At 36.8% G+C, this 56,514-nt stretch carries 60 protein-coding genes, 1 other RNA gene and 1 other annotated feature (1 of these 62 only partly in view); of the genes, 45 read left to right on the top strand and 16 right to left on the bottom strand.

Going from position 1 to position 56,514, the window contains the following annotated elements:
* The 15 genes from rsmH to ileS all read left to right on the top strand — a co-directional run.
* Positions 1-698 carry the 3' portion of a 16S rRNA (cytosine(1402)-N(4))-methyltransferase RsmH gene (gene rsmH, locus JOD14_RS01595; protein ID WP_204652941.1) on the top strand. Its footprint begins 253 nt before the window's first position, so only the last 698 of its 951 coding nucleotides appear in the window; its start codon lies off the left edge, out of view; it ends in the stop codon at positions 696-698.
* 25 nt (positions 699-723) lie between these two features.
* Positions 724-1,131, top strand: coding sequence for a cell division protein FtsL (gene ftsL, locus JOD14_RS01590; RefSeq protein ID WP_204652940.1), 408 nt, complete (start codon positions 724-726; stop codon positions 1,129-1,131).
* Positions 1,132-1,135: 4 nt separating this feature from the next.
* Positions 1,136-3,337, top strand: coding sequence for a penicillin-binding transpeptidase domain-containing protein (locus JOD14_RS01585; RefSeq protein ID WP_204652939.1), 2,202 nt, complete (start codon positions 1,136-1,138; stop codon positions 3,335-3,337).
* 16 nt (positions 3,338-3,353) lie between these two features.
* Positions 3,354-4,322: a phospho-N-acetylmuramoyl-pentapeptide-transferase gene (gene mraY, locus JOD14_RS01580; protein WP_204652938.1), complete on the top strand. Its 969-nt coding sequence runs from the start codon at positions 3,354-3,356 to the stop codon at positions 4,320-4,322.
* Between the two features lie 62 nt (positions 4,323-4,384).
* Positions 4,385-5,746, top strand: a complete 1,362-nt coding sequence (gene murD, locus JOD14_RS01575) for a UDP-N-acetylmuramoyl-L-alanine--D-glutamate ligase (RefSeq protein WP_204652937.1) — start codon at positions 4,385-4,387, stop codon at positions 5,744-5,746.
* 25 nt (positions 5,747-5,771) lie between these two features.
* Positions 5,772-6,869, top strand: coding sequence for an undecaprenyldiphospho-muramoylpentapeptide beta-N-acetylglucosaminyltransferase (murG, locus tag JOD14_RS01570; RefSeq protein ID WP_204652936.1), 1,098 nt, complete (start codon positions 5,772-5,774; stop codon positions 6,867-6,869).
* Between the two features lie 17 nt (positions 6,870-6,886).
* On the top strand, positions 6,887-7,906 hold the full coding sequence (locus JOD14_RS13070) for a cell division protein FtsQ/DivIB (protein ID WP_204652935.1): 1,020 nt from the start codon (positions 6,887-6,889) through the stop codon (positions 7,904-7,906).
* A 147-nt stretch (positions 7,907-8,053) separates the two neighbouring features.
* Positions 8,054-9,376: a cell division protein FtsA gene (gene ftsA / locus JOD14_RS01560; RefSeq protein WP_204652934.1), complete on the top strand. Its 1,323-nt coding sequence runs from the start codon at positions 8,054-8,056 to the stop codon at positions 9,374-9,376.
* A gap of 23 nt (positions 9,377-9,399) precedes the next feature.
* Positions 9,400-10,638 carry a cell division protein FtsZ gene (gene ftsZ, locus JOD14_RS01555; RefSeq protein WP_204652933.1) on the top strand — a complete coding sequence of 413 codons (1,239 nt, stop codon included), beginning with the start codon at positions 9,400-9,402 and terminating at the stop codon, positions 10,636-10,638.
* A gap of 15 nt (positions 10,639-10,653) precedes the next feature.
* Positions 10,654-11,328 carry a YggS family pyridoxal phosphate-dependent enzyme gene (locus JOD14_RS01550; protein ID WP_204652932.1) on the top strand — a complete coding sequence of 225 codons (675 nt, stop codon included), beginning with the start codon at positions 10,654-10,656 and terminating at the stop codon, positions 11,326-11,328.
* Positions 11,329-11,349: 21 nt separating this feature from the next.
* A complete protein-coding gene (locus JOD14_RS01545; protein ID WP_204652931.1) occupies positions 11,350-11,985 on the top strand; it encodes a cell division protein SepF in 636 nt (211 codons plus the stop codon).
* Between the two features lie 14 nt (positions 11,986-11,999).
* The gene (locus JOD14_RS01540; RefSeq protein ID WP_239576034.1) at positions 12,000-12,281 is read left to right on the top strand and encodes a YggT family protein; all 282 of its coding nucleotides are present in this window, start codon (positions 12,000-12,002) and stop codon (positions 12,279-12,281) included.
* A 23-nt stretch (positions 12,282-12,304) separates the two neighbouring features.
* Positions 12,305-13,087, top strand: coding sequence for a YlmH family RNA-binding protein (locus JOD14_RS01535; RefSeq protein ID WP_204652930.1), 783 nt, complete (start codon positions 12,305-12,307; stop codon positions 13,085-13,087).
* 19 nt (positions 13,088-13,106) lie between these two features.
* Positions 13,107-13,811: a DivIVA domain-containing protein gene (locus tag JOD14_RS01530; protein WP_204652929.1), complete on the top strand. Its 705-nt coding sequence runs from the start codon at positions 13,107-13,109 to the stop codon at positions 13,809-13,811.
* Positions 13,808-14,022 (top strand) — a binding site (T-box leader). Its footprint overlaps the gene before it by 4 nt.
* 54 nt (positions 14,023-14,076) lie before the next feature.
* Positions 14,077-16,875 (top strand): isoleucine--tRNA ligase, encoded by a 2,799-nt coding sequence (gene ileS / locus JOD14_RS01525; RefSeq protein ID WP_204652928.1) that lies wholly within the window; start codon positions 14,077-14,079, stop codon positions 16,873-16,875.
* Between the two features lie 49 nt (positions 16,876-16,924).
* On the opposite strand, the gene zwf is transcribed toward ileS, so the two are convergent.
* The 3 genes from zwf to JOD14_RS01510 form a co-directional block, all read right to left on the bottom strand.
* A complete protein-coding gene (gene zwf / locus JOD14_RS01520) occupies positions 16,925-18,442 on the bottom strand; it encodes a glucose-6-phosphate dehydrogenase (protein ID WP_204652927.1) in 1,518 nt (505 codons plus the stop codon).
* 6 nt (positions 18,443-18,448) lie between these two features.
* Positions 18,449-19,105, bottom strand: coding sequence for a metal-dependent transcriptional regulator (locus tag JOD14_RS01515; RefSeq protein WP_204652926.1), 657 nt, complete (start codon positions 19,103-19,105; stop codon positions 18,449-18,451).
* Positions 19,106-19,220: 115 nt separating this feature from the next.
* Positions 19,221-20,456, bottom strand: a complete 1,236-nt coding sequence (locus JOD14_RS01510) for an aminopeptidase (RefSeq protein ID WP_204652925.1) — start codon at positions 20,454-20,456, stop codon at positions 19,221-19,223.
* 218 nt (positions 20,457-20,674) lie between these two features.
* On the opposite strand from JOD14_RS01510, the gene JOD14_RS01505 reads away from it, so the two are divergent.
* Positions 20,675-21,274: a TetR/AcrR family transcriptional regulator gene (locus tag JOD14_RS01505; protein ID WP_204652924.1), complete on the top strand. Its 600-nt coding sequence runs from the start codon at positions 20,675-20,677 to the stop codon at positions 21,272-21,274.
* A gap of 89 nt (positions 21,275-21,363) precedes the next feature.
* Here JOD14_RS01505 and JOD14_RS01500 read toward each other — a convergent pair whose 3' ends face one another.
* The gene (locus tag JOD14_RS01500; RefSeq protein WP_204652923.1) at positions 21,364-21,807 is read right to left on the bottom strand and encodes a flavodoxin; all 444 of its coding nucleotides are present in this window, start codon (positions 21,805-21,807) and stop codon (positions 21,364-21,366) included.
* Between the two features lie 148 nt (positions 21,808-21,955).
* On the opposite strand from JOD14_RS01500, the gene map reads away from it, so the two are divergent.
* The 10 genes from map (at position 21,956) to JOD14_RS01450 (ending at position 31,085) form a co-directional block, all read left to right on the top strand.
* The gene (map, locus tag JOD14_RS01495) at positions 21,956-22,720 is read left to right on the top strand and encodes a type I methionyl aminopeptidase (RefSeq protein WP_204652922.1); all 765 of its coding nucleotides are present in this window, start codon (positions 21,956-21,958) and stop codon (positions 22,718-22,720) included.
* A gap of 22 nt (positions 22,721-22,742) precedes the next feature.
* Entirely contained in the window at positions 22,743-23,654 is a 912-nt protein-coding gene (locus tag JOD14_RS01490) for a YihY/virulence factor BrkB family protein (protein WP_204652921.1), read from the top strand.
* A 185-nt stretch (positions 23,655-23,839) separates the two neighbouring features.
* Entirely contained in the window at positions 23,840-24,811 is a 972-nt protein-coding gene (locus JOD14_RS01485) for an ABC transporter substrate-binding protein (RefSeq protein WP_204652920.1), read from the top strand.
* Positions 24,795-25,550, top strand: coding sequence for an ABC transporter ATP-binding protein (locus JOD14_RS01480; RefSeq protein WP_204652919.1), 756 nt, complete (start codon positions 24,795-24,797; stop codon positions 25,548-25,550). The genes JOD14_RS01485 and JOD14_RS01480 overlap by 17 nt, the downstream gene beginning before the upstream one ends.
* Positions 25,547-26,296, top strand: a complete 750-nt coding sequence (locus tag JOD14_RS01475; RefSeq protein ID WP_204652918.1) for an ABC transporter permease subunit — start codon at positions 25,547-25,549, stop codon at positions 26,294-26,296. The genes JOD14_RS01480 and JOD14_RS01475 overlap by 4 nt, the downstream gene beginning before the upstream one ends.
* An 85-nt stretch (positions 26,297-26,381) precedes the next feature.
* On the top strand, positions 26,382-27,371 hold the full coding sequence (locus JOD14_RS01470; RefSeq protein ID WP_204652917.1) for an aldose epimerase family protein: 990 nt from the start codon (positions 26,382-26,384) through the stop codon (positions 27,369-27,371).
* A 102-nt stretch (positions 27,372-27,473) separates the two neighbouring features.
* Positions 27,474-27,935: a CopY/TcrY family copper transport repressor gene (locus tag JOD14_RS01465; RefSeq protein WP_204652916.1), complete on the top strand. Its 462-nt coding sequence runs from the start codon at positions 27,474-27,476 to the stop codon at positions 27,933-27,935.
* Positions 27,936-27,975: 40 nt separating this feature from the next.
* Complete coding sequence (locus tag JOD14_RS01460; RefSeq protein WP_204652915.1) at positions 27,976-28,548, top strand: type II toxin-antitoxin system Phd/YefM family antitoxin; 573 nt, start codon at positions 27,976-27,978, stop codon at positions 28,546-28,548.
* Between the two features lie 243 nt (positions 28,549-28,791).
* On the top strand, positions 28,792-29,958 hold the full coding sequence (locus JOD14_RS01455) for a pyridoxal phosphate-dependent aminotransferase (protein WP_204652914.1): 1,167 nt from the start codon (positions 28,792-28,794) through the stop codon (positions 29,956-29,958).
* A gap of 248 nt (positions 29,959-30,206) precedes the next feature.
* Positions 30,207-31,085 (top strand): phosphate ABC transporter substrate-binding protein, encoded by an 879-nt coding sequence (locus tag JOD14_RS01450; protein ID WP_204652913.1) that lies wholly within the window; start codon positions 30,207-30,209, stop codon positions 31,083-31,085.
* A gap of 24 nt (positions 31,086-31,109) precedes the next feature.
* Here the strand turns inward: JOD14_RS01450 and JOD14_RS01445 are convergent, their stop codons facing one another.
* Both JOD14_RS01445 and JOD14_RS01440 read right to left on the bottom strand, forming a co-directional pair.
* Entirely contained in the window at positions 31,110-32,849 is a 1,740-nt protein-coding gene (locus JOD14_RS01445; RefSeq protein ID WP_204652912.1) for a sensor histidine kinase, read from the bottom strand.
* Positions 32,842-33,555 (bottom strand): response regulator transcription factor, encoded by a 714-nt coding sequence (locus JOD14_RS01440; protein WP_204652911.1) that lies wholly within the window; start codon positions 33,553-33,555, stop codon positions 32,842-32,844. Before JOD14_RS01440 ends, JOD14_RS01445 begins: the two co-directional genes overlap by 8 nt.
* 122 nt (positions 33,556-33,677) lie before the next feature.
* On the opposite strand from JOD14_RS01440, the gene JOD14_RS01435 reads away from it, so the two are divergent.
* The 4 genes from JOD14_RS01435 to JOD14_RS01420 all read left to right on the top strand — a co-directional run bounded on the left by JOD14_RS01435 (position 33,678) and on the right by JOD14_RS01420 (position 36,260).
* Positions 33,678-34,148: a 2-thiouracil desulfurase family protein gene (locus JOD14_RS01435; protein WP_204652910.1), complete on the top strand. Its 471-nt coding sequence runs from the start codon at positions 33,678-33,680 to the stop codon at positions 34,146-34,148.
* Positions 34,138-34,476 (top strand): putative DNA-binding protein, encoded by a 339-nt coding sequence (locus JOD14_RS01430; RefSeq protein ID WP_204652909.1) that lies wholly within the window; start codon positions 34,138-34,140, stop codon positions 34,474-34,476. The genes JOD14_RS01435 and JOD14_RS01430 overlap by 11 nt, the downstream gene beginning before the upstream one ends.
* A gap of 16 nt (positions 34,477-34,492) precedes the next feature.
* Complete coding sequence (gene ffh, locus JOD14_RS01425) at positions 34,493-35,914, top strand: signal recognition particle protein (protein WP_204652908.1); 1,422 nt, start codon at positions 34,493-34,495, stop codon at positions 35,912-35,914.
* A 151-nt stretch (positions 35,915-36,065) separates the two neighbouring features.
* Positions 36,066-36,260, top strand: coding sequence for a CsbD family protein (locus JOD14_RS01420; RefSeq protein ID WP_204652907.1), 195 nt, complete (start codon positions 36,066-36,068; stop codon positions 36,258-36,260).
* Between the two features lie 66 nt (positions 36,261-36,326).
* On the opposite strand, the gene JOD14_RS01415 is transcribed toward JOD14_RS01420, so the two are convergent.
* From JOD14_RS01415 to JOD14_RS01405, 3 genes are read right to left on the bottom strand one after another with little or no spacing between them, the layout of a single operon-like run.
* Entirely contained in the window at positions 36,327-37,508 is a 1,182-nt protein-coding gene (locus JOD14_RS01415; protein WP_204652906.1) for a hypothetical protein, read from the bottom strand.
* Positions 37,508-38,392, bottom strand: a complete 885-nt coding sequence (locus JOD14_RS01410; protein ID WP_204652905.1) for an ATP-binding cassette domain-containing protein — start codon at positions 38,390-38,392, stop codon at positions 37,508-37,510. Before JOD14_RS01410 ends, JOD14_RS01415 begins: the two co-directional genes overlap by 1 nt.
* Positions 38,389-38,775, bottom strand: a complete 387-nt coding sequence (locus JOD14_RS01405; protein WP_204652904.1) for a GntR family transcriptional regulator — start codon at positions 38,773-38,775, stop codon at positions 38,389-38,391. The genes JOD14_RS01410 and JOD14_RS01405 overlap by 4 nt, the downstream gene beginning before the upstream one ends.
* A 173-nt stretch (positions 38,776-38,948) precedes the next feature.
* Between JOD14_RS01405 and JOD14_RS01400 the strand changes: the two genes are divergently transcribed.
* A complete protein-coding gene (locus tag JOD14_RS01400; protein ID WP_204652903.1) occupies positions 38,949-39,980 on the top strand; it encodes a glycoside hydrolase family 18 protein in 1,032 nt (343 codons plus the stop codon).
* A gap of 50 nt (positions 39,981-40,030) precedes the next feature.
* Here JOD14_RS01400 and JOD14_RS01395 read toward each other — a convergent pair whose 3' ends face one another.
* Entirely contained in the window at positions 40,031-40,585 is a 555-nt protein-coding gene (locus tag JOD14_RS01395) for an NADPH-dependent FMN reductase (RefSeq protein WP_275581262.1), read from the bottom strand.
* A gap of 165 nt (positions 40,586-40,750) precedes the next feature.
* Here JOD14_RS01395 and rpsP point away from each other — a divergent pair, with 165 nt between their 5' ends.
* The 5 genes from rpsP (at position 40,751) to JOD14_RS01370 (ending at position 43,620) form a co-directional block, all read left to right on the top strand.
* Complete coding sequence (gene rpsP, locus JOD14_RS01390; protein WP_204652901.1) at positions 40,751-41,026, top strand: 30S ribosomal protein S16; 276 nt, start codon at positions 40,751-40,753, stop codon at positions 41,024-41,026.
* 11 nt (positions 41,027-41,037) lie between these two features.
* Positions 41,038-41,283, top strand: a complete 246-nt coding sequence (locus tag JOD14_RS01385; RefSeq protein WP_204652900.1) for a KH domain-containing protein — start codon at positions 41,038-41,040, stop codon at positions 41,281-41,283.
* A 128-nt stretch (positions 41,284-41,411) separates the two neighbouring features.
* A complete protein-coding gene (locus JOD14_RS01380) occupies positions 41,412-41,663 on the top strand; it encodes a hypothetical protein (RefSeq protein WP_204652899.1) in 252 nt (83 codons plus the stop codon).
* Positions 41,664-41,783: 120 nt separating this feature from the next.
* Positions 41,784-43,160 (top strand): Y-family DNA polymerase, encoded by a 1,377-nt coding sequence (locus tag JOD14_RS01375; protein ID WP_204652898.1) that lies wholly within the window; start codon positions 41,784-41,786, stop codon positions 43,158-43,160.
* Positions 43,129-43,620, top strand: a complete 492-nt coding sequence (locus JOD14_RS01370; RefSeq protein ID WP_204652897.1) for a hypothetical protein — start codon at positions 43,129-43,131, stop codon at positions 43,618-43,620. The genes JOD14_RS01375 and JOD14_RS01370 overlap by 32 nt, the downstream gene beginning before the upstream one ends.
* A gap of 269 nt (positions 43,621-43,889) precedes the next feature.
* Here JOD14_RS01370 and rplS read toward each other — a convergent pair whose 3' ends face one another.
* The 3 genes from rplS to rimM form a co-directional block, all read right to left on the bottom strand.
* Positions 43,890-44,237: a 50S ribosomal protein L19 gene (rplS, locus tag JOD14_RS01365; RefSeq protein ID WP_204652896.1), complete on the bottom strand. Its 348-nt coding sequence runs from the start codon at positions 44,235-44,237 to the stop codon at positions 43,890-43,892.
* 128 nt (positions 44,238-44,365) lie between these two features.
* Positions 44,366-45,106 (bottom strand): tRNA (guanosine(37)-N1)-methyltransferase TrmD, encoded by a 741-nt coding sequence (gene trmD / locus JOD14_RS01360; RefSeq protein WP_204652895.1) that lies wholly within the window; start codon positions 45,104-45,106, stop codon positions 44,366-44,368.
* A complete protein-coding gene (gene rimM / locus JOD14_RS01355; RefSeq protein WP_204652894.1) occupies positions 45,096-45,620 on the bottom strand; it encodes a ribosome maturation factor RimM in 525 nt (174 codons plus the stop codon). The genes trmD and rimM overlap by 11 nt, the downstream gene beginning before the upstream one ends.
* A gap of 137 nt (positions 45,621-45,757) precedes the next feature.
* On the opposite strand from rimM, the gene JOD14_RS01350 reads away from it, so the two are divergent.
* The gene (locus JOD14_RS01350; RefSeq protein WP_204652893.1) at positions 45,758-46,192 is read left to right on the top strand and encodes a universal stress protein; all 435 of its coding nucleotides are present in this window, start codon (positions 45,758-45,760) and stop codon (positions 46,190-46,192) included.
* Positions 46,193-46,251: 59 nt separating this feature from the next.
* On the opposite strand, the gene JOD14_RS01345 is transcribed toward JOD14_RS01350, so the two are convergent.
* Positions 46,252-47,529 (bottom strand): peptidoglycan DD-metalloendopeptidase family protein, encoded by a 1,278-nt coding sequence (locus JOD14_RS01345; protein ID WP_204652892.1) that lies wholly within the window; start codon positions 47,527-47,529, stop codon positions 46,252-46,254.
* 165 nt (positions 47,530-47,694) lie between these two features.
* On the opposite strand from JOD14_RS01345, the gene JOD14_RS01340 reads away from it, so the two are divergent.
* The 5 genes from JOD14_RS01340 (at position 47,695) to ssrA (ending at position 51,616) form a co-directional block, all read left to right on the top strand.
* Positions 47,695-48,168, top strand: coding sequence for a GAF domain-containing protein (locus JOD14_RS01340; protein WP_204652891.1), 474 nt, complete (start codon positions 47,695-47,697; stop codon positions 48,166-48,168).
* 218 nt (positions 48,169-48,386) lie between these two features.
* Positions 48,387-48,857, top strand: coding sequence for a FeoA family protein (locus JOD14_RS01335; RefSeq protein WP_204652890.1), 471 nt, complete (start codon positions 48,387-48,389; stop codon positions 48,855-48,857).
* Positions 48,854-51,007 (top strand): ferrous iron transport protein B, encoded by a 2,154-nt coding sequence (feoB, locus tag JOD14_RS01330; protein WP_204652889.1) that lies wholly within the window; start codon positions 48,854-48,856, stop codon positions 51,005-51,007. Before JOD14_RS01335 ends, feoB begins: the two co-directional genes overlap by 4 nt.
* Positions 51,007-51,144 carry a FeoB-associated Cys-rich membrane protein gene (locus tag JOD14_RS01325; protein ID WP_204652888.1) on the top strand — a complete coding sequence of 46 codons (138 nt, stop codon included), beginning with the start codon at positions 51,007-51,009 and terminating at the stop codon, positions 51,142-51,144. Before feoB ends, JOD14_RS01325 begins: the two co-directional genes overlap by 1 nt.
* Positions 51,145-51,251: 107 nt before the next feature.
* Positions 51,252-51,616: a transfer-messenger RNA gene (gene ssrA / locus JOD14_RS01320) on the top strand.
* 238 nt (positions 51,617-51,854) lie between these two features.
* Here ssrA and JOD14_RS01315 read toward each other — a convergent pair.
* Complete coding sequence (locus JOD14_RS01315) at positions 51,855-52,625, bottom strand: Cof-type HAD-IIB family hydrolase (protein WP_204652887.1); 771 nt, start codon at positions 52,623-52,625, stop codon at positions 51,855-51,857.
* Between the two features lie 154 nt (positions 52,626-52,779).
* Between JOD14_RS01315 and JOD14_RS01310 the strand changes: the two genes are divergently transcribed.
* Both JOD14_RS01310 and JOD14_RS01305 read left to right on the top strand, forming a co-directional pair.
* Positions 52,780-53,499 (top strand): response regulator transcription factor, encoded by a 720-nt coding sequence (locus JOD14_RS01310; RefSeq protein WP_204652886.1) that lies wholly within the window; start codon positions 52,780-52,782, stop codon positions 53,497-53,499.
* Positions 53,499-54,971, top strand: coding sequence for a sensor histidine kinase (locus tag JOD14_RS01305; protein WP_204652885.1), 1,473 nt, complete (start codon positions 53,499-53,501; stop codon positions 54,969-54,971). Before JOD14_RS01310 ends, JOD14_RS01305 begins: the two co-directional genes overlap by 1 nt.
* An 84-nt stretch (positions 54,972-55,055) precedes the next feature.
* On the opposite strand, the gene JOD14_RS01300 is transcribed toward JOD14_RS01305, so the two are convergent.
* Positions 55,056-55,523 (bottom strand): hypothetical protein, encoded by a 468-nt coding sequence (locus JOD14_RS01300; RefSeq protein ID WP_204652884.1) that lies wholly within the window; start codon positions 55,521-55,523, stop codon positions 55,056-55,058.
* 219 nt (positions 55,524-55,742) lie between these two features.
* On the opposite strand from JOD14_RS01300, the gene JOD14_RS01295 reads away from it, so the two are divergent.
* Positions 55,743-56,021 carry a hypothetical protein gene (locus JOD14_RS01295; RefSeq protein ID WP_204652883.1) on the top strand — a complete coding sequence of 93 codons (279 nt, stop codon included), beginning with the start codon at positions 55,743-55,745 and terminating at the stop codon, positions 56,019-56,021.
* The last annotated feature ends 493 nt before the right edge of the window (positions 56,022-56,514 follow it).

Here is a 56,514-nt window from a genome sequence, read left to right as displayed (position 1 = left end):
TTTTAAAAGAAGCCTTGGCAGAACAAGGTGTCACAAAAGTGGATGGGATTTTATATGATTTAGGCGTCTCCTCCCCACAACTTGATGAAGCGGATCGTGGTTTTAGCTATCATCAAGATGCGCCATTAGATATGCGAATGGACCAAAGTGCGCCATTGTCTGCTTATCATGTGGTCAATGAATACTCGTATGCTGAGTTAGTAAAAATCTTCTTTCGCTATGGAGAAGAGAAGTTTTCCAAACAAATTGCTCGAGAGATTGAACGGGTACGTGAATTAAAGCCAATTGAAACAACCGGCGAGTTAGTTGAAATTATAAAAACAGCGATTCCAGCGCCTGCTCGCAGAAAGGGTGGCCATCCAGGGAAAAGGATTTTTCAAGCCATTCGAATTGCAGTCAATAATGAATTAGGCGTGATTGAAGAGTCTTTGGAACAAGCAGTCCCACTACTTAATAAAGAAGGACGCTTAAGTGTAATTACCTTCCACTCGCTAGAAGATCGAATCGTAAAAAATATATTTAAAGAATACAGTACAGCGCAAGATTTACCACCAGGGATTCCAATGATCCCAGAAGAGTTTCAACCAGAATTGAAACTTATAACAAGAAAACCGATTGTACCAAGCGAACAAGAACTAGCAGAAAATAATCGTTCGCGTAGTGCAAAACTTCGAATTGTAGAAAAAATGAAAGATTAAGCAGTCAGCTGAGAGGGTGAAAGAAATGGCGGAATTAAAATTTGAAGAATATACTTATCAAGTAGATGAATCAAGTGAGCAGATGATTCAACAAGCAGAATCATTTTATACGCCAGAACGCCCAGAAGTGGTGGTTGTTCCGCTTTCGCCAGCTCGTCGCTTAAAACGCATTTCGAAGTTAGAAAAAGCAATCGCAGTGGGCTTAATTTTCGCAACATTAGCGATTAGCTTATTTATGATTCATTTACGAACTTCAATTACGCAAATCGAACATAATATTTCGATTATTCAATCAGATGTTTCGACCGAAAAAGAAAAAAAACTCCAATTAGAACAAGAAAAATCGGAACTTTCTAAAAGTGAACGAATTCGTAAAATTGCTGAAGAAAAAGGCCTGACGATTCATAGTGACAATTTAAGGAAAGTGAAGTAAAAAAATGATTCAAAAAATAAAAAAGAAAATGACTAATCAAAAATTATCTACGAAGAACAATCGCAAAAAAGTAGGAATTATTCTTTTTACTACGAGTATTGGATTGTTTTTTTTGTTTGTTGCTCGTCTAACCTATATTGTAACGGTTGGGAAAGTCGGAGATGTTTCGCTAGAAAGTAAAACAAAGGCTCTTTATGAAGGCAGCCAAGTAGTAAAAGCAAAACGCGGCACCATTTATGATCGCAACGGCGTGGTCATTGCCGAAGACGCAACGTCTTATTCTGTCTATGCTATTTTGGATGATTCTTATAAGTCGGGTGAAAAAAAACTCTATGCGCAAAAGAAAGACTTTAAAGAATTAGCCAATATTTTAACCGGTGTTTTAGGAAATAAAGTTAGTAAAAATAAAGTTTTAGAAATCTTAGAATATGGTCGAGATAACAACAAATTTCAAGTTGATATTCCAAACGGGAAAAATATCACTCTGCAACAAAAACAAGAAATTGAAGCAAAAATGGAAGCCGCTGAAGTGAAAGGTTTGTATTTTAATGAACATCCTTCCAGAATTTATCCTAATGGTATTTTTTCTTCCCATCTAATCGGGTACGCCGATATCCAAGTGGAAGATGGCGTGGAATCGCTACAAGGACGTCTTGGCCTTGAAGCCGTTTATGATGATGTACTCAGTGGCAAGGACGGCGAAATTATTTTCCAAAAAGATAATTATCAAAATCCTTTACCCGGAACTGTTGCAGAAACAATTCCTGCTGAAAACGGGCAAGACATTTATACGACTTTAGATAGTCGTTTACAAAGTTACTTGGAGACTTTGATGGATGAAGCATTTGAGAAGTCAGAAGCACAGTATTTAACAGCCGTTTTAGTCAAATCAAAAACAAATGAAATTGTGTCATTAAGCCAACGCCCCACATTTGAACCTGAAACAAAAGATGGAACAGATAAAGAGGGTTTTTTATGGCAAAACTTATTTGTAGAAGAAACGTATGAACCTGGATCAACGATGAAAATTTTGACCGTTTCAACGGCAATGGACCAAGGCGTCTTTGATCCAAATGAAAAATTCGAATCAGGGAAAATGACTTTAATTGATACGGATATTCGAGATTGGGATATTGGTACTGGTTCAAGAGGGTATATAACAATGCGACAAGCGCTTTCTTGGTCAAGTAACGTGGGGATGGTTAAACTTGAACAAAGAATGGAAGACGCTTGGCAAGAATCACTATTAAACTTTGGCTTTGGTCAAAGTACAAATTCAAAATTGTACGGTGAAGAAAAAGGGCAGTTACCAGAAAAAAACATTGTCAGTGAAGCAATGAGTTCTTTTGGCCAAGCAATCGCTGTAACGCAATTTCAAATGTTACAAGCTTTTTCAGCAATCTCAAATGATGGTGAAATGTTAAAACCAAGCTTCATTAAACGCTTTGTGAATCCCGTAACTGGAGAAGAGACTCGAGTAGAAACAGAGACAACCGGACATCCTGTCACGGCAAGTAGCGCTCAACAAGTTCGACAATATATGCGCGATGTCGTAGAAAGCCAAGATTATGGTACGGCTTACGGTTTATACACCGTTGACAATTATGCGATTGCAGCAAAAACCGGAACGGCTCAAATTGCTGAAGGTGGTCGTTACCTAACCGGTGAATATGATAATATTTATTCAACGGTTTTAATGCTACCTGCTGAAGATCCAGAATACACCTTATATATTACGATGAAAAAGCCAAAAAATTATGATGGACTAATTATTCCAGGAATTGCAAACCCCTTGTTAAAACGCGCAATGGATTTACACGCGGTCGATATGGCAGATGAAACACAATCAAGCAAAGTGCAAGTGAGTGATTATCGAAATTTAACGCCGACTGTAGCGAGTGCTGATTTAGAAAATAAAGGTCTCGTGCCAATTGTAATTGGTGATGGTGATAAAGTAGTCGCGCAATCAAGTGCAGATCAGGCGAGTTTGTTACCTGGTGAAAAAGTTATTTTATTAACAAATGGCACAACGCTTCAAATGCCTGATGTAACCGGCTGGTCAAAAGCTTATTTGTTAAAATTAGCTAAGTTACTATCAATGACCGCGACCTTTACCGGTGAGGGGTATGCAGTAGAACAAAGCATTGATGTGGGTGCCGAAATTACAGGCGAAAAACTGCACTTTGTTTTAAACAAAGAGAATTAATTTAGGAGTGGAATCGATGCACTTAACAGAAATGATTTTACCCATTGCAAGTAGCTTTGGGATGACCGTAGCAACTATGCCTCTTTTTATCGGGTATTTCCAAATGAAAAAATATGGGCAAGAAATTCGTGATGAAGGCCCTAAGTGGCATAATATTAAAGCTGGAACACCAACAATGGGGGGAACAGTCTTTTTAGCCTCAATTATATTAACGAGTATTTGGGTAGGCGCTTGGCAGAACAAACTTACGTCTTACTTGTTTATCTCTTTATTTATTTTGCTTTTATATGGCGCATTAGGCTTTTTAGATGATTTTATTAAAATCTTTAAAAAAAGGAATATGGGGTTAAACTCCTTACAAAAACTAATCGGACAAATTATTGGTGGTTTAGTCTTTTACGTGGTTCTTTTATCTAGTCAAATGCCACATACGGTTAATCTCTTTGGTTATTCGCTTTCGCTAGCTTTCTTTTATCCTGTTTTTGTCGTTATTTGGTTAGTTGGCTTTTCTAATGCAGTTAATTTAACAGATGGCATTGATGGGTTAGTTGCAGGCCTTGGGACCATCTCATTTGCAACTTATGCAGTCATTGCGTGGCACCAAAACCAAATTGATTTACTCATTATTTGTTTAAGTGTGATTGGCGGTTTGACTGGCTTTTTCGGCTTTAACCATAAGCCAGCAAAAATTTTTATGGGGGATGTGGGTTCGCTTGCTTTAGGTGGGCTCCTTGCGACGATGTCAATTTTACTTAAGCAAGAATGGACATTGTTACTAATTGGCTTGATCTATATCATTGAAACATTAAGCGTAATGATGCAAGTGACTTCATTTAAATTAACGGGGAAAAGAATTTTTAAAATGTCCCCAATCCATCACCATTTTGAGATGAGTGGTTGGTCTGAATGGAAAATTGATGGTGTTTTTTGGGGCGTCTCACTTCTTTCTTCAGCAATCACATTATTACTTTATTTTAATCTTTAAGATGTCATTTTATTGTTTGATTAACTAGTATAGAACTTCTAATGTAAGTGAGGATAAACAATATGAAAAATGTAACAATTTATCAAAATAAAAAAGTTCTCGTCCTAGGACTTGCTAGAAGCGGAATGAGTGCGGCCAAATTACTAAATGATTTGGGCGCACTTGTTACCGTTAATGACGGAAAACCTTTTGAAGAAAATAGCGAAGCCCAAGATTTGTTAGCACTAGGAATTAAGGTAATTACCGGGAGTCATCCGATTGAGTTGTTAGACGAAGATTTTTCTTTAATGGTAAAAAACCCCGGAATTCCTTATCAACACCCTTTTGTCAAAGCAGCCCGTAAAAAAGGCTTACCAATTATTACCGATGTTGAATTAGCTTACCAAATTTCGGAAGCACCAATCATTGGAATTACAGGAACAAATGGGAAAACGACGACAACGACGATGATTGAACAAATTTTAAATCAAGGACTCCCACAAGGGCAAGCTTTTTTGTCGGGTAATATCGGTTATCCGGCGAGTTCTGTTGCTAAAAAGGTAACAAAAGAAGATTGGTTAGTGATGGAGTTATCAAGTTTTCAGTTAATGGGAATTGATACCTTCCATCCTAAGATTGCAGTATTGACTAATCTATACGATGCCCATTTAGATTACCATACCGATCGCAGTGAGTACGTCAACGCCAAGTGGCACATGCAACAAAAGATGACTGCGACTGATTTTTTAGTCTTAAATTGGAATCAAAACGAGATTCAGCAATTAGCCAAAACGACCAAAGCCCACGTGGTTCCATTTTCAACAAAAGAGGTTGTATTAAATGGTGCGTATGTTTTAGATGATTGGCTTTATTATCAAACAGAAAAATTAATGCCTGTTCAAGCGTTGGGAGTACCAGGGAAACATAACGTTGAAAATGCGTTAGCAGCGATAGCGGTAGCCAAAACACTTGGGCTAGCCAATGAAGAGATTATTCAAACGTTAGAAAAGTTTTCTGGCGTGCCGCATCGTACACAGTATGTTGGGCAAGTAGCTGGTGTGAAATATTACAATGATTCAAAAGCAACGAATATTCTAGCAACTAAAATGGCTTTGAGTGGTTTTGAGAAAGAAAAAGTGATTTTATTAGCTGGTGGTCTTGATAGAGGGAATTCGTTTGACGAACTTGTACCAGATTTATGCCAGTTAAAAGCTGTCATTTTGTTTGGCGAGACGAAAGAAAAGCTGGCTGAAGCAGCAAAAGCAGCAAAAATTTCTTGCATTGTTTTGACAGACGATGTGTCTACCGCTGTCAAAGAGGCGCAAAAAATTGCTCAGCCAGGTGAGAGTGTCTTGCTTTCTCCGGCCAATGCGAGTTGGGATCAATACCCAAACTTTGAAGTACGTGGGCAAGCCTTTATTGATGCTGTCCAAACTTTAAATTAATCAAAAGAAGGAGAGAAGTGCCACAATGAAAATCGTTGTTACCGGTGGCGGTACAGGAGGACATATCTATCCTGGCACAGCCTTTATAAAATATGTTCAACAAAAGAATCCTACTGCTCAATTTTTATATATTGGAGCTACTCGTGGGATGGAAAATACGATTATTCCTCAAATCGGTATCCCGTTTGTGACCTTAGAAAATCAAGGGTTTAAGAGAAGTTTAAGTCCAGATAACTTGAAAACCATTTGGCTGTTTTTAAAAAGTATGCAACAAGCAAAAAAAATTCTCCGTGACTTTCAGCCAGATGTTGTCATTGGGACGGGTGGCTATGTTTCAGGTGCGGTGATGTACGCAGCAACACGCTTAAAAATTCCAACAATCGTCCATGAGCAAAATAGTGTTCCTGGCCTAACAAATAAGTTTTTAAGTCGTTTTGTTAGTCGTGTCGGAATTTCTTTTCCAAGTGCAAGTGACTATTTTCCAAAAGAAAAAACACTTTTAATTGGTAATCCACGTGGGCAAGAAATTAGTGGTATGCAAAAATCAAGTGCTTTAAAAGAATACAATTTAGACCCAAGTAAGCCAACCGTGTTAATTTTTGGTGGTAGTCAAGGATCGCTTAAAATTAATCAAGCCGTTTTAGGCGCTTTGCCAGTGTTTGCTAAAAAAGATTATCAAATTTTATATGCTTCTGGGAAACGCTATTTTGATGAAATCGATGAAACCATTGGTATGACGAAGGATGCTTTTAAGAATATCTCAATTCAACCATACATTCATAATATGACCGAAGTGATGGTTAACTGCGATTTAGTTATTTGCCGAGCGGGTGCGACTTCGATTGCTGAAATTACGAGTTTAGGGATTCCGGCAATCTTAATTCCAAGTCCGTATGTTACCAATGACCACCAAACAAAAAATGCTGCTGCTTTAGAAAAAGCCGGTGCAGTGCGAATGATTAAAGATCAAGAATTGACAGAAGAAAATTTAGTTGCTACAGTAGATGAAATTATGCAAAATAAAGATTTACATGGTAAAATGGCACAAGCGGCAAGCAGTCAAGGAATTGTTGACGCGTCGTATCGTTTGTATCAACTCGTGTTAGAATTAACGAGTAAGTAAGCGAGGAGGCAAGCACGGTGGATACTCCTGAAAAACAAAACAAGCAACCTGGAACAAATGAAGAACTTGAATTGACTCCTTGGCAAAAAGAACACCAACTTTATTTAGCCGAAAAAGGAATCGTAGAAAAAGAAGAACCATTTCTTGCGCAAGAAGAAGTAAAAGAAGAACGAGCATCTGAGCAAAAAGTAGAAGAGATTGTTGCAAGTGACACGGAAACACTAAAAGAATTCGATGAACAAGAAAAAAAACCAGCGCCTTTTTTTCAATCGTTTTCTGATTATTTACCTAATTTAAAAGCTTATCGAGATAAGAAGTTGAAAAGGCGTTTGTTATTTTTGACGTTATTGTTTTTAATACCACTAACTGGCGCAATTTATACACTTTCACCATTAAATCGTCTTTCAAAAATTATGGTTACTGGGAATACGAATGTAGCGACACAAGAAATCATAGAGACGTCAGAACTAGAAACCAACGCACGATTATGGCCTCAATTTTTCAAACGACAAGCAGTCGCAAAAAATATTGAAACTAGTAATCCGCGTATTCAGCAAATCCACGTACGATTAACCAATTGGAATCAATTTGTTATAGAAGTCACGGAGCATCAGGAAGTTGCTTTTTTAGCGAAGGGCAGTCAGTATTTGCCTATTTTAGAAAATGGCACGATTATTAATGAAGCGAGCGCGAATTATGCCAATGATTTTTTAATTCTAGAAGCATTTTCAGATGAAAAAATGATTCGTCAAACATTAGAGGCGTATAAAGAGTTGCCCGTAGAAATCCAAGATGGTATCTCGCAAATCAAACTTTCGCCATCGAAAAAAAATAAAGAACTTTTAACCGTCTTTATGAACGATGGCAATCAAGTGTTGATTAATATTTCAAGCTTATCAAGTAAATTAAAATATTATCCACAAATTGCGAAGGAAATGACTGAAAAAGGGGTCGTTGATATGGAGGTAGGGATTTATTCGTACCCTTATGCAAACGAAAAAGAGACGACGAGTTCAGAGAGTGAAGCGATTGAATAAAATTATTTAATAAATTTTATTTACTTCTTTCTCAAAGGTACATTAATATGGTAAAATTAAAGGCAGTGAACAAATAAAGTAAAGTGTGTAGAACATGAACAATAATTGTTCGATAGATAAGGAAAAGAAGTAGGAGGATTCCCATCCATGGCAAATACAGGAATGTATGTTGGCTTAGACATAGGCACAACATCGGTTAAAGTAATCGTAGCTGAATATGTTGATCGACAAATGAATATTATTGGTGTTGGAAATGCAAAATCTGAAGGGATTAACCGTGGAATTGTTGTTGATATCGATAAAACGGTTCAAGCCATTCAAAGAGCAATTGGACAAGCAGAAGAAAAAGCAGGCATTAAAATTCGTCAAGTAAGCGTTGGTGTGCCGGCTAATTTATTAGAAGTTGAAAATTGTCAAGGGATGATCGCTGTTAGCGGTGATTCAAAAGAAATTACAGATGAGGATGTTCGCAATGTCGCATCTGCTGCACTTGTTCGTTCTGTCCCACCTGAAAGACAAATTATCGCCATCCAACCACAAGAATTTACCGTTGATGGCTTTGAAGGAATTAAAGACCCAAGAGGAATGATTGGCGTTCGTTTAGAAATGTTTGGTTTGCTTTTCACCGGACCAAAAACAATTGTTCACAATATTCGTAAATGTGTCGAAAAAGCGGGCTTAATTGTTGGTGAAATGGTCATTACGCCACTAGCACTAACAGAAACGATTTTGTCAGATGGTGAAAAAGATTTTGGTACAATCGTTATCGATATTGGTGGAGGGCAAACAACCACAGCGGTTATGCATGATAAACAATTAAAATTTACGCATGTTAACCAAGAAGGCGGCGAGTTCATCACAAAAGATATTTCAACTGTATTGAATACGTCTTTTAATAATGCCGAAGCGCTAAAAATTAATTATGGCGATGCATTCCCTGCTAGAACGTCTGCTAGCGAAGAATTCCCAGTCGATGTCATTGGAAAATCTGAGCCAGTAAAAATTGATGAACGGTACTTATCAGAAATCATTGAAGCACGTCTAGAACAAATTTTTAACAAATCAAAAGAAGTTTTAGATGAAATTGACGCGTTAGAGTTACCTGGAGGAATTGTGTTAACAGGTGGCGCAGCAAGTATTCCGGGTATTGTTGAATTAGCGCAAGAAGTATTTGATGTGAATGTTAAACTTTATGTACCAAATCATATGGGTCTAAGAAACCCAGTCTTTACGAATGTAATTAGTATTGTTGATTATTCAGCGAACCTTAGTGAAGTTTACCAATTAGCAAAATCAGCGGTAACAGGTGAGAAAGTCACCCAATCACAAGCAACCGTGAATTATCAACCAGAAGTGGCACATGAAACATCGTTTGAAGCAACAGAAGAATTTTCAGTACCAGAAGAAGAAAACGAAGCTGAAGGAATCGTTGGGAAAGTTAAAGGATTCTTTTCATCTATTTTTGAATAATGATTGCAGGAGGAAAGAAAAAAATGGAATTTTTAATTGATAATAATATCCATGAAGGTGCAGTAATTAAAGTAATTGGTGTCGGCGGTGGCGGTGGAAATGCCGTTAATCGTATGATTGAAGAAAACGTAAAAGGCGTTGAGTTTATTACAGCGAACACGGATGTCCAAGCGCTAAAAAATTCAAAAGCTGAGACAGTGATTCAATTAGGCCCGAAATATACACGCGGCTTAGGTGCAGGTTCTCAACCAGAAGTTGGACAAAAAGCTGCTGAAGAAAGTGAAGATTCAATCCGTCAAGCTTTAGAAGGAGCGGACTTAATCTTTATTACCGCAGGAATGGGTGGCGGAACTGGAACGGGAGCGGCTCCAATTGTAGCGGGCATTGCCAAAGACTTAGGAGCGCTAACTGTTGGTGTGGTAACACGTCCATTTACCTTTGAAGGACCAAAAAGAGGTCGTTTTGCAGCAGAGGGAATTGCTAAATTAAAAGAAAACGTCGATACGTTATTAATCATTTCGAATAACCGTCTCTTAGAAATCGTTGACAAAAAGACACCAATGTTAGAAGCATTTAGAGAAGCAGATAACGTTTTACGTCAAGGGGTACAAGGGATTTCTGATTTAATTACCGCACCTGGCTATGTCAACTTAGACTTTGCGGATGTTAAGACTGTTATGGCTAACCAAGGAACGGCCTTAATGGGAATTGGGATTGCAAACGGTGAAAACCGCGTGATTGAAGCAACGAAAAAAGCGATTGCTTCTCCTTTACTTGAAACATCAATTGAAGGGGCAGAACAAGTTCTTCTAAACATCACAGGTGGCTTAGATATGACTTTATTTGAAGCACAAGATGCATCGGATATCGTAGCCAATGCAGCTGGTGGCGATGTGAACATTATTTTAGGAACATCAATCAGTGAAGAAACTGGCGATGAAATTCGCGTAACCGTTATTGCAACGGGAATCGATCCGACAAAAAAAAAAGAAAATAGAGCATCACGCCCATCACGTTCAGCACAAGCGCCTGTTCAACGACCAGTTTTAGACTTGGATCAAGCACAGCCTACGCAAGCAGCTGAGGAAGAGACGGCTTTTGGTGATTGGGACATTCGAAAAGAAGAAAATGTGCGCCCAAAAATTGACCAAACACAATTTGATACGATTGAAAAAAAAGAATTTGAAACTTTTAACCGAGAAGAGATTAAATCAAATGACGATGAGTTAAGCACACCGCCATTCTTCCGTCGAAAAAGATAAAGGAGGCCAGAGTACATGATTTCTGACAACTTGCAAAAGGTGATGCAAGAGATACAGAATTCCTGTGCTCTTGTTTCTCGTCAAGCCGCAGAAGTTGAATTAATTGCGGTTACCAAATCGGTAACAACAAGAGAGATGCTAGAGTTGTATCACTTAGGAGTGACCAACTTTGCTGAGAATCGAGCGGATGTCCTTTTAGAAAAACAAAAGGAGCTAGCGTCATATCCAGGAATTATCTGGCACTTTATCGGAAACTTGCAACGTCGCAAAGTCAAAGACATCATTAATGAAATTGATTATTTTCATGCACTAGATAGTTATAAATTAGCAAAAGAGATTCAAAAAAGAGCAATGAAAAAAATTCGTTGCTTTGTTGAAGTAAATGTTTCTGGTGAAGAAAGTAAGCATGGTTTTCAGCCAAATGAGGTTCTTGCTTTTATTCAAAGTATTCAAGACTTTGATAAAATTGAAGTAGTTGGTTTAATGATGATGGCGCCATACGATTCAACAACAGAAGAACAAATCGCTTTATTTACACAATTAGCTGAACTGAAGGAAACCGTTGAAAAGGCTGCTTATAAAAAGGCTCCTTGTCATCAATTGAGTATGGGGATGTCAAATGATTTTTCTCAAGCCATTCAAGCGGGTGCCACACAGATTCGAATTGGTACGTCACTATTTAAAGAGTAAGGGAGAGGGGGACGAAAAACGATGGCATTTAAGAGTTTTTTAGGATCAATGAGTTCTTTTTTTGGTTTGGAAGATGAAGAAGAAACAAGAGGAGAAGCTTTTGCGTTACCTAAGCAACCCCAAAGGCGTCCGGAAAAAGTAATCAATAAAAATCCGATAACGACTAAAAAACAAGAATCACCAACGAGTCAAACACGGATGAGTAGGGAAAGAAAGCAAGAAAGACCAAGTAAAAAAGCGGCACCGACCCCAATGATGAGTACGCCAACAGTCAATCAAAGAACAATGGGGACAAAAACAGATAAAAAAGTCGTTCCTTTAGTAGGAGAAAGAAAGAATACAAAACAATCAAATCAAAATATTGAAAATGCGAATAAAATTATGGTGCTTGAGCCGCGTGCTTATTCTGAAGCGATGTCGATTGCTAAACATGTTTTATCCGGAAAGTCAGTATTAGTTAATTTTCACTTAATGGAAGAGCCACAAGCCCGTCGTGTAGTTGATTTTTTAACAGGAACGGTTTATGCTGAAGATGGCGATATTAAACGCGTTTCAGATGAGATGTTTTTATGCACACCGCCAACGGTAGAAATTGAAGGAACGACGAAATCGCTCGAAGAATACAATCAATTTGACTTTAATCAATTGTCACTTTAAAGGAGGATGACCTTTTGGTCGCTTTGTTTTGGCTATTAAGCTTATTTAGTAAAGTTGTTTATTTATATACGGTATTATTAGTTGTCTATGCATTATTATCTTGGTTTCCAGGTGGGTATCAATCACCGTTTGGACGTCTTTTAAGCAAAATTTGTGAGCCTTATTTAAGTTTGTTTGATCACGTGAATTTATCATTTGGTCCAGTGAATTTTAATATTGCCTTTGCGATTATTGTTTTACAGTTAGCCTCACAAGCGTTGATTTTATTACTACAAAGATTAATCTATCTATTTTAATTCAATTAGGGGGTGAATAAACAATGGATGCCAATATATATCAGCATTTCCGAAGTGATGAACGCCCCTTTATTGATTTGGTAGGGGACTGGATGGAACAAGTTTCGATGCAGTACGCACCTTATTTAACTGATTTTCTAGATCCGCGACAAGCATATATTCTAGAAACATTGGTTCGTCAAGAGTCAGACTTAAGTTTTACTTTTTTCGGCGGTTATGAAGCAGCTGAAAGAAAGCGTTGTTTAATTTTTCCAGATTACTACACAGCAGCGCAAGATGATTTTGAAATTACGATGTTTGAAATTGTCTACCCAGTGAAATTTATTACATTATCACATGGGAAAGTCTTAGGAACGCTTGTTGGAACTGGAATGAAGCGTGAATTATTTGGTGACATTATTTCCGATGGCGAACGTTGGCAAATTTTTGTGGCAAAAGAAGTTGCGTCTTATCTGCAGTTACAAATCATTAAGATGGGCAATGTTTCGGTTCGGCTAGAAGAAAGTTCTTATACTCAAATGCTTGTGCCCAAAGATGGTTGGTCATTTGAAAAAGAAACAGTTTCTTCTTTAAGGCTTGATACGGTCATTTCAGCAGTCTTTAATATTTCAAGGCAGCGTTCAAAACAATTAATTGAGTCTGGTAAGATTAAAGTGAATTGGACCGAAATCTTACGTCCAGATTTTATGCTTGATTTACTAGATATTGTTTCAATTCGTGGATTTGGTCGCATTCAACTTCAAGGAATTGAAGGGAAGACGAAGAAAGAAAAAATTCGTTTAAATTTAGGTGTTTTGCGAAAATAATTAATTAGAGGTGGAAATAATGGCTTTAACTCCATTAGATATTCAAAATAAAAGTTTCTCAACAAAAATGCGTGGCTATGAAAAAGATGAGGTTGATGATTTCTTAGACATGATTGTACGTGATTATGAAGAAGTTATTCAAAAAAATCGCGAAATGGATAAAGCGCTAAAACATGCAGAAGAAAAGCTAGAGTATTTTAATGAACTAAAAGATGCACTGAATCAATCAATCATTGTCGCTCAAGATACAGCAGATAAAGTGAAATCAAGTGCAAGTAAAGAATCAGAAGTTTTAGTTACCTCTGCTCAAAATAAAGCAGATGAATTAGTTTCTAAAGCAGAAAAACGAGCACATGCTTTAACAATCGCAGCAGAAGAAAAAGCAAAAGAAATTTTAACAAAAGCAACCGAAAATGCGCGACAATTGGCAGTTGAAACCAATGACTTGAAAAAGAAAACGCGTGTCTTTCATAATAGCTTAACCTTGATGTTACAAACACAATTAGAACAAGCGAAAAGCCCTGAGTGGGAAGAAATATTAGCACCATTTTCTAGTTATGTTGAAGATAGTCATGAAGTGATTCGTGAAGTTTTAGCAAAAGAGCTTGACAACGAAATTAGTTCTACAGTAAACTCAAGTGGAGCTGAAATTTCAGAAGAAGCAATTTCAGTAATTGAAGCAAGTGAAAAAGTGATTCACGTAACGAACGAAGAGAATGAATAAAAGCAAATACAGAATAGAAAAATTATAGGTATTTTTTAAGCGAGTCGGTGATGGTGGAAGATCGGCAAACCCTACCTTTAATTAGATCCTCTGTGAGCTTTGATTTTGAATAAAAGTAAAAATCAACGGTTAATCTCGTTAACGATTACAAGAGGAAAATTGTTTATAATTTTCAAATTTTGGGTGGTACCACGAAACGTTCGTCCCTGTTTACAGGGGGAGCGTTTTTTTTGTGCCCCAAATTAAAGAAGGAGAGAAATAAGGAATGAAAATGAAAGAAACCCTACATTTAGGGAAAACTGCCTTTCCAATGCGTGGAAATTTACCAAACCGTGAAGCGCAGTGGCAAAAAGATTGGGAAGAAAAAGATTTATATGGACAGCGCCAAAAATTAAATGAAGGAAAGCCAACTTTTGTTTTACATGATGGACCGCCCTACGCCAATGGAAATATCCATATTGGTCATTCTTTAAATAAAATTTCAAAAGACATTATTGTTCGAGCGAAGTCAATGTCTGGTTTTCGTGCACCTTACGTCCCAGGTTGGGATACACATGGTTTGCCAATTGAACAGGTCTTAACGAATAAAGGCATTAAAAGAAAAGAGATGTCAATGTCTGAATATCGCCAAAAATGCCACGACTACGCTTTAACGCAAGTCGATACGCAACGTAAAGACTTTAAACGTTTAGGTGTTTCTGGTGATTGGGAGAATCCTTACATTACGCTAACGCCTGATTATGAAGCAGCCGAAATTCGTGTGTTTGGAAAAATGGCTGAAAAAGGTTACATTTACAAAGGATTAAAACCAATTTATTGGTCACCTTCGAGTGAGTCATCTTTAGCTGAAGCAGAAATTGAATATAAAGATGTTAAATCACCATCAATTTATGTAGCATTTACAGTGAAAGATGGAAAAGACGTTTTAGATAATGATACAGCATTTGTCATTTGGACAACAACGCCTTGGACATTACCGGCGAATATGGGGATTTCGGTAAACCCAGAATTTACTTATGTGCAAATTCTAGCGGATAACCGAAAATTTGTTGTTGCTAAAGATTTGCTTGAAACAGTAAAAGAAGCGATTGGTTGGCAAGAAGTAGAGGTCTTACAAGAACTTGCGGGTACACAACTGGAACTCATGACCGCCCAACACCCATTTTATGAGCGCGAATCCTTAGTGATGGTAGGCGATCATGTGACGCTTGAAGCAGGTACAGGTCTTGTTCATACAGCTCCAGGACACGGGGAAGATGACTACATCGTAAGTAAACGCTATGGTCTAGAAGTCATCTCACCAGTCGATGGTCGAGGTGTATTTACAGCTGAAGCACCTGGTTTTGAAGGTGTCTTTTATGATAAAGCGAATATTATGGTGACCGAGTTACTAAAAGAAAAAAATGCTTTACTAAAATTAGACTTCTTTACGCATAGTTACCCACATGATTGGCGTACAAAAAAACCAGTCATTTATCGTGCGACACCACAATGGTTTGCGTCAATTGATAAGTTTCGCCAAAATATCTTAGATGAAGTTGAAAAAGTTGACTGGATCTTACCTTGGGGTAAAACGCGTCTTTACAATATGATTCGTGATCGTGGTGACTGGGTCATCTCTCGTCAACGTGCATGGGGCGTGCCGCTACCTGTTTTCTATGCAGAAAATGGTGAACCAATTATCACACCAGAAACCATTGAACACGTAGCCAACTTATTTGCCGTTCATGGTTCAAATATTTGGTTTGAAAAAGAAGCCAAAGAATTATTACCAGCTGGTTTTACTCATCCAGGTTCGCCAAATGGTGAATTTACGAAAGAAACAGATATTATGGATGTTTGGTTTGATTCAGGGTCTTCTCATGAAGCTGTTTTACGTCAACGGGCTGATTTAAGTTTCCCAGCTGATATGTATTTAGAAGGATCAGATCAGTACCGTGGTTGGTTTAACTCAAGTATTACTACAAGTGTTGCAATTAACGGCGTAGCACCATATAAAGCAGTTCTTTCGCAAGGCTTTACATTAGATGGTGAAGGTCGTAAGATGAGTAAATCATTAGGCAATACGATTGCCCCTGAAAAGGTTATCAATCAAATGGGAGCAGATATCTTACGTTTATGGGTGAGTAGCGTTGATTACGAAGCGGATGTACGTGTGTCAATGGATATTTTAAATCAAGTTGCTGAAGTTTACCGAAAAATTCGTAACACTATGCGTTTCTTATTAGCGAATACAGAAGACTTTAATCCAGCAACCGATCGTGTGGCTTATGAAGATTTACGCTCGGTTGATAAATATATGACGATTCGCTTGCACCAAACAATGAAAGAAATTCGTGAAGAAGGTTATGAAAAATACAACTTCTTACAAATTTACCGTACAGTAATGAACTTCTTAACCATTGATTTATCGTCGTTTTATTTAGATTTTGCAAAAGATGTTGTCTACATCGAAGCCAAAGATAATTATGAACGTCGTTGCATGCAAACAGTCTTTTATGAAGCAGCAGTTGGCTTGACGAAATTATTAACGCCGATTATTCCACATACAGCGGAAGAAATTTGGTCACATTTAAAAGAAGAAGAGAGTTATGTTCAATTAGCTGAATTCCCTGAGTTCCAAGAAAATTTTGTTAACCAAGCAGAATTGCTTGATACATGGTCAGCCTTCATGGACTTTAGAGACAATGTTTTAAAAGCTTTAGAAACAGCTCGTAACGAAAAATTAATTGGGAAGTCTTTAGAAGCGAAGTTAACGTTATATCCGAATGAACAAATCGCGGCTTTATTAGTCGCTGTGAATGCGAATTTACCACAATTGCTAATTGTTTCACCAGATTCATTTGAAGTGAAAGCGCCAGGTGTAGAAGTCCCTGAGCAGGCAATGAAGTTCGAAGATGTTGCAATTCTAGTTGAAAAAGCAGAAGGGGACGTTTGTGAACGTTGTCGTCAAATTAAAAAAGATGTCGGCGCAAATGCTAAATTACCAACGATTTGTGGTCATTGTGCAGAAGTTGTCACAAAGGAGTATCCCGCAGCAGTTGCAGAAGGATTTGAAGCTTAATGAAATTAAAAATACACCGAAGAAAAATCTTCGGTGTATTTTTTAGCTATTAAAGTAAATTGCGCTCACGGTACCATGCATCCGGCTGCCAAATCCATTGGAAACCGTCTTTTTCTAAAAGGTCGAAAGCTGCTTGAGGCCCCATCGTTCCAGCAGCATAGCTAGGAAGCTCAGCTGTATCTTCATCCCAAGTTTGACGAATAACATCCACGATGCGCCAAGATTGGGCAACTTCTTTCCAATGAGTGAAGTTTGTGCCATCACCATTTAAAGCATCTAGTAAAAGTTTTTCGTAAGCTTCAGGTGTATTTTCGATGACTTCAGAACTATTACGGTAAGCCAGTTGAATTGGCAACATATTAAAGGCTGGCCCTACTTCTTTGCCGTTTAAAGAAAGAGAAAAACCTTCAGTTGGTTGAATATAAATGGTCAAAATATTTGGGTCTAAACAGGGTTGTTCACAAGTAGTTCCGACTTCGGCTTTAAATAAGTTGACGGGGACTTGTTTAAAGACAATGTTAATTCGTGTTCCACGCTCAGTTAAACGTTTCCCTGTTCGGACATAAAAGGGGACGCCTGACCAACGGAAATTATCAATGGCAAATTTACCAGCTACAAATGTTTCCGTTGTTGAACCATCAGCGACGCCAGGTTCGTCTTGGTAAGCAAGGTATTTTTCTTCGGCTAAATGACCAGCATTGTACTGTCCGCGGACAAAATTATCTTTAACTTCGCTTGGTGAATAAACACGAACCGATTCTAACGCTTTGATTTTTTCTGTTCGAATTTCCTTTTCAGAAAAAGCAACAGGAGGTTCCATCGCAAGTAAAGATAGAATTTGTAAAATATGATTTTGGACCATATCTTTTAGAGCACCACTCTTATCATAATAGCCGCCACGGTCTTCAACACCTAGATTTTCAGCAATCGTAATTTGAATATTATCAATGTAGCGGTTGTTCCACATCGATTCAAAAATATTGTTTGCAAAACGAATGGCAGAGATGTTTTGAATCATTTCTTTGCCTAAGTAGTGATCAATGCGATAAATCTCATTTTCAGCAAAAACATTTGTGATTTCTTGATTTAATTTCTTGGCACTTTGATAGTCCGAGCCAAAAGGTTTTTCAATAATTACACGATGGTAACCATTGGAATCTAACATACCTTGCGACTTTAAGTGTTCAACAATTGTGCCAAAGAAGCTTGGGGACATCGCCAAATAAAAAAGTAAGTTCCCTTCAAGTTGGTATTTAGTATCTAGTTTAGTTGCAAGGTCTTTTAAAGCATCATAGTGTTCGGTATCGGTTACGTCGTGTGCTTGATAATAAAAATGAGATGAAAAATCTGCTGCTTCTTGTTCAGAAGGGTTTAAATAAGCAATCGTTTCTTCGACAATTGCGCGGTATTTTTCATCTGTCCAAGGACGGCGCGCGGTACCAATGACTGCAAAAGATGTGGCTAAGTGACCCGTTCGATATAAACGAAATAAAGATGGATAAAGCTTTCTTTGGGCTAAGTCACCAGTTGCGCCAAAAATTGTAAATAGAACTTTTTTTTCTGTCATTTGTAATCACTCCTCTGGTATTGTATCAACAAAAATAGAATTTGCTGCTTTAAAGCTGACAACAACCGTTTTTTTGTTATTTTTAAGGGTTATCGGTCCTTCGTAAGGAGCAATCTCAACGATTTCATATTCTTCGTTTAAATGTAAATGAATCATGACTAAATAATCAAGTAGTTCTCGCTCATCTAAGACACGAGCAATGCGGATTTTTGCATGAAGTGGGTAGCTCGTTAGATTTTTTCGTTCTTTCTCATTGACTAAAGCTCCTTCAGCTGGAATCATCCCTCCATGTGGACAATTAGCAGGAGAATTTAGATAATTAGCTAAACGATTGGCCAACTTACTAGAAGTAATATGTTCTAATACTTCTGCCTCATCATGCACTTCATTCCAAGTGTAACCGAGATGTTGGACTAGGAAAACCTCCCAAAGTCGATGTTTACGGATTAGCGAACTTGCTAATACGAGTCCTTTTTCAGTTAATTGAACGCCTTGATAAGGAACATGGTCAAGAAGGCTTTCTTTCACTAGTTTCGTAATCATTTCGCTAACAGAAGCAGGAGAAACGCTTAAACCTGTGACAATTTGTTTGTTATTAATTTTATTATGATCGCCACCAAGTTCAAGAATCAGTTTCAAGTAATCTTCACGATTGGGTGTCATTCATTTCATTCCCTTCATATGAAGTAAAGTGTATCAAAAAAATTGTCTCTTTTCTAGCAAAATGAAAAAGATTCGAAAAAAAGCTTCTTTTCATGAAATAAGTTTAATGTCTTTTTTAAACCCAATCGCCTTTACGAAAAATTGGTACACGAGAGCCGTCTGCGCGAAGACCATCAATATCCATTTCTGCTGATCCAATCATAAAGTCAACGTGGGTCAAACTACGATTTAGCCCAGCTTTTGCTAATTCTTCTTCACTCATTTCTGTTCCGCCTTGTAAATTAAAAGCATAGGCAGAACCAAAAGCTAGGTGATTTGAGGCATTTTCATCAAACAAAGTGTTAAAGAAAGTAATGCCTGACTGAGAGATTGGCGAAGGATCTGGGACTAAAGCGACCTCACCTAAACGTTTCGCCCCTTCGTCTGTTTCAAGTAATTTAGCTAAAACTTCTTCTCCTTCTGTTGCAGAAAAATCAATAACTTTTCCGTCTTTGAAGGTAAACTTCATCCCTGAAATGATGCTACCCGCATAACTTAGTGGTTTTGTACTTGAAACGTAACCATCCACGCGATTGGCATCAGGAGCACAAAAGACCTCTTCTGTTGGCATATTCGCATTGAATTGTTCGCCACGCGCGTTTAAACTACCAACGCCTTCCCAAATATGATTTTTAGGTAAACCAACAACTAAGTCTGTTCCAGGAGCTGTGTAATGTAGTGCAACAAATTGTTCAGCATTTAATTCACTTGCTTTATTTTGCAACGTATCGGTATGTTTTTTCCAAGCCAGAACGGGATCTGCTTGATCAATCCGTGTTGTTTTGAAAATTTGTTCCCAAAGCGCTTCTTTTGCGGCACTTGGTTCTAAATTAGGGAAGACTTTTTTGGCCCACTCTTGTCCGGCAGCCGCTACGACCGTCCAGGAAACTTTATTGGCTTGTGTTGCTTTACGCACGTTTTCCATTGCTTTGCTGTTTGATTTTTGAAAAGCGGCGACTCTTTCAGGATTTACACCCGCTAGAGAGCCTGGATCAGAAGAAACAACCGCAATTCGACTTGCCCCTTTTGCTACCCAATCGTCTGCTTCATCGATTTTAAATGAGGGAATATTTTCTAAACGCTCTTGATCTGCGTGAAGCAAAAATTCTTTTAGAATAAAGTCGTCTGCCCAACGGACAATGACTTCTGCTGCACCATGTTCGTAAGCTTTTTTAGTAATTAAATGAGCTAATTCAATTTGCTCAACATCGATATTTAAAACAACCGTGTGAGATTTTTGAACATTAACGCCGACAGCAACAATTAGCTCAGCGTATTTTTCTAAGTAATGATTAAAGTTTTCTAATACCATAAAACAGACTCCTCATAAATTTATTTTTTGTTTTTAATTATATCATATCTTGAAAGAAAGGGAATAAATGACAGAAAGTGTTTTTTTCAAAAAACAAAGAATATTTGAACTTTTTTTGAAGTTTAAAGCGTTTAAATGTTCATTTAAGAAAAAAAATGCTAAAATGAAAGAAAGAATGGAGAATTAAATAACCATTTCAACGAAGGGGAATGAGGGAGATGGCACGAAAAAAAACGATAACAAGAGAGCAAATTCTTACAGCCGCCTACCAAGTCATCGCGGATAATGGATTTTCCCATTTCACCGCAAGGAATATTGCATTGCAAATGAATTGTTCGACACAACCAATTTACTTAGAATTTAAAAACATGGATGATTTAAAAGATGGGTTGTTTACAATGATGGCTGAAAAAGTGAATGAAGATTTTTTAGCCGTTAGAAAAAAACAAAACATATTGGTTGAATTAGGAACAAACTTTATTGAACTCGCTGTTAACCAACCACAACTTTATCGTGCGTTATATTTGGAAGAAATCTCTGGTGCTAGTCAAATGCAAGTTGCTTTTAGAGAATATTTTTATGAAGTCCTTAAGCAAGATGACGTGCTACGAACACTTGATTTAGACAAACAAGCGTCACTCTATTGTTCTTTTTGGATCTTTATCTCGGGAATTGCTTCTATGATCAGTACCGAATTGTTACACTACTCAAAAACGGAAATCGAAGCACTACTAAGCTCGTTTATTGAAGCGACCTTAGAAGATAAAGGAAAAGAAATTACTTTATTTACGCTTGGGAACTTCTTTAAAAACAATTAAAAAAGGGCTGTGACGAAAATCTAAAGTCACAGTCCTTTTATATGAACAAATGTTAGGATGAAATAACTGCCTTTTGCCAACCTTTTTGTTTAGTTTATCTTTTCAACCAATTCTTTGGCAAAGGCTTCTAGGTTTTCAATATCTTCTGCTTCAGCGGCAAGATCGACTTTGACACTTTCAGCCCCTTTAATCGCTCCGATTTTGGTAAAAGCTGCTTCAAAATCATCGACAGATTTACAAAAATCATCATAAAAAGTATCACCGGAACCACATACACCAAAAATCTTCCCGGTCAAGTCTAACTCTAATAAGTCATCATAAAAATCCATGATCTCATCTGGTAAGTCACCGTCACCATAAGTATAAGTTGCAACGATACAAAGATCAGCATCTACAAATTCGTCTGCATCGACTTGCGTGCATTCATTTATTTCAACCTCAATGCCTAAATTTTCTAATGTTTCGGCAACAATATCTGCTATTTCTTCTGTGTTTCCAGTCATACTGGCATAAACAATCTTTGCGAGAGTCATTTATCGCACCACTTTCTTAATCAATATTTGTCCATTTGATTATATCAAACTTCAAAGTCATTGAAAACCTCTTAAAAAGGGAAGGGATTTGGAAAAATAGCGATCTTTGTGGTAAAATAGACAAGATTCAAAGGAGAGGAATAGATCAATGATTACATTAAAATCAAAAAGAGAAATTGAAAAAATGGCCGAATCAGGCGCCTTGTTAGCCGGCGTTCACCGCGCGCTACGCAACTTTATTAAACCAGGGATAACCAGTTGGGATATCGAAGAATTTGTTAAAAACGCAATTGAAAGTCAAGGAGCAATCGCAGCTCAAATTGGCTATGAAGGGTATAAATATGCGACTTGTTGCAGTATTAATGACGAAATTTGTCACGGTTTCCCTCGTCGTAAAACGTTAAAAAATGGTGATTTAATTAAAGTGGATATGTGTGTGGAATTAAATGGCGCAATATCTGATTCTTGTTGGGCCTATGTAGTGGGAGAAGCTTCTCCTGAGGTCGCGCAATTAATGGATGTAACTAAAAAGGCACTTTATTTAGGCATTGAGCAAGCCAAAGTTGGGAACCGAATTGGCGATATTGGGCATGCGATCCAAACGTATGCTGAAAAAGAAGGGTATGGTGTTGTTCGTGACTTTATTGGCCACGGCATTGGTCCGACAATCCATGAAAGCCCTGCTGTTCCACATTATGGTGAAGCGGGCAAAGGTTTGCGTCTAAAAGAAGGCATGGTGATTACAATCGAGCCGATGATTAATACAGGAACTTGGAAAATGAAAATGGACAGTAACGGTTGGACGGCAAGAACGCTTGATGGTGGGTTAAGCTGTCAATATGAGCATAGTATTGCTATCACTGCTGATGGCCCATTAATTTTGACTTCTCAAGGGGAAGAAGGAACGTATTAAGAAGACTAAAAAGGAGTCGGCAATGAAAAAATTGATCCATTTTTTTAAACAAGAAAAAACGAAACGATTTTTATCAACGGTTCAAATCAGGATAAAGGAATCTGAAATGACACAAGGTTCGATTGTCATTGCGTATTACTTATTATTATCTTTGTTTCCTTTATTAATTGCCGTTGGAAACGTCTTGCCTTTTTTACAAATTAATCCCAATACGATTATGCCTTACTTGCAAGAAGTCATTCCTGAACCGATTTATGAATTTTTAGGTCCAGCAATTCAAGACCTCTTAACGCAAAGTTCGGGTAGCTTACTATCATTTTCAGCCCTCTTAACGTTATGGTCAGCAAGCGTAAGTATGAATGCTTTGCAACTCGCTTTGAATAAGGCATATGGCGTAAAAAACCGAGAGAATTTTATCATTGTCCGGATTGTTTCGGTTTTGACCGTTTTTGTTTTACTGCTGGCCATTGTTGGGGTAACGATTGTTGTTGGAGCTGGGAAGCTTATTTTGGACCAACTTCAACCAATTTTTTTATTTTCTGATCATTGGATTTCAACCTTTCAGACGGTCAAGTGGCCATTAACGGTTGTCGCACTCCTTACCTTGATGGCGGTCATTTATAGTGTTATTCCGAATGTAAAAGTTCATTTACGCTCCATCTTACCGGGTGCTTTTTTTGCAACGATTGGTTGGATGGTATTGTCCCAAGGGTTTGGTATTTATGCCCGTTATTTTGCATCGCGGTTAAGTGCTTATCAAATTATTGGGAGTTTTATTGTTTTAATGTTGTGGTTAAACTTTGCAGCGATGATTATTATCTTGGGTGGAATCATCAATGCTGTGGTAGAAGAGTTCGTCTACGGACAAATTAAAGAACGCAAAGGTCCAATTAAACGCTTATCATTAAAAATGAAAAGAATATGGAAAAAGTAAACACTCCTGGCAAACTAAAGGATAGGATGCCAGAGTGTTTTTTTAGGTTAACTCCGGCCTGTAAGAAACGCCAATTAAGAAAGTTAATCAATCATTTTTGTTATTTAAAGGGTAAAAAGTCTCTTTTCAAAATTGAAAATCATGGTAAAATGAAATAGTTCACAAATGAAAGGTAGGAATTTTTTATGAAAAGAATTTTAATTGGTTTTTCTGCAGTACTATTACTAACTTTAAGTGCCTGTGGAAGTGAAACAAAAAAATCAGAAAGCCAAACAGAAACTTCAAAACAAGTCGAAACCATCTCAGAAAGCTTCACACCATTAAAAATTGGGGTCATGCCGTCGATGGATAACATCCCTTTAATTATTGCTCATGAGCAAGGCTTTGATAAAGACCATGGCGTTGAATTACAGATTGAAGCTTTTAAATCTGGAAAAGATCGAGATGCGGCTTTTCAAGCAGGAGCGGTTGATGGGATTAATGCCGATTTAATTTCTTTTGCAACGTATTTACAAGGTGGGATGGATGTTAAGATTACAAGCGCTACTCAGGGGCAGTTTGATTTTATTGGAGCAAAAGAGATTCAAACCGTGGCTGACTTAAAAGGAAAAGAAGTGGTGATTTTAAAAAATCAAGGTCCTGAATTTGTAGCTGAGAAGTTTTTAGAACAAGCTGGTTTACAAACTTCTGAAGTCCAAATGGTTGAAGTACCTCAAGTACCCGCACGTGTTGAATTGTTAACAAATGATCAAGCAAGTGCCGCTGTCTTACCAGAACCCTTCGTCACAATGACCGTCACACAAGGGATGCATAATTTGGGGTCAACGCTTGATTTAGGAATTAATTTATTTGCATTGACATTTCCACAAGCCATCATTGATGAAAAAGCAGCAGCAATTAAAGGAATGTATGAGGCTTATAATGACGCCGTTGATTGGATGAATACACATGAACAATCGGAATATCTTCAATTATTTATTGATGAAATTGGTTTTCCGGAAACACTAAAAGATCAAATTAACGTGCCAACGTACCAAAAAGCATTCCAAACAAAAGAAACAGATATTAAAGAGGCCTTTGCTTGGGCGGTTGAAAAAGGCTTGCTAGAAAAAGAAATTGAACCGAAAGACGTTTTAAGTAATGTTTATTTCCAATAGATCTTTAGAAGTTCAAAATGTTTCTTATCAAGTTGAGAACCAAATCATTTTAAATCAGATAAATTTAAAATTAGATGAGGGAAAAATTTATAGTCTGATTGGGCCTTCTGGAGCGGGCAAGACAACGTTGCTTGAACAAATTGCTGGGGTTCAAAAAGTAACAAGCGGTGCAATTTTGTTTGATCAAATGCCAATGAAAGAAGTGATTGTTTCATTAGTGCCCCAAGATTACGGGCTGCTACCATGGCAAACGGTTGAAAAAGCTGTACTGACAGGAGCTACCATTAGTCGTAAGCGTGCATTGACGAGCGCTGAAAAAACTGAAATTAAGTATTTGGTTGAAGAGATGGGTCTAGCTTCACACTTGAAAAAATACCCCAAGCAACTCAGTGGTGGACAAAAACAACGGGTAGCGATTGCCCGTTGTTTCGCTTCTCAGAGTGCCATCTTTTTGATGGATGAACCATTTTCAGCTCTTGATGCGTTTACGCGTGAAAAAGCCCAGCAGCTATTTTTGAACTGTTGGCAAGCGAGTCAGCCACTAACTGTATTTGTGACACATGATATTGAAGAAGCAGTCTTATTAGCAGATGAAGTGATTGTGATGGCCGCCAATCCAGGTCAAATCAAAAAACGTATTCCGAGTCCATTTTCGAATAAATTAGACCTAATTAAAAACCGTCAATCGCTCCAACTTTTTGAAACGGTTCAAGCATTAAGGAAGGAGATTGAGGCGTGAATAAAAAACGATGGAGTGGCCTGCTAAGTGGCGTCGGTGCTATTCTCCTTTTTTTTGGCGTTTGGTTTTTAAGTGCGCACTTACTTAATAAGCCATTATTACCAAATCCGTTAACAGTGATTGCTCGCTTGCCCTATTTAGTGGAAAAACAACTACTTTGGCATTTAAAAGCAAGCTTATTTCGCATTTTTTTCGGTCTTTTTATTGCAAGTAGTTTTGGTTTTTTGAGTGGCTTACTTATTGGGCGTTGTACCAAAGGTCGTGCTTTTTTCGATGCGCTCATTTATTTAACCTATCCGATTCCTAAAATGGCGCTGTTACCAGTTGTCATGTTGCTCGGTGGGCTAGGAGATACGTCCAAAGTGGTTATGATCGTTTTGATTGTTTATCCCCAAGTAACCGTGGCGGTGCGTGATGCGATTCGTCAAATTCCTAGCGATTATTATAAGGTTTACCAAACGTTACAAGCGAGTTCGCTTCGACAATTAATCCAAATTACAATTCCGGCGACTATCCCAAGCGTTTTAAGTGCAATCCGTATTTCCTTGGGGACGGCTTTGTCTATTTTATTTTTTACAGAAAATTATGGTACGGAATATGGCATGGGCTATCTGATTATGGATTCTTGGACACGCATGGATTATCCAGCCATGTATGGAGGAATTTTAATTTTAAGTGGTCTAGGTTTTGGGTTGTTTTTAGTGCTAGATTGGCTTTCTTGCTGGTCTTGTAGCTGGCAAGAGTAGTAATATTTTAAACAACATTGACAGAAACAAGTTAAATTGTCTATACTTTACTCATGAAAAGCTTTTCATAAAAGGAGAATGGAAAATGCCGAAAGTTAGAAGCGAAGAAAGAAAAAATGTTGGAACAGTCTATACTTTATATAATGAAAACCAAGTGGAAGTCTCTGTGATTGCCGATGGCGCAAGGCTTTACGAGTGGATTGTTTTAGTGGATGGTCAACCACGTGATTTAGTTGTTGGCTATGAATCTTTAGTTGATCACCAAAAAGCACGTTATTATGGTGCGACGATTGGCCCGGTTGCGGGTAGAATTGCAGGCGCTCAGTTTGAACTTGATGGGAAAATATATCATAGTGAAGCAAACGAACAAGGCAATACGTTACATGGTGGTTCTACTGGTTATGATACTAAAAAATGGCAGGTGAAAACCTTTCAAAATGAAACCGAAGCGGGTGTTGTTTTTTCATTAGAAGTTGCCGATGGTACCGGAGGATTTCCTGGTAATATTCAAGTCGAGGTAACGTATGCATTGAATGAAGAAAACACGTTACGTTTAAGTTATTTTGCAAAGACGGATCAAAAAACCTTATTTAATTTAACCAATCATGGTTATTTTAATTTAACGGGTCAAGCGTCAGAGCCAATTGACTTTCACTATTTACAAGTGAATGCAAAAGAAGTCGCACAAACGAACGCCGACGTTACGACAAACGGTAAAACATTGCCAGTAATGGATACAAAATTTGACTTTCTCAAGGCAAAACAAATTGGCACAACTTTATTAGACGATCCATTCTTACTTCATCATGAGCAAAAAGAAGATTTAGTTTTAGTTAGTCCGGATCAAAAAGTTCGCTTAAGTGTCGCGACAACGGCTCCAGCGGTTGTTTTATATACAACTGGAGAAAATGAAGCGGATACTCAAATGAAAACTGGCCGCTTAACTAATCATGGTAGTCTGGCTATCGAAACACAAGCCGTACCTGGAACTGAAAAATATGCTCAATTTGGTGATATCGTGTTGCGACCAAATGAACCTTACCGCCAAGAAACGACGTATCAAGTCCATTTTTAATCAAAAGAAAGACACTTTTATTTTTAAAAGTGTCTTTTTTGACAAGAAAAGATTACAGGTGTAAACTAAACGAGAAGAACGTGTGGAAAGGTTGTTTTGTAGATGACAAAGATTGAAGAGACGATTCGGATAAGCGATGCCGAATGGGAAATTATGCGTGTCGTTTGGACAAAAGGTCAAGTGGACGCGACCACGATTGAACAAATTTTAGGCGATAAAATGCAGTGGAAGTTAGCAACCATAAAAACCTTATTAGGGCGCCTTGTAAAAAAAGAAGCCTTAAAAACAGATCAAGTCGGTAAAAAGTTTATTTACTCAGCGAATGTAAGAGAAGACCAAATTCTTTTTCAAGCAACCGAAGAACTTTTTGGTCATATATGCGCTAAAAGAATGGGGTCATCGCTTGCGCAAATTATTGAAGACGTCCCACTCACCCAAGCCGACGTTTCTTTGCTACAAGATGTTTTAGCTCGTAAAACGGTTGTCGAATCAATCGCTTGCAACTGCATTCCTGGTCAATGCCAATGCCAGCATCCAGCAACTCAAGTAAACGTCCATCAATAATTATGGTATAATATTTTTGTTGAAAAGGAGTGAATGGAAGATGCCTTTAAAAAAACTAGAAGTACCAACCACTTCTATTACAGAAGTAAAAAAATCACCAATGGATGTTTTCCAACAAGCTAGAGAAGCGGGAACAGGCGTATATGTATTCAATCGGGAAAAAGTTGCTGGCGTCATGTTGACCCAAGAACAATATGAAACCTTATTACAAGAATTAGCAGAAAAGCGGGCGATCTTGGAAAATCAATCAAACGCAAAAGTAGTTTTAGAAAAAGAGCAAAATGAGGCTTTGCCTGCATCAAGCGTTTCAATGAGCCCTTATTTAGAAGAGCTTTTTAATCAAATTCGAAAAGAAATTGTCTCAGGCAGTTCAATCTCAGCTAAAAATCTAGATGAGAAACTTGTTACATTGGGCTTCATTACTAAAAAATCAGGTTTTGGAGGCGTGAATGAGATGCTTCACGAATTGAATGAAACGGGCAAGATGCTCTATCAATATCGTGGAAAACCAGCTGGTAAAAGTATCTTAGCTGAAGTAATTGGCGAACCGGATAACCAAAGTCAGCTTTTCGATAAATTGATTATTAAAAAAATTCATTTAGTTGAAAATTAAGGGTTGCTAGATCACAAAGGTTCGTGTCAAACGAACTTTTGCGATCTTTTTTCACAATTAATTTAAGTTAAAAAATCGTCTACCATAAACAAAAGTGTGACGACTGCAACTCATTTAACTGGTAAAGTTTGCGATGGTTCGATTTGAAAATTAGAAAAGTAGCGAAAAATGATTAAAATATTTTAATCTTAATCATTTTTATGGTAAGATAGCAACAATCATGATTTTTTAAGGAGGATATGAATGAGTCCATTGCAAAAACGTTTAAATCCACAAGTCAACCAAATTGCGGTCTCTTTAATTCGTCAATTTGATGAAAGGGTTTCTACGATTCCAAATATATTAAAGTTAACGCTTGGTGAACCGGATTTTGACACACCTGAAGTTGTAAAAGAAGCGGGAATAAAAGCAATTACAGATAATTTTAGTCATTATACAGGCATGTCTGGCTTACCTGAGTTAAGAGAAGTGGCTTGTGCGTTTGTCCAAAAAAAATATGGAGTCACTTATGATTGGCAAAAAGAAGCCATCGTGACAGTGGGCGGAACAGAAGCGATTGCGGCAACATTGTTTAGTATGTTAGAAGCTGGTGACAAGGTCTTAATGCCGACACCGATTTATCCTGGTTATGAACCAGTTATTACTTTAGCTAAAGCAACCCCAGTCTATATTGATACAAGTCAGACTGGATTTGTATTAACACCTGAATTGCTTGAATCCGCATTAAAAGAACATGGACAATCGGTAAAGGTTGTTATTTTAAATTATCCAAGTAATCCAACAGGCGTGACGTATTCACGTGAAGAAGTCGCAGCATTGGCGAGTGTTTTGAAAAAATATGAAGTTTTTGTTGTCAGTGACGAAATTTATAGTGAATTAGTTTATGACGAAACGCATACTTCCATAGCAGAGTTTTTACCGGAACAAACGATTTTAATTAACGGATTATCAAAATCACATGCAATGACAGGGTGGCGAATTGGCTTTATATTTGGCCCGGAAGACTATGTAAGAGAAATTATAAAAGTACACCAATATTTAGTAACTGCGGCAAGCACGATTTCCCAAAAGGCGGCTTATGTTGCTCTAACAACAGGGATAAACGAAGGCCAAGTGATGAAAGAAGCTTATCAAGAGCGTCGTGACTTTATCTTTCAAAAAATGACGCAGTTTGGATTTGAAGTCGCAAAACCTTCAGGTGCATTTTATGTTTTTGCAAAAATTCCTGCAGCTTATATTCAAAATTCAATGGATTTTTGTGTTGATTTGGCTGAAAAAGCGCAACTTGCTATAATTCCAGGGATTGCTTTTGGACAAGCGGGGGAAGGTTATGTTCGCATTAGCTATGCTGCCAGCTTGGAAACTTTAACAGAAGCGATGAATCGTTTAGAAAAGTATTTGAATATTTAAAGAATCTATAATATCTGGTGTTGTTACTGTAAAGAGGCAGTGGCAACACCTTTTTTTATTGAAAGAAAAAAATATCTTATGCTAATAATTATATGTGGTACAAGGGCCTTTTTTTAGTTTACTCATTCATTCCACTGGCTATTTACAAGAACTTTACAAACTCAAGCGAAATCTTTACGAATGGACTAAATGAACTTTACATTTGCTTGTTAAACTAATCTTGTAATTAAAAAGGGGGAAAACAAACAATGAAAAAAATTGGCTTATTCGTCGCAAGTTTCGGTTTATTACTAGGAGCATGTGCCCAATCTGGGACAGCTTCTCAAAATGGAGGAGAGAATAGTGAACCTGTAAAAATTGTCGCGGTAGGGTCAACAGCACTTCAACCACTCGTTGACACTGCAGGCACAAACTTTATGAGCGAACATCCAAATTATGAGATTTCTGTTCAAGGTGGCGGTAGTGGAACAGGATTAAGTCAAGTTTCAAGTGGTGCAGTTACGATTGGCAATTCAGATGTTTTTGCAGATGAAAAAGAGAGCGTACCCGCAGAAGAATTAGAGAATTTTCAAGTTGCGGTTGTCGGTATGGCACCGGTGGTAAATAAAGAAGCCAATGTAAAAGAGTTAAGTAAAGAACAATTGATTGCGATTTTTACAGGTAAAGTAACAAATTGGAAAGACGTTGGCGGCGCAGATCTTGCCATTGCCGTCATTAACCGTGCATCAGGTAGTGGGACGCGCGCGACTTTTGAAAAATGGGGCTTAGATGGTGAACAGCCAATGCAAGCACAAGAACAAGATTCTTCAGGTACCGTCAAGAAGATGATCGCTGAAACGCCAGGAGCAATTAGTTATTTAGCTCTTTCATACATTGACGAGACGATTCAAGCACTGGCATTAGATGGTGTTGAACCTACGGCAGAAAATATTCAAACAAATGATTGGAAAATTTGGGCTTATGGACATATGTATACAAAAGGGGAGCCAACAAAAGAAGTTCAAGCTTTTTTAGATTATATTTTATCCGATGCCTTTCAAACAGAATTTGTACCTAAATTGGGTTACTTACCAGTAACGAAGATGGCAGTTAGCCGTGATGCAAAAGGAGAAGTAACAAATCAATAATAAAAACACTCAAAGACCATTCAATTAAGAATGGTCTTTGAGTGTTTTTGGCAGTTGGACTTCAAAACGTGAACCAACCCCCAAATAACTTTCAAGCGTAATGGTTCCTTCTAAACGGGCGACATAATCTTTAACGATGGCTAGCCCAATGCCAGAGCCTCCAACCAACCTTGAACGTGCTTTATCCGCTCGATAAAAGCGCTCAAAAACGCGTGATTGCTCTTCTTTTGAAATACCAATACCTGTATCTTGAACAACGAAAAGATAAGATGAAGGGTGTTCTTCAAAGCAAATCGTAACGCTCCCTTTTGCTAAAGAATAATTTAAAGCATTTTCAAACAGATTTTTAAAAATAGGATAAAATAAATCCAATTTTGTAGAGAGCGTTAAGGTTGGTTCTCCCTTTAATTCCACTTGTAATTCTTTTTCTTGAATAACCGACTCATATCGCGTAATTAATTGTTGAAAAAAGTCAATCAGCAAAACTTCTTCTTCTGGAAAAGTTACGCCTTCTCCTTTTGAAAGGAGTAAAATTTCTTGAATTAATTTTTCGAGACGATAAGCATCTTTTTGCATAATTTGTAAAAATTGTGTCAAAATTTCTGGCTCTTCTTTTGCACCATCAAGTAACGTTTCAGTAAAGCCAATTAAAGAAGTCACGGGTGTTTTTAACTCATGAGAAACATTGGCAACAAAATCTTTTTGCATTTGCTCTAATTGATGAATACGTGTGAAGTCGTAAGAAACACCTAAAATTTGTTGTGTTTCAGGGAAATAGCGCAAAGAAAGATCGAGACGTAAATTCGTTGATCCTGTAATAAGTTTTTGTTGTAAAAAAGGTTGCGTGTGTGATAATTGGTAAATCATTTGAATAAACATCGCGTCATGAAACAACTCTTCAAAGGGAGTAGGCAATTTTACTTTTGTTTTTAAGTCAAATTGATTTTTTAAAGTTTGGTTGGCAAAGACAAGCTCATGTTGTGCATTGATTAAGAAAACTCCAATGGTTAATTCTTCTAGTAAGTAATAAAATTGTTTTTCAGTTGCGCGGTAATTACGATAATTTTGACTCATTTGTTCACTAAGTTGATTAATACTCTGGTAAAGATTTTCCCATTGTGGCGAGTTAGCTATAATGGTTTCAGTATGTTCAGGGTCTGCAATCATTTTATTTAATACCGGTAAAATAATTTCAAGGGGGCGATTTTTTTGACGCAAAACTTGATAAAGTAAAAGGCTAAATAAACTACACAATAAAAGATAAACATAAAAAATCCCTTGTTTCATTGTTTTGGCAGCTGGCCAAAAATCTTCTAAAGGTTCGGCTAAACGTAAAATACCAATCATTTGTTGCTCTTTTTTGATTGGTAAAGCAATGTATAATAACTTTTTATTTAAAGTTGGGCTCATTCGTAAAGCCCGTCCAATCGTATTGTTTTTTAGAATAGCTTGTACTTCCGGGCGATCAGAACGTTGGCCGCTGAGGTTTGGGTCAAAGGAATCAAAGAGAATGTTTCCTTTTTCATCAAGAACGGTTAAACGTTCGTTATCTTCAAGGCTTTTTAATTGGATAAAACTTTCAAGTGTTTCGATTTTTTGATTGGCAATCTCAAGAAAAAGTTCACCTTTGTTTGCGAGGTAACGTTCTTGTTGATTAATTACTTGCTGGTCGTAAAATTTATCAATTAAATACCAGCCACTTGAAAAAAGTAATAATAGAAGGAGTGGCCAAAAGCGATAAAAAGAAAAATAGCGCTTAATCATGACTTGGTTCCTGTAATTTATAGCCAAATCCACGAATCGTCAGTAAATATTGCGGTTTTTTTGGGTCTGTTTCAATTTTTTCTCTTAAATGGCTGATATGAACATCAACGATACGAGTTTGACCAGTAAAATCAAAATTCCAAATTTGGTTTAACAAGGTCTCACGATCAATGACCCGTCCTTTTCTTTGCATAAAATAAACAAGCAGTTCAAACTCTTTAGGTGTCAAAATAATCGGTTTTTGTTTCATTGTTACTTGGTAAGATTTTAAGTCCGCTCGAATATCTCCTACTACAAGAGCTTCTACTTCCTCTTCTTTTATAACGGGATCCGGTTGAGTCAGTTTTATTCGGCGAAAGATTGCTTTCATGCGCGCGAGGACTTCACGGGGGCTAAAAGGCTTATTTAAATAATCATCTGCTCCAATTTCAAGGCCGAGTATGCGATCAATTGGATCATCTTTGGCTGTTAAAATTAAAATGGGTGTGTCGATTTTCTCTTGCCGGATCCGTTTGGTGATTTCAATCCCATCGATGGAAGGGAGCATGACATCTAAAATAATAAAATCGTAATTTCCCTCCAAGGCGAGTTGGAGACCAATTGCTCCATCGGTCGCAGAAGAAACTTGATACCCTTCTTTTTCTAAATTAAATGTTAATAAAGTGACAATTGACGGTTCATCGTCAACCACTAATATTTTTTTCATTCAAATCTCCTTTTTTAAGTATTTATCTCTTTTTATTTTATCATGAAATTCTATGAAGGACTATGGTCAAGCGTGATTAAATGATATAATAAAAGGCGACTGCTAAGAAGGTAGGGAAGGAAATGATTGGAGTAAGTGCTTGTTTAGGTGGTTGCCTAGTCCGCTATGATGGCAAACATCAAAAAATAGCGGCGATAGAATCACTGGTTTTAAAAAATGAGGCAATCATGATTTGTCCAGAAGTCTTAGGTGGATTACCTGTTCCACGCGATCCGGCTGAAATCGTTGGTGGCGATGGCTACGCTGTTTGGGAAGGAAAAGCAAAAGTCATTACCAATCAAGGCAAAGACGTGACAAGAATGTTTCAGCAAGGTGCTATTTTAGCCTATCAGAAATTACAAGAAGCCCAAATTGATACATTAATTTTAAAAGAAAATAGCCCATCTTGTGGGAATCAGTGGATTTATGACGGTAATTTCTCAGGTGTTAAAACGGCAGGAGTCGGTGTTGCAACAGCTTATTTTATAAAACAAGGCCTAACGGTTTATTCTGAAGCACAATGGTTAAAAAGGAGGGAAGAGTTTGGAAGTTGAAAAAACCAATCGCATGAATGCATTGTTCGAATGCTATGCCACACTTTTAACTCAAAAACAAATGAATTACATGGAATTGTATTACGCCGACGATTATTCTTTAGGAGAGATTGCTGAAGAGTATGAAATCAGTCGTCAAGCAGTTTATGATAATATTAAAAGAACCGAAAAAATTTTAGAAGACTATGAACGCAAGCTGCATATTTATTCTGATTATGTTACAAGAGAACAAATTTTAGAACAACTATCAGCGTACTTAGGGAGCCATTATCCCAAAGATGAAACACTAGCAAATTACGTAAAAGCATTAGAAGAAATTGATGAGTAAAGGATTGAGAAAATAAATGGCATTTGAAAGTTTAACCGATCGCTTACAACAGGCGATGAGTAAGTTACGCCGTAAAGGGAAAGTGACAGAAGCAGATATTAAAGAAATGATGCGAGAGATTCGTTTGGCTCTTTTAGAAGCCGACGTTAACTTGCAAGTGGTCAAAGAATTTACCAAAAATGTTCGTGAGCGAGCAATTGGAGTAGAAGTTTTAGAAAGTTTATCACCCGCCCAACAAATTGTAAAAATTGTTGATGAAGAATTAACCCGAACGCTTGGATCAGAAACGGTCGGTATCCAAAAATCACCTAAGATCCCAACGGTTATTATGATGGTTGGTTTGCAAGGGGCAGGTAAGACCACTTTTACAGGGAAATTAGCCAATCACTTAATTAAAACCGAAAATGCACGCCCATTAATGATTGCAGGTGACGTCTATCGTCCAGCAGCGATTGATCAATTAAAAGTTTTAGGTCAACAATTAGACGTACCTGTTTTTGATTTAGGTACAGACGTGAGTCCGGTTGAAATTGTTCGTCAAGGAATGGCTCACGCGCGCGAAAAGAAAAATGACTATGTTTTAATTGATACCGCTGGACGTTTACATGTTGACGAACGCTTAATGGATGAGTTAAAACAAATTAAAGAGATTGCTCAACCAAATGAAATCCTACTCGTAGTTGATGCCATGACTGGGCAAGATGCCGTTAATGTTGCGGATAGTTTTAATCAACAATTAGGCATTACTGGGGTCATTATTACAAAACTTGATGGGGACACCCGTGGGGGAGCGGCACTGTCCATTCGTTCCGTAACGGGGGCGCCAATTAAGTTTACGGGGATTGGCGAAAAATTAACCGATCTTGAAGTTTTCCATCCAGATCGCATGTCTAGTCGAATTTTAGGCATGGGAGATATGTTGACCTTAATCGAAAAGGCGCAACAAGATTTTGATGAGAAAAAAGCAGAAGAATTAGCAACGAAAATGCGTGAAAATACGTTTGATTTTAATGATTTTATCGAACAACTCGATCAAGTTATGAACATGGGACCGCTAGAAGATTTACTAAAAATGATTCCTGGAATGAATCAAATGGCTGGCATGGAGAATTTTAAAGTCGATCCAAAAGATGTCGCTCGTAAAAAAGCCATCGTCTTGTCGATGACGCCAGCTGAACGTGAAAATCCAGATTTATTAAATCCAAGTCGTCGTCGCCGAATTGCTGCAGGTTCTGGTAATAGTGTTGTGGAAGTCAATCGGATGATTAAACAGTTCAAAGAATCCCAAAAAATGATGCAGCAAATGACAAAAGGCAACTTAAATGCGATTCCGGGTATGGATCAAATGTTTGGCACAGGAATTAAAGGGAAGTTAAATAAAATGGCCATGAATCAAATGATTAAAAAGAATAAAAAGAAGAAGAAAAAAAGAAAATAAAACTTAAAAAAGTGCTCTAATGTTAGTCATTTGCTAGCGTTAGAGTATTTTTTTGATTGTGTCTCAAAGAGTGAATTATTTTTTAAGACAACGCTTTTTATTTGCAAAACTAAAAAGAAAGCGTTATCATAATATGTGAGGAGGGATTTATATGCCAAATAAAGAAGAATTAAAAGGAAAAGTAACCGAAGTGAAAGGGAAAGTAACCGGTGATGAATCAGAAGAACTAAAAGGAAAAATCCAACAAGAGTACGGAAAAGCAAAAGAAAAGGTTGAAGAATTAGTCGATGAAGCTAGCCATAAGGTGAATGAATTCATTGATAAAGTAAAACATAAAGAAGAATAAACAAACAAAGCCGTGTCAAAATCTAGACACGGCTTTGTTTGTTTATTCAACCAAGGTACTTATTTTTTAAGCTATTTTTTTTTGAATATTTTGCCATTTTTTGTATATCTCTGGATAATAAATTAATCCAAAGCTCATGGACAGGCACAAGAGAATCGTTAAGGCTACTTCTTCATAAGGCAACCTTAAATTTGCTGATAATCTGTAGCCGATATCCCATAGCCCTAAATTAAACCAAATCGACGTGAGCAAAAATAGAGTAATAAATACAGGTAGTTTAAAATCAGGCACGCTAAGTAGTTGACCGGTATTCTCTAGAGAGAGATGTTTGAAAATGACGTAACTCAGGAATAAGAACAAGGCGATCGCACATCCTAGCATTAAAATAATCCACCAAGGAGAGGCTGTTTTTCCCGGCCAAATAACAAAAATACCATCGAGGTCATAAAACTTAACCTTTGGAAAATAATGGTTGATAATCCAAGCAAAATTCCTGTAAAAATCACTAACTAACAAGAATGCAAAAAAACCAAGGATAATTAAAGTAGGCGCTAAAATTAAATGGTTTAATAAAACACCTAAAAATAGACCAAGTACAAAGGCAAGTATCAGTAACAACCAATGACTAAATCCAGAATAAAGCATTTGAAAGAAACTTGCATTGACATATTCACTTGGGAATCCCCACGTATAAAATAAAATTTGTAAAAAAGAACCAAGTGCTAAAACGCCAGCAAAAGGTAAAGCAATATACCGCAATTTATCAAGAAATAACCGTTTGCGGCTCACTGGCAAAGTAAATAATAAGCGATTAAAGTTGGTCTTTTGATCAACAAAAAATAAAGCAAAGCCAGCTAAAAAAACAATTGGAAATAAAAAAACAAAATAACTAGAATTAGAAGTATATGTTTTTCCAGGGTAATAAACAGATCGACTAGGTATAGCAGCCCCAGTATAATACAAGGAAGATTCAGGATAATGCTGGAAAAGGGTCAACTGTGTATCCTGGAATTCCTTTATATTGTTATAGTAAATTGGTTGCCCTTTTTCATCATAGTCGCGAATGCGCGTGTCAAGCGACTCTTCAAACTCGTTGATAAACTCCTCTGAATGGTAATAATGATCACGCCACTGCCAATCTTTCATTGTATCAACACTACTATAACCATAGACAAAAAGAATGAGCCCAGATAAAAATAGCAATGTTTTCTGATATCGTAAGGCATAGATTTTTTTTAGATTCGTCATTATTCATCCTCCATTAGTTTTACACGACTCAAATTCGCTTCAAATAAATCTTCTAAAGTTAAAGGAAGTTCTTCAAATAAAATTGGTTCGTAATTTAAAATTTCCGTTGCTAATTCTTCTGGAAATTGTTCAAACAAAGCGGTCACTACCCGCCCCTGAATTTGAATTACTTTTGAGTGTTGCTTAACAATCTCAGGCACTTTTTTTGCTTTAAAAACAAATTGAATCTTTCGGGCTTGCTCGCGTAATGTTTCTAAACGGTAGTCTTGAACAATTGTTTGATCTTTTAAAACAAGTACGCGGTCAATAATCCCCTCTAATTCATTGAGGTTATGTGAAGCGATTAAAGCACTTCGATTGCTTTGGCTTAAATTTTCGACTAAAAGGCCAATCACTTGCTTTCGAACAATGACATCAAGACCATCAAATGGCTCATCAAGTAATAAATAAGTGGCATTTGAAGCAATTGCTAAAATCATTAAAAATAAACCTTGCATCCCTTTAGAAAGCCGTTTATAAATGAGGCGTTTGGACAATTGATGGGTTTTTAATAAATCTAAAAATAAATCTTGGTTAAATTTAGGGTAAGCTGCTCGGTAAAACTGATTAATTTTATCTAATGAGTAATTCAATAGAAAATTTTCTTTTTCATTAATATAAAAAATTTCTTGTCGTTTCTCTGGATGTTGTGCAATGTTTACGTCGTCAATGAATAATTCACCATCGTTTAACAGGTATTGTCCAGCGATTGTTTGAAAAATCGTGGTTTTACCAGAACCATTACGACCAATTAAACCGACAATTTCATTTTTATTAAGGGAAAAGGTGAGGTCTTTTAAAATACTTTTTTGGTCTATCATTTGATCAAGATGTTGGACTCTCATATTCTTTTACCTCCTAATTCAAGGTCGGCTTCTTTTAACCATTGCTTTAATTCACTTTGTGTGACTTGCAAATGCTTTGCTTCAATCACAAGTTCTTTAAATTGATCTTGTAGTTCTTCAATTCGGCGCAAATCCCTCACTCCTTTTTCAATCTGTTTTACAAAAGTACCTTTGCCTTTGACAGTCACTAAAATTTGTTCGCTTTCTAAAACTTGGTAAGCTTTACTGATTGTATTTGGATTCATCAACAGTTGCTTGGCCATTTCACGAACAGAAGGTATTTTATCACCAGGGACTAAGATTCCTTGTAGAATATCCTCCTTAATACTTAAAACGAGCTGTTCATAATAGGGGCGACTACTTGTTTTATCAATGGTAACCATAAGAACTCCTTTCAAAGAGCGTTATCAGGTGTATTAATGCACGTCATACACCTTGTGTGTATTAATATACCTAGTACACTAAAAAAATGCAAGCTTTTTTTAATATAAATAAAAAAATCCATTGTTTGAATAAGGGAAGTCGCTTATCATAAAGTGAAGAAAGAAGGGATGAAATGACTGAAATTATTGCTTATCTAGACGATAATAAAAATTGGGAAAAAGAAGATATCCCCGCGACACAACTCACGATTATTAATTACGCTTTTGCTAATATCATGGGGCTTTCAATTGTAAGGGATTTAAAAAAAATCCACTTAATTAATGAATTAAAAGCGAGTCATCCGCATCTGAAAACATGTATTAGCATTGGTGGTTGGAGTGCGGGTGGCTTTTCTGAAGGCGTTGCCACGAAAGAAAACCGCGAAATTTTAATTCAAAATTTATTAACGTACATGCAAAAATATAATTTTAATGGGATTGATTTAGACTGGGAATATCCCGGGATGGATGTAGCTGGCATTGCGGCTTCTCCAGCTGATGCGCAAAATTTTTTGTTTTTTGTGGCGGAGTTAAGAGCCGCTTTAAATCAATTAAGTCAAACAACGGAAGCGACTTACTTATTAACGGCTGCAATCGGTGCGGCAAAGGAATTACTTGATACAATGTGCCCGATTGGTGATTATCGTTATATCGATTATTTGGATTTTGTCAATGTAATGACTTATGATATGCGTGGTAGTTTTACCAAAATAGCGGGCCACCATACGAATTTATATTCTTATGAGGGAGTAGAAGGGGCATTAAGTGTTGACCAAGCGGTGAAGAATTTATTAGCCAGAGGGGTTGAACCACAAAAGATCGTCATTGGTGGTGCTTTTTATAGCCGAATTTGGTCTGGTTTTGCTAGCCAAGTAGAACAACCAATTGGGAAACAAGCACAAAGTTTTGGAAATAAGACAATGGATTGGAACGAATTGAGCGATTTACTAAAAAAACAAGCGGCATTCGTTTTTTGGGATGAACAAGCCCAAGCGCCTTATTATTTTGATGGGGAACGATTTATTTCTTATGATGATGCCCGTTCACTAGCAGCTAAAGCGAATTATGTAAAAGAAAAAGGCTTACGAGGAATGATGTACTGGGAACATTCCCTAGACTTAAGTTTAGTGCTTTTAGAGGCAATCACTGAAATTTTACAAGCATAAAAACACTTGGTTATTTTAAATGAATTAAAATAACCAAGTGTTTTTAATTATTATTTAGTGAGTCGTTCAAAGAAATCAACATATTTATCAACAATTAATTGGAAGAAATCTTTGGTACTTGTGATATATTCACCGTTGTCATCAAGTAAATTGGTCACGTTTCCGACGTAGGCTTCTGGTTGTTGAAGTGTAGGCATATTGACAAAAGCGAGTGCTTGACGTAAATGATGGTTGGCACCAAAGCCACTAATCGCTCCAATTGAAACTGAAACAACAAGCGCAGGTTTTGTATCCCAGACATTTGATCCATAAGGTCTAGAGCCGACGTCAATTGCATTTTTTAAGACAGCAGGCACCGAGCGATTATACTCTGGTGTGAAAAAGAAGAAGCCTTGACAAGTAGCAATTTTTTCCCGGAAATCTATCCATTGTTCTGGTGTTTTTCCATCGACATCCAAGTCTTCATTGTAAAAAGGCAAGTCTCCAATTTCAATCCAAACTGCTTCATAATTAGGCGGAAGCAATTTAGCAAATGTTTTAGCAGTTATTTTGTTATACGAACCTTCACGCAAGCTACCAACGATAAAGCCGATTTTAGTCATCAAAAAAACCTCCTCTTTTTAATAAGTTTATGATAACGCAAAACTTAAAAAAAAGACAAGAAAACGCTTTTAAAAAATATTTTTAAGGTGTAAAGAAAAAACTCTTTACACCTGTCTGAAAATTTGGTACACTAACTCTTGTGATTAAGACCAACGGAGGTGTAAATAATGGCAGTAAAAATTCGTTTGAAACGTATGGGTTCTAAAAGAAATCCTTTTTACCGTATTGTTGTAGCTGATTCTCGTTCTCCTCGTGATGGACGTTTTATCGAAACAGTCGGTACTTATAACCCAGTAACTAACCCAGCTGAAGTAACAATCAAAGAAGATTTAGTTTTAGATTGGTTAGCAAAAGGTGCTCAGCCTTCTGATACCGTTCGTAACATCCTTTCTAAAGAAGGCGTTATGAAAAAACATCATGAAGCAAAATTCACTAAGAAATAAGGAGCTTAGGCATGAAAGATTTAAAAGAGTTAGTCTTGACAATCGTTCGTCCGCTCGTGGCTCATCCAGATCAAGTCCAACTTGAAGTGGTTGAGTCAGAAGATTTCTTTGAATATAACTTAACGGTTGCTCCAGAAGATATTGGACGTATTATTGGGAAACAAGGTCGAGTTGCAAAAGCCATTCGCACGATTGTTTACGGTGTACGTACAGAAGGGCCTAAAAAGGTTCGTCTGAACATTCTTGATGGTAAGTAGCGATAAGACGAAGCAAATTTTTTGTTTCGTCTTTTTTTGTCGTTCGTTTTTTTCCATCTTAAGTCCGATGAGAAAATTTAAAGAATTCGCTATAATGAGTTATCATTGAAAAGGAAGGAGCTTAAAAAATGGAACTACTTATTACTTTAGTCGTTGTTATAATTGCTGTACGTATTCTTATAAAAGCAAGCTCTTTTATTTTTAAGTTACTTATTTTAGTAGCTCTAATTTTTGGCTTGTGGTATTTTCGTTTTGATTTAATTGACCAATTTGATAATTTAAATCAAAAATTTTCTTTTGATAATTGGTTCTCAACGGTTTTTAAAGTTGTTCAAAACATCTGGGACAATGTAACAAATTGGTTTTATCAAATATTTTAACTCATAAAAGGAGGCTTTTTTTTAAGCCTTCTTTTTTATTGGCTTGACAAAAAAAGCGAACAGATGGTTTAATAGATTTAATAAAGAGAACATACGTTTGCTTTTGTTTGAGGTGATAAAATGAACTTAATTTTTGATTATACGAAAGAACCGAGCCGAGATATTTTATGCCTGGATATAAAATCTTTTTATGCAAGCGTTGAATGCGTAGAAAGAAGGTTGAATCCTTTAACAGCAAAACTAGTCGTGATGAGTTATCCTAGTGAGAAACGATGTGAGCGAGGTAGTGGTTTAATTTTAGCGAGTAGTCCAGCCGCAAAAAAAGCGTATGGTATTTCAAATGTCTCTAGAGCGCGCGATTTACCATTCCCTTATCCTAAAGATCTCGTAATTGTGCCACCACAAATGCGTTTATACATGGAGAAAAATAAAATAGTCAATCAAATTTATCAAGAATTTGCCGATGAAAAAAACCATCATGTTTATAGCATCGACGAATCTTTTATTGATGTAACGAATGGTTTGAAAATGTATCATGCGGCCAATGCTTACGAATTGGCACAGAAAATTCAAAAGGAAGTTTATCAGCGGACCGGCCTTTATACAACGGTAGGTATTGGAGACAATCCATTGTTAGCTAAGTTAGCACTTGACAATGAAAGTAAACAAAAAAAAGATATGAAAGCCCAGTGGCGTTATAAAGATGTGCCACGGACTGTTTGGCAAATTCCACAATTAACAAACATGTGGGGGATTGGCAAACAAACCGCAAAAAAGTTAGAAAAAATTGGAATATATTCGGTTTACGAGTTAGCTCATTATAATTACTATGACTTAAAAGAAAAGCTTGGTGTTTTGGGTGGGCAACTCTATGCTCATGCTTGGGGAATTGATCGAACCTTTTTAGGTGATCCTTACCAACCTAAGAACAAGAGTGTGAGTCATTCGCAAATTTTGCCGCGTGATTATACTTTAAAAAAAGAAATTGAAGTAGTTATTCAAGAAATGGGGGATCAAATAGCGACACGTTTACGTGCAGAGGGGTTAAAAACGCACTGTGTGGGTCTATCAATTGGTTATTCACTTGGATTTATTGATAAAAATGGCAAACGAGGTTTTCATCAACAAAAAAAAGTACCATTAACCAATTCCTCAAAAGTAATAAGTGAGCTGTTACTACGTATTTTTAACGCCTATTATGAGCAGCAAGATGTAAGACAAATCGGTGTGCAATGTAGCGATTTAGTTTTTACCCAATCATTTCAACTGAACTTTTTTGAAGAACCGGAAAAACAACTGGGCGCCCAAAAACTTGACATTGTTGTTGATCGTATACGAGAAAAATATGGTTTTGAGGCGATTATTCATGCGCATTCTTTGTTAGCTGGCGGACGTGCACTTGAAAGAAGCCGTTTAGTAGGTGGTCATGCCGGTGGAATGGCTGGAATTGAAGGAAGTGAAAAAGATGAAGCCAAAAAAGAGTCCAAAAATATTTAGTTGTTACAACGATTACCAAGAGCGTCCATTTGGTTTAAAATGGGGGACTGCTTATGCGATGGATGAGCTTGTAAAAGGGATAAAAAGCAATCAAGCAGAAGCATTATTCCAACGAATTGAAATGACTGGTCAGATGAGTGAAGAAATTGATGCATGTTTACTCCAAGCTTTTCGTACTGGTTGTGAAGTAAGTGTTCAGCTATATCGACGTGATGCGTGGGGGCGTTTAAAAGCTCCTTGTTGTGGTGTTTTTTTGGGACAGGCAGACCAAGAAGGCTTTTTTTTAAACAACGAAAAAATCTTTTGGGAAGAAGTGTGTCAAGTCACTTTGCAGCCACAGGAAAAGTGGTTTTTAGTTGAAGGTTGTATCAAAGATTTTAACGTAAGTAAGCAGGTTGCTGCGGATACGATTGTCTATGAAAGAGATGAATTTTATCAACCGTTTTATGAAGAAGAATAGCTAGATTGCTTATCAATTTATTTTGAAGGTACTTAAATGACACTTAAGTCTGATTCACTTACTTTGCAACAGTTAGCTAAGATGTAAATGAATTATTATTGAGTTAGTCTTGTACTTACTCGGATAGAGTTTTTTTGTTGTTCCTAAAAGTTGCCCCCATTCTGCCCCCAACGATAAAAAGAGACAGTCTAAATAAAATTTAAATAGGTGAAAAAATACAAAAAAATCCCACGATATCATTGATACCATGGGCTTTCGGTCGAACTTGATTAACGACGGATTTCTTTGATACGAGCTTTTTTGCCGTGTAATGCACGTAAGTAGTACAATTTCGCACGACGAACTTTACCGTAACGAACAACTTCAATTTGAGCAACACGAGGAGTGTGTAATGGGAAAGTACGTTCCACACCAACACCGTTAGAAATTTTACGAACAGTGAAAGTTTCGCTAATACCTGCTCCGCGGCGTTTGATTACAACACCTTCGAAAAGCTGGATACGTTCGCGTGTACCTTCGACAACTTTTGCATGAACACGTACTGTATCACCAGGACGAAATGCAGGAATGTCTGAGCGTAATTGTTCTTGTGTTAAATCTTGAATTAATGGATTCATTTTTTCTTCTCCTTATTTCCAAACATTCTTAAGGGAATACCCTCAGCGGAATATCGTAATAGATGAGTTTTTCACTCACTGATGTATCATATCATAAATCAAGTCATCCTGTAAAGAAGAATTTCTTGTCAGTTGTTGATTTCTTGCTTAATTTCGATTAACATTTTTTGCATTTGCTCTGTTAATTGTAAATTTGCTAACATATCTGGTCGACGCAAGTAGGTTCGACGCAAAGACTCTTTTAATTGCCATTCTTCAATGAGTTTATGATTACCACTTGTTAAGACGCTTGGCACAGCCATATCATTAAATATAGCTGGACGAGTATATTGTGGATGTTCTAAAAGTCCGGTCGAGTGGGAGTCCGTTTGTGCGGAGACTTTGTTTCCTAACACATCTGGTAATAAACGTACGGTAGCATCAATCATAACCATTGCACCTAATTCGCCACCAGTTAATACGTAGTCACCTAAAGAAACTTCGTCAGTTACAAGCGAGCGGATCCGTTCATCATAGCCTTCATAATGGCCACAAATGAAAATCAAATGTTCTTCTTGCGAAAATTCTTCGGCCATCGCTTGGTTAAAGGGTTTGCCAGCTGGATCTAATAGAATAATTCGTTTTTTTGTCTGTGGCGTAGCTTGTTTGATTGTTTCCAAGTTCTCATAGACCGGTTGAACTTTTAATAACATGCCCGCGCCACCACCATATGGATAGTCGTCGACTGTCTGATGTTTGTTATCGGAAAAATCACGAAAGTTTGAGACATTTAGCTCTAATAGGTTTTTAGCTCGAGCTTTACCAATAATGGATTCCCCCATTGGACCTTCAAACATTCGTGGAAATAAAGTTAATACATCAATCCGCATCGTCTAACAACCCTTCTGGAATTTCAACATGAATTTCTTCGTTTTCTAAATCAATTTTCTTTACAACGGATTCGATATAAGGAATTAAAGCGTCTTTTTGTCCTTTTCTTTGAACGACCCAGACATCATTTGCTCCAGGTGAAAGAATTTCTTTAACTACGCCAAGCTTTTGGCCGTTTTCATCAATAACTGGAAGTCCAATAATTTCATAATAATAAAATTCATTTTCCTCTAAATCGGTTAAATCTTCTTCAGCGACTTTTAAAATCCCGTTGCGAAAGACTTCTACATCATTAATATTGGGATAGCCTTCAAAAGTTAATAAATCGAAATTTTTATGTTTGCGGTGATTTGTAATGACCAATACTAAAGGTTGTTTTCCATCGCGAAAAAGGGTTAATTTAGCGCCTTTTTTATAGCGTTCTTCTGGAAAGTCGGTTTGTGAGATGACGCGGACTTCTCCACGAATACCATGCGTATTGACAATCTTACCTACATTTAAATATTCTGTCACAGTTTTCCCTCATTTCTTTTAACATCTTGTCTATTTTAGCATGCTTACTTTCAGAATACTAGTTTTGTAAAACAGGTAAATATTTCAATAATAGAAGTAAGCGTGTTATAATATAAGAAAAAGGAGGCGCTTACAATATGTTGACAGAATACAAAAATATTTTAGTAGCATTGGATGGTTCAGCACAATCGGAAAAAGCATTTAAAGAAGCGATTGAAATTGCAAAAAGGAATACAGCCACACTCTATTTAACTTGGGTTATTAATGACATTGAATTGACAACGAGTGCGTATTCTTTTTCAAAGTTGCTAAGTGAGGAACGTGCATTTGTCGAAGATTTTATGATTAAGAAAATTCAAGAAGTGAAAGAGGCAGGAATTGAATCGGTTGAAACGGTGATAGAAATTGGTTCGCCAAAACGTAAAATTGCCGTTGATATTCCAGAAGAACACAAAATTGATTTAATTGTGATGGGGTCAACAGGTAAAGGTGCTATCACACAAGCTTTGGTTGGCTCAACGACTGCTTATGTAGTGAATCACGCGTTGTGTAATGTAATGGTTGTTAAATAAAACAAGTAAAAAAGGATTTCGACTTATTTTCTTTTGTCGAAATCCTTTTTTATTTTCGATTAAATTCCTAAAAGGGGGGCCGGATCAACGAAATTACTCCAAAGGCTTGTCGAAACGCCAAAGTGTAAATGAACGCCTGTTGAATTTCCAGTTGTCCCCATGCCACCAACGACTGTTCCTTGGCTGACACTTTGGCCAACAGAAACACTAAAACTACTTAAGTGTAAATAATAAGAGTAGTAGCCGTCGCCATGATCAATAATGACGTGGTTCCCTGCGCTTGAATGATAACTTACTTCAACAACGGTTCCAGCGCGAGAAGCATAGATTGGTGTACCAGAAGAGCCGACTAAATCAATGCCATCATGTAAATCAGCTGCTCCAGTTCCCCAAGGATTACTTCTCCAACCAAAAGTACTGGAAACAAAAATGTTACTTACGGGCAAACCCCAACCGCTTGAAGTACTAGGCGAAGTAGGACTGGCTGGCTCTGAGTGATTGATGGTAATATTTGAAGAATCTTCCTTGTTTTGAGTTTGAATGGTTACTTGGTTATTGGCTTGTTGTGCCGCTTCTTTTGCTTGTTGTTCAGCTTGTGCTTGACGTGCCGCTTCTTCTTTTGCCTTTTGTTCAGCGATTGCTTTTAACTCCGCTTCACGTTTTTTTTCTGCTTCTATTTTTTGCGCTTCGTAAAGTTCTTTTTGTTCTTTCTCAGTTGCAATCATGCTTTCTAACTCATTAATTGCGACTTCTTGGTCTAAACGAGCAGCAACTAGCGCTTCTTGTTTTTCTTTTAGAAGTTGACTTTTTTCTTCAATTAATTTGATTCTTTTTTCGCTTTCAATGACTAATTCTTCTAATTTATCTTGATCGCTTTTTTGTTTTTCAATAATTTCGTTGTTGGCATGTACAATGGTAGTAACGGCAATTGCACGACCAAATGCTTCACTAATGGAATCTGAACCTAAAACAATTTCTAATAAATTGCTAGAAGTTTGGTTTAATTGCACGTCACGGGCTTGTTCTGATAATTGATTATTTCTTTTTTCGATGGCGATTTTTAAATCAGCAATCTCTAAATTTGTCTTGTTTAGTTTTTCTTCTTCCGTTGTCTTTTCAGCGAAGACTTGTTTGACATCGGCTTCGATTTCGCCAATTTGTTGTTCTAAGGTATTCAACGTGGCTTGAGCGACTTTTTGGTCATTTTCTAAAGTCGAGATTTTTTCCGTCTGTTGTTGAATTTTATCATCAAATTCATCTGCAAATGTTACGGCATTTGAGCTAAGGAGTAACGTTGCAGTGAGCGTTAAAATGGCAATTTTTTTTAATTTAAGCATAAGGACCTCACTAATTATTTTTTATCACGATTTTAATTATACACAAAATTTGAATTTTTATGCTCTTTTCATTGAAAAAGTAAGAATAAATTGATAGATTTAATCTAATTGAAATATTAATGATTTATTTGAGATAAAAATACAAAAAAAGAGGTAGGAAAAGCGATGTGGAAAAACATTGAAGAAAAAAGACAAACGTATGAACTGCTTTTATTACAACAAAAAGGATTAATTGAAGCCGAAAATCACTGGCTTGCAACTTTAAGTAATTCTGCCGCTCTTTTAAATGAAACTTTAAAAGCGACGGTTTTTGCGGGCTATTATTTATTTGAAGAAGGAGAATTAATTTTAGGTCCTTTTCAAGGGAGAGTTTCGTGTACACGAATTAAAATGGGAAAAGGAGTCTGTGGTGAGTCGGCCGAAAAACAACAAACATTGATTGTTGAAAACGTCAAAATGCATGCTAATTATATTTCTTGTGATTCTGCGGCGATGTCTGAAATTGTTATACCAATGGTCAAAAATGGCCGCTTACTAGGTGTTTTAGACATTGATAGTAGTCAAATTGGTTGTTATGATGTTCTTGATCAAGAGTACCTAGAACGATATGTAGAGTTATTATTAACCGTTTTTGATTAAAAAGCAAAAGAACTTGTAGCAAAAGTGCTAAGTTCTTTTGCTTTTTTATGTGAAAAGGTAATCGATATAGTGGTAAAACCCTTTTTTAAAAAATTAAAGATGATAAAAATGGTGTTTATAATAAAGATAAGTTTCACAAACTTAGTTGACATTTTATGAGGAAAGCAGTATCTTTAATTGAGAATAATTCTCAATAATGATTTAAAAAGGAGACTTTTATGCAAACATTAGCCCAAGTACCATTACAAGTAAAGTATCAAATTGATTCTATTATCGCTGAGGATGGCATTCGACGCCATTTAAATCACTTGGGCATCGTCTCTGGTAGTCAAGTTGTTTTACTTAGTTTAGCAGGTGGAAATGGGATTATTCTTTTGCGTAATAGTCGTCTAGCTTTGAGTCAGACGATTTTAAATCAGATTATCGTAACAAAAGTAACAAATACAGGGAGTTGGACTTCTTTAGATGAATTACAGCTAACAGAAAGTGCACGAGTCGTAAATGTTCATGGACAAGGAGCAGTAAAACGCCGTTTGATGGATATGGGGTTAACAAAAGATGTCGTTGTTACGGTTTCAAATATTGCTCCTTTAGGCGATCCAATTGAAATTCGTCTACGTGGGTATAAACTAACTTTACGTAAAGAAGAAGCTGCACTTGTTTTGGTAGAAAGGGATGAAAAAGGATGAAAGAATATTGCTTTGCTTTAATTGGTAACCCGAATAGTGGGAAAACGAGTGCTTATAATCAGTTAACCGGTTCGATGCAACAAGTTGGCAATTGGCCTGGAGTAACGGTCGAACGTAAGTCAGGTCGTGTTAAAAAGAACACACAATTATTGATTCAAGATTTACCAGGTATTTATTCTTTATCACCTTACACACCAGAAGAAATAGTAACACGAAATTACTTAATAAAAGATCATCCGGATGCCATTTTGAATATTGTTGATGTTACAAATTTAGAACGTAATCTATATTTAACCACTCAATTGATGGAAATGGGGATTCCGTTAGTTGTTGGTCTGAATATGATGGATATTTTAAAGAAAACAGGGAAAAAAATTAATTTAGAAAAACTTTCTTACGGTTTAGGTGCGCCGATTGTTGCGATGAGCGCGTTAAAAGGTCAAGGCTTAGATGATTTAGTACAACAAGGGAAAGTGGTTACCGAGACTTTCCCGCTGCAAATAAATTATCCAACTTATGATGATAAATTAGAAGTTGCTTTAGCTGAAATTATAATGGTTTTAGGCAATAGTGTTTTAAAGACCCAGGCACGTTGGTTTGCAATAAAACTTTTTGAGCGCGATGAAGCGATTAACCAAGAGCTAGACTTAAGTACTTTTCAAAAAAAAGAAATTGAAGAAATTATTCAATTAACTGAAAAAGTATTTCAAGACCAAAGCGATGCCATCATAATTAATGAGCGGTATCAATTTATTACCCGTTTAGTTGCTTTGTGTACGGTAAATCAAGGCGAAGTTTCACTCAGTATTAGCGATAAAATTGATCAAATTGTGACGCATCGCTGGTTGGCGTTACCAATATTTACTTTTATCATGTGGTTAGTTTATTATTTTTCAATTCAAACGATTGGAACAATTGGCACAGACTGGGTCAATGATCAGCTGTTTGGTCAATATGTCCCAGAATTTGTCGCCGGTTGGTTAGAAACTTGGCAAGTTCAACCATGGTTACAATCATTAATTTTAGATGGGATTCTTGCGGGTGTTGGGGCAGTTTTAGGATTTCTACCACAAATTATGGTTTTATTCTTTTGTTTAGCTTTATTAGAAGACTGTGGTTATATGGCTCGAATTGCTTTTGTGATGGATCGACTTTTTCGTAAATTTGGTTTGTCAGGTAAATCTTTTATTCCCATGTTAATTGCAACGGGGTGTGGTGTCCCCGGAGTAATGGCTAGCCGTACAATTGAAAATGAACAAGATCGGCGTTTGACGGTTATGGTGACAACCTTTATGCCATGTTCAGCAAAGTTACCAGTGATTGCTTTAATTGCCGGGGATTTTTTCCCTGGTCGTTCCTGGGTTGCGCCATCTGCTTATTTTATGGGGATGCTAGCCATTATTTTATCCGGTATCGCGTTAAAGAAAACCAAATTATTTTCAAGTGACCCGGCCCCTTTTATTATGGAATTGCCAACTTATCATTGGCCAAGATTCGAAAATATTTGGCGCCAAACGTTTGATCGTGGTTTTTCGTTTGTAAAAAAAGCCGGTACGTTGATTTTTGTTTCAAGTATTTTTATTTGGTTTACTTCAAATTACAATTTCACCTTTAAACAAGTTGCAAGTGAAGAAAGTATTTTGGCGAATTTAGGTCGCTTATTTGCCCCGATTTTTACGCCTCTAGGGTGGGGAAATTGGCAAGCAGTAGTCGCTACGACAACAGGGCTAATTGCGAAAGAAAATATTATTGGAACGATGGGCATTTTGTACGGGAACTTAAATGAAGTATCTGAAACTGGAAAAGAAATTTGGCCACAATTACAACAAAGCTTTACCTCTGTGGCTGCGTATTCTTTTTTAGCTTTTAATTTACTTTGCGCCCCGTGTTTTGCAGCAGTTGGTGCGATTCACCGCGAAATGGCTAGCTTGAAGTGGACACTTTTAGCGGTAGGGTATCAGTGTGCATTAGCTTATGTTGTGAGTTTTATTTTATATCAACTAGGTAGTGTTCTTTTTGAAGGACAGTCTGCGACATCGGCAACTTTATTAGCAGTATTAACGACTATATGGTTAGGTTATCGCATTGTCAAACCAATAAAATCTATGAAAAAAAGATACCCACTCACTCGATTGGAAGGTGAAAATTAATGGCAACTTATATTTTAGCTGTTTTAATTTTTGGGAGTGCAGGCCGAATCATTTATCGCAAAATCAGTGGTAAGAGCAGTGATTGTGGTGCGTGTAATGTTTCTTGTCCAGCAAAAAAAGAGCAAAAGAATGAGTAGAAGTCGTTTATATGAACAAAAATTGACCTAATTTGACCTAAATCCTTTTCAGTAAGGGGAAATTATGCTATACTCTTCTTTGGTAGCAATACCCCCTTTTTGATTAAGGGGGCGTTACGGATTCGACAGGCATAGTTTGAGCCTGAATCGCGCTTCGTAGGTTACGTCTACGTTAAAACGTTACAGTTAAATATAACTGCTAAAAACAATAACTCTTACGCTTTAGCTGCCTAAAAACAGTTAACGTAGATCCTCCTGTCATCGCCCATGTGCCAGATCAGGGTCTTACTCTAAGTGGGATACGATAAGTCTTTTCCGTCTGGAAAGCTTATAAGAGATCATCAGACTAGCGAAGCGATGAGCCTGTCATTCGGCGCCTTGCCTAGCGAAATTCTAAAAGAACTGACTATGAGCGTAGACTTTTAGGTAGCGATATGTTTGGACGCGGGTTCGACTCCCGCCGCCTCCATTTGAGGTTTTTATGGTATAGACTAAAACGTACAAAGGTTGATTTAACAACCTTTGTACGTTTTTTCTTTTCTTTGATTTTCCTGTTTTTGAAGAAACTCTACATCAAATTGGAAAAAACTCTACATCAAAAATGAAAAAATTAGTTTGGCTTGGGAAATAAAAAACTGTAGGAACAAAAGAGCTCTAGTTCCTACAGTTTTTGGTTAATTCTAATTTAGACACTTGTTTTTAGAAAAAATTTAAATCAAATCAAAAGTCTTTAAAGCGTGAACGATACCATCTTCTTGATTTGTTAAAGTAATAAAGTCCGCCATTTCTTTTAATTCCTTTTTTGCATTCCCCATCGCAATTTTATAATCACACGCCTCTAGTAAGGCGAGGTCATTCAACCCATCCCCAAAACCGTAAGTTGGGACATTTTCAAGCTGTAAAATTTCTATTAATTTGCGAACGGCTTGTCCTTTTGATACATTTTTTTTCACAATATCAATTGAGTAGGGGCCATTACGATAAAAAGTGAGTTCAGGAAAGGCTTCATGATAAGTTTCATCTTTGTCTTGGCCTAACACTAACAACATATTCACTTCGCGCTTAAGGTACGCGTTTGGGTTTATTTCAGGTAATTGACTATGAATATATTGATACGCATTCACTAAATCGTCATTATGTTGGGTTGCCCAGTAATTACTATGATTGTAAAAAGCTAAAGGTTGTTGGTTTTCTTTTGTAAGTTGTAGCATCTTTTCTATCGTCGTTTTATCGATAATCTCTCGATGGATAATATCGCCATTTACTCGGATGAACGAACCATTCATCACGATATTTGAAGTGATTTTCGTATCATTAAGTATCTGAGGAATTTCTGCTTCTGTTCGTCCAGTCGCAATGACGGGCAAGATTTGATTGTCACGTAATCGATCCATTCCATTGGCTACGGCTGAACTAACTTGAGAGTTCTCATTTAAGAGGGTGCCGTCTAAATCAAAAAAAGCAATACCGCGATAATTCATTTTATTAACCATCCTTTTCTAAATGTACGTTTATCTTATCAAAATATGAATAAAAAGCAAAACTTTCGCTAATAATTGGGGAAGTTATTGGTAGAAATATAAAAGTCTAGTATACTAAAAGAAAGAAGCAGATTATATAACTAGAGGTGACGAGATGAATATTTTAATGATTGAAGACAATGAATCAGTTGCAGAAATGATGCAGATGTTTTTCTTAAATGAAGGCTGGGAAGCGACGTTCAAATACGATGGCAAAGAAGGCCTAGATGCCTTTTTAGCGACGCCAAATGAATGGGATATGATTACGCTTGATTTGAATTTACCAAGTATGGATGGGATGATGGTTGCTCGAGAGATTCGAAAAGTTTCCCAAAGTGTTCCAATTATTATGTTAACGGCTCGAGACTCTGAAAGTGATCAAGTAATTGGTTTAGAAATGGGAGCAGATGATTATGTTACTAAGCCATTTAGTCCGCTAACTTTAATCGCTCGTATTAAAGCTCTTCATCGTCGGAGTGAGATTGCTGAAACACTAACAACCGACCGTCAAGAAGAAACACAAGCATTTGACATCGAAACAGCCCATTTTAAATTAAACACGAAAACACGTGAAGCTTACTTAAATCAAAAGTTAATTGAAGGTTTAACGCCAAAAGAATTTGATTTACTTTATACACTAGCCAAAAAACCGCGTCAAGTTTTTTCACGTGAACAGTTACTTCAACTTGTTTGGGATTATCAATATTTTGGTGACGAACGAACGGTTGATGCACACATTAAAAAGTTGCGCCAAAAAATTGAAAAGGTAGGACCACAAGTCATTCAAACCGTTTGGGGTGTCGGTTATAAGTTTGACGATTCAGGTATTGCCTAATGCGGTATTTATATCAACAATTAATGGCGTTTTGGCTAGTTATTTTAGTAACGCTTTTAACTTCGGGTTTTGCATTTATTCAATTGACGAAACAATCAATGGAAACAAATAATTATCGTCAATTATTTGGTTATGCAGAAGCGGTGACGGAGGTTTCAAAAGTTATTAGCGATAGTTTTAGCTTACAGGATTGGAATAATGTCATAAAGCGTTCTTTAGCTATTTCAGAAGTTACCTTGAATCAACAAGGGGTCAATTTTGTGTTTGTAAATAATGAGGGGCTTGTTACGTATCCAGAAAATAACAATCAACCCATTAAATTTCAATTGCCAAACGAGACTTGGGAGCAACTAAAAGCGGGGGAACAGCAACAATTTACGGCTGATCGTGATATTTTCGGCAATAAAGAGTTAACAGCTTACGTAATGGTGCCGTTTAATTTAAATAACCAGTTTTTTGGTGCCTTAGTTGTCACGCAAATCGCCCATAATATTCAAGATACGGTGAACGAATTTACGATGAACTTGTTTAAAGGTTTTGCGATTTCAGGTTTTTTAGCCGTTGTTATAAGTTATGGTTTTGCAGCTTTTCAAGTCTTACGTATTAATCGGATGAAAAATGCCGCAAATGAAGTGGCAAACGGAAATTTTGATATTGTCTTACCAGTTAATCATCGCGATGAATTTGATGAATTGGCAGAAGACTTTAATAAAATGACGCAATCCTTGAAAGAATCGCATGAAGAAATTGATCGTCAAGAAGAACGACGGCGCCAATTTATGGCCGATGCCTCTCATGAAATGCGTACCCCATTAACGACCATTAACGGACTATTAGAAGGTTTGCAACACAATATGATTCCTGAAGCGCAAAAAGAAAATGCGGTTCGTTTAATGAAAAATGAAACAGAGCGCTTGATTCGTTTAGTCAGCGAAAATTTAGATTATGAAAAAATTCGAACAAATCAAATTTCAATTGTCATTAAGAAGTTTGATGCAACAGAGACCGTGCGCCAACTATTTATTCAATTAGCTAAAAAGGCTGCGGCGGCTAATAATCAATTAATTTTAGAAACAAATGAAGAAATTGATGTCTTCGCAGATTATGATCGTTTCGTTCAAATTATGGTAAATATATTGCAAAACGCCATTCAATTTACAAATAATGGCGAAATTCGAGTAAGCCTTGAAAAAGGTTATCTTGAAACAATCATTACTATTTCTGATACAGGGATTGGGATGTCAGAAGATGAAGTGAAAAATATTTGGGATCGTTATTATAAAGCGGATCCTTCTCGAAAAAATCGGAAGTTTGGCGAATCAGGTTTAGGATTGCCTATCGTCCAACAACTCGTCCGATTACATAAAGGCCGAATTGAAGTGAGCAGTCAACCGAATGTCGGCACGACTTTTAAAATTTATTTTCCAGACACGGAGATTTTAGAAGACAGCAAAGAACAAACGCCTCAGTAAAATAAAAAAACCGGGTAATATAAGAAGATTGGTTGAGACTCAAGTAATTGAGTCAGTCTTTTCTTTATATCACCCGGTATTTTTTTAGTAATGAAGTTTAAGTTGCAGTAAATGAATATCTTCAGACAAAATATAAATCGTCAATTGGCATTTTTGTGCAAGTTTCACACAAATAGTTAGGAGTTGTTGCTTTTCAAAAATGGCTAGAGAATCGATTGAATCAGAGAATAAAATAACGTTTTTTTTGCTTAACAGTTTTTGAAGGAGTTGACACTTAATTTCTTCTAAAGGTGTCAAGGTGTCTTTTTTTTGAGCCAATAAAGTGGGAGTAAATTCGAGTAGACGTAGTAAATCGTCAATCGGTAAATCGCATTTATTTTTATTTTGAATAAATAAATTTTCTTGAATGGTCAAAAAAGGCAAGTATCGCCACTTTGGCTGAATGGCTTGATTGAGATCTAGCTCCTGCTTTTGTTGGAGTTGTAAGAATTCATTTTTATTCAAGATAAAAACACCAGATTCTAAAGTTTGAGACGATTTTTGTTTTTCCAATTGAAATTCCTCCCTAGAATATTGAAAGAAGTAATGATGGTGTGAAGTAAAATGAACAATTTTATTAACCATAAAAAGGTAGAAAAATAAGCTTTGAATAAAACTTGTTCACCTTGATTCGAAAGAGCAAAAAATAAGTGTTCAATCATTTGATTTGAGCTAGCAAAATGTAAATTTAATTGGTTGGCGCCTTCTGTCTGGAATAAGAGGTTGAACTCATTGTTTAAAGTAGGATTTTGGTTGATAACGATTTGGCAGAGTCGCATAATCCCTGATTTAAAAAATGGTGAAAATACAACCAATAAAAATAAAAATGAAAGAGCGGCGAGGATCAGTAAAAAAGTACTTTCCAGTAATTGTATCGCAACGAGTCGCCAAGGTTGCCCGCCATTGTTCAACCAAATTAGATATTCTTTTTTACGCGTCCATTCTTTACTTGCTATTAATAGAAAAAGTGAAAAAAAGAGCAATAAGGGGGCTTTTTGCGTGAAGTTTTGATAACCTTGCGCAAAAAGATTTACTAATTTTGTGAAAAATGGTTGGCTTTGTAACTGCTCTTCCATGAAATCAAGCGAGAAATAAACGGCTTGAATAAAAAAGAAAAATGTGAAAATTAAGATTAAACTAAGGATAAAAAAGAAATGATATCTTTTATGGTATTTAAAACTAGCCCACGCTATTCGCAAAGTTGTCAATAAAATCACCTTCTTGTTAAATACTATAAAACAAGAATTTGAAGTTAGTATGAATATCTTGTTGAAAAAAATCCAATTAACAAAAAAACTCTTCGAAAAAATGGGTCTATAATATTTGGTGTTGTTACTAAGAAATTGGTAAGAACACCCTTTTTCTTTCTATAACAAAAAAGCATCTGTTTCCCTTATAATTAAGGTAAGCGTCGAATAACATAGTACCTAAAAATCCCTTAACCAAACTGATATACTACAGTTAGGTTAAGGGATTCTGATTATTTCTTACATATTTTTTGAAC

It is taken from the genome of Enterococcus lemanii (assembly GCF_016909125.1).
Taxonomy (GTDB): Bacteria; Bacillota; Bacilli; order Lactobacillales; family Enterococcaceae; genus Enterococcus_I; species Enterococcus_I lemanii.
The sequence above is the reverse complement of the archived record's forward strand: the minus strand, read 5'-3'. Positions and strand labels throughout refer to the sequence as shown.

Bases quoted from the DNA above. Each gene is read 5' to 3' on its own strand.
- JOD14_RS01470 (WP_204652917.1), top strand. From the start codon at position 26,382: ATGCCGAAAGTTAGAAGCGAAGAAAGAAAAAATGTTGGAACAGTCTAT.
- JOD14_RS01585 (WP_204652939.1), top strand. From the start codon at position 1,136: ATGATTCAAAAAATAAAAAAGAAAATGACTAATCAAAAATTATCTACG.
- JOD14_RS01420 (WP_204652907.1), top strand. From the start codon at position 36,066: ATGCCAAATAAAGAAGAATTAAAAGGAAAAGTAACCGAAGTGAAAGGG.
- JOD14_RS01515 (WP_204652926.1), bottom strand. From the start codon at position 19,105: ATGACACCCAATCGTGAAGATTACTTGAAACTGATTCTTGAACTTGGT.
- JOD14_RS01380 (WP_204652899.1), top strand. From the start codon at position 41,412: ATGGAACTACTTATTACTTTAGTCGTTGTTATAATTGCTGTACGTATT.
- JOD14_RS01405 (WP_204652904.1), bottom strand. From the start codon at position 38,775: ATGGTTACCATTGATAAAACAAGTAGTCGCCCCTATTATGAACAGCTC.
- JOD14_RS01510 (WP_204652925.1), bottom strand. From the start codon at position 20,456: ATGGTATTAGAAAACTTTAATCATTACTTAGAAAAATACGCTGAGCTA.
- JOD14_RS01550 (WP_204652932.1), top strand. From the start codon at position 10,654: ATGATTTCTGACAACTTGCAAAAGGTGATGCAAGAGATACAGAATTCC.
- JOD14_RS01505 (WP_204652924.1), top strand. From the start codon at position 20,675: ATGGCACGAAAAAAAACGATAACAAGAGAGCAAATTCTTACAGCCGCC.
- JOD14_RS01490 (WP_204652921.1), top strand. From the start codon at position 22,743: ATGAAAAAATTGATCCATTTTTTTAAACAAGAAAAAACGAAACGATTT.
- JOD14_RS01435 (WP_204652910.1), top strand. From the start codon at position 33,678: ATGATTGGAGTAAGTGCTTGTTTAGGTGGTTGCCTAGTCCGCTATGAT.
- JOD14_RS01465 (WP_204652916.1), top strand. From the start codon at position 27,474: ATGACAAAGATTGAAGAGACGATTCGGATAAGCGATGCCGAATGGGAA.
- rplS (WP_204652896.1), bottom strand. From the start codon at position 44,237: ATGAATCCATTAATTCAAGATTTAACACAAGAACAATTACGCTCAGAC.
- JOD14_RS01340 (WP_204652891.1), top strand. From the start codon at position 47,695: ATGTGGAAAAACATTGAAGAAAAAAGACAAACGTATGAACTGCTTTTA.
- JOD14_RS01485 (WP_204652920.1), top strand. From the start codon at position 23,840: ATGAAAAGAATTTTAATTGGTTTTTCTGCAGTACTATTACTAACTTTA.
- JOD14_RS01370 (WP_204652897.1), top strand. From the start codon at position 43,129: ATGAAGCCAAAAAAGAGTCCAAAAATATTTAGTTGTTACAACGATTAC.
- JOD14_RS01445 (WP_204652912.1), bottom strand. From the start codon at position 32,849: ATGATTAAGCGCTATTTTTCTTTTTATCGCTTTTGGCCACTCCTTCTA.
- JOD14_RS01375 (WP_204652898.1), top strand. From the start codon at position 41,784: ATGAACTTAATTTTTGATTATACGAAAGAACCGAGCCGAGATATTTTA.
- JOD14_RS01455 (WP_204652914.1), top strand. From the start codon at position 28,792: ATGAGTCCATTGCAAAAACGTTTAAATCCACAAGTCAACCAAATTGCG.
- JOD14_RS01545 (WP_204652931.1), top strand. From the start codon at position 11,350: ATGGCATTTAAGAGTTTTTTAGGATCAATGAGTTCTTTTTTTGGTTTG.
- JOD14_RS01400 (WP_204652903.1), top strand. From the start codon at position 38,949: ATGACTGAAATTATTGCTTATCTAGACGATAATAAAAATTGGGAAAAA.
- JOD14_RS01460 (WP_204652915.1), top strand. From the start codon at position 27,976: ATGCCTTTAAAAAAACTAGAAGTACCAACCACTTCTATTACAGAAGTA.
- JOD14_RS01500 (WP_204652923.1), bottom strand. From the start codon at position 21,807: ATGACTCTCGCAAAGATTGTTTATGCCAGTATGACTGGAAACACAGAA.
- JOD14_RS01335 (WP_204652890.1), top strand. From the start codon at position 48,387: ATGCAAACATTAGCCCAAGTACCATTACAAGTAAAGTATCAAATTGAT.
- feoB (WP_204652889.1), top strand. From the start codon at position 48,854: ATGAAAGAATATTGCTTTGCTTTAATTGGTAACCCGAATAGTGGGAAA.
- JOD14_RS01315 (WP_204652887.1), bottom strand. From the start codon at position 52,625: ATGAATTATCGCGGTATTGCTTTTTTTGATTTAGACGGCACCCTCTTA.
- ileS (WP_204652928.1), top strand. From the start codon at position 14,077: ATGAAAATGAAAGAAACCCTACATTTAGGGAAAACTGCCTTTCCAATG.
- ftsL (WP_204652940.1), top strand. From the start codon at position 724: ATGGCGGAATTAAAATTTGAAGAATATACTTATCAAGTAGATGAATCA.
- JOD14_RS01385 (WP_204652900.1), top strand. From the start codon at position 41,038: ATGAAAGATTTAAAAGAGTTAGTCTTGACAATCGTTCGTCCGCTCGTG.
- JOD14_RS01310 (WP_204652886.1), top strand. From the start codon at position 52,780: ATGAATATTTTAATGATTGAAGACAATGAATCAGTTGCAGAAATGATG.
- murG (WP_204652936.1), top strand. From the start codon at position 5,772: ATGAAAATCGTTGTTACCGGTGGCGGTACAGGAGGACATATCTATCCT.
- zwf (WP_204652927.1), bottom strand. From the start codon at position 18,442: ATGACAGAAAAAAAAGTTCTATTTACAATTTTTGGCGCAACTGGTGAC.
- JOD14_RS01535 (WP_204652930.1), top strand. From the start codon at position 12,305: ATGGATGCCAATATATATCAGCATTTCCGAAGTGATGAACGCCCCTTT.
- JOD14_RS01415 (WP_204652906.1), bottom strand. From the start codon at position 37,508: ATGACGAATCTAAAAAAAATCTATGCCTTACGATATCAGAAAACATTG.
- JOD14_RS01410 (WP_204652905.1), bottom strand. From the start codon at position 38,392: ATGAGAGTCCAACATCTTGATCAAATGATAGACCAAAAAAGTATTTTA.
- murD (WP_204652937.1), top strand. From the start codon at position 4,385: ATGAAAAATGTAACAATTTATCAAAATAAAAAAGTTCTCGTCCTAGGA.
- JOD14_RS01305 (WP_204652885.1), top strand. From the start codon at position 53,499: ATGCGGTATTTATATCAACAATTAATGGCGTTTTGGCTAGTTATTTTA.
- JOD14_RS01440 (WP_204652911.1), bottom strand. From the start codon at position 33,555: ATGAAAAAAATATTAGTGGTTGACGATGAACCGTCAATTGTCACTTTA.
- ftsA (WP_204652934.1), top strand. From the start codon at position 8,054: ATGGCAAATACAGGAATGTATGTTGGCTTAGACATAGGCACAACATCG.
- JOD14_RS01345 (WP_204652892.1), bottom strand. From the start codon at position 47,529: ATGCTTAAATTAAAAAAAATTGCCATTTTAACGCTCACTGCAACGTTA.
- mraY (WP_204652938.1), top strand. From the start codon at position 3,354: ATGCACTTAACAGAAATGATTTTACCCATTGCAAGTAGCTTTGGGATG.
- rpsP (WP_204652901.1), top strand. From the start codon at position 40,751: ATGGCAGTAAAAATTCGTTTGAAACGTATGGGTTCTAAAAGAAATCCT.
- JOD14_RS01480 (WP_204652919.1), top strand. From the start codon at position 24,795: ATGTTTATTTCCAATAGATCTTTAGAAGTTCAAAATGTTTCTTATCAA.
- JOD14_RS01350 (WP_204652893.1), top strand. From the start codon at position 45,758: ATGTTGACAGAATACAAAAATATTTTAGTAGCATTGGATGGTTCAGCA.
- JOD14_RS01325 (WP_204652888.1), top strand. From the start codon at position 51,007: ATGGCAACTTATATTTTAGCTGTTTTAATTTTTGGGAGTGCAGGCCGA.
- ffh (WP_204652908.1), top strand. From the start codon at position 34,493: ATGGCATTTGAAAGTTTAACCGATCGCTTACAACAGGCGATGAGTAAG.
- JOD14_RS01450 (WP_204652913.1), top strand. From the start codon at position 30,207: ATGAAAAAAATTGGCTTATTCGTCGCAAGTTTCGGTTTATTACTAGGA.
- JOD14_RS01530 (WP_204652929.1), top strand. From the start codon at position 13,107: ATGGCTTTAACTCCATTAGATATTCAAAATAAAAGTTTCTCAACAAAA.
- map (WP_204652922.1), top strand. From the start codon at position 21,956: ATGATTACATTAAAATCAAAAAGAGAAATTGAAAAAATGGCCGAATCA.
- ftsZ (WP_204652933.1), top strand. From the start codon at position 9,400: ATGGAATTTTTAATTGATAATAATATCCATGAAGGTGCAGTAATTAAA.
- trmD (WP_204652895.1), bottom strand. From the start codon at position 45,106: ATGCGGATTGATGTATTAACTTTATTTCCACGAATGTTTGAAGGTCCA.